This is a genomic window from Leucobacter chromiireducens subsp. chromiireducens (assembly GCF_016758255.1).
GTDB lineage: Bacteria > Actinomycetota > Actinomycetes > Actinomycetales > Microbacteriaceae > Leucobacter > Leucobacter chromiireducens.
In genome coordinates this window covers 284,782-342,163 of record NZ_QYAD01000004.1, presented here as the reverse complement: position 1 = coordinate 342,163, position 57,382 = coordinate 284,782, and the positions used below count along the sequence as shown (strand labels likewise).

Here is a 57,382-nt window from a genome sequence, read left to right as displayed (position 1 = left end):
CGCGGCGCTCGTGGTCGGTGAGCGCGAGATCGATGGTCGGGTGCCGCAGATCATTGTGGCCGACACGACTGATGCGCTCGGCGCGCTCGCCACCGAAGTGGTACGCCGTGTGCGCGCCGCTGGCGAACTCACCATCGTCGGCATCACCGGCTCCAACGGCAAAACCACCACGAAGAACCTCGTCGCCGCGATGGCAGAGCGCGTGGGCACCTTCGTGGCTTCGGAAAAGTCATTCAACAACGAGGTGGGCGGACCGCTCACCATGCTGCGCGTCGAAGACGACACCCGAACGCTCGTTGCTGAGATGGGCGCGAGCGCCGAGGGTGAAATTGCTCGCCTCACCGGCATGGCGCCCCCGCACATCGGTGTCGTGCTCACCGTAGGGCTCGCGCACGCTGGCGAGTTCGGCGGCATCGACACCACCTTCCGTACGAAGAGCGAGATGGTGCGCGACCTGCCCGAGACGGCGGTTGCCGTGCTCAACCGTGACGACGCGTACGTGTCACGCATGGGCGAGCTCACCCAGGCGCGGGTGCGCTGGTTTGGGCGCCACCCGGAGGCCGACGTTCGCGCAAGCGACGTCGACTCTGACGCGAGCGGCACCCGCTTCACAATCCATGCCGACGGCGAATCGCACCCGGTGGTGTTCCGTGTCCTCGGTGAGCACCACGTCACGAACGCACTGGCCGCCGCGACGGTGGGCCTCGAGCTCGGCCTCTCGCTCGCTGACGTGGTCGCCGCGCTCGAGGGCGCGACTCGCGCTGCCCGCTGGCGGATGGAGGTGATGGGCGGCCGCGACGGCGTGACCATCATCAACGATGCATACAACGCGAGCCCCGACTCGATGAGCGCGGGCCTGCGCACGCTCGCCCAGATCGCAAAGCCCGAGGGGCGCACGGTTGCCGTGCTCGGCGCGATGAGCGAGCTCGGTGAGTACTCGATCGAGGAGCATATTCGCATCGGGCTGCAGGCGGTTCGCCTGCGCATCTCCGAACTCGTCGTGGTCGGAACCGAGGCGCGCAACCTGCACATCAGCGCGATCAACGAGGGATCCTGGGACGGCGAGAGCGTCTTCTTTGAGGATCAGGACTCCGCGTTCGACTATCTGGCGCGCACGCTGCAGCCCAACGACACTGTTCTTGTGAAATCATCGAACGCCGCGGGGCTCCGCTTCCTCGGCGATCGCCTGGGGGAGGCCTTCGCATGATCGCTCTGTTGATCGCCGGCGGCTTCTCGCTGCTGTATTCGCTCTTGCTGACGCCGGTGTTCGTGCGTATCTTCAACCGCCTGAAGTGGGGGCAGCCCATCCGCGTGGACGGGCCGAAGGAGCACGAGGTGAAGCGTGGTACGCCCACCATGGGCGGCATCATTTTCATTTCCGGCTCCGTGATCGCCTACTTCTTGGGCAAGCTCATCATGGGGGAGACGCCCACGCCTTCGGCGCTGCTCGTCATCCTCATGGCGGTGGGTGCGGGTCTCGTCGGCTTCATCGATGACTTTATGAAGACCCGCCAGCAGCAGTCGGCGGGACTGGGTGGTTGGGCGAAGATCGCCGGTCAGGTGATTATCGCGGTGTCGTTCGCGCTGCTCGGCCTGCAGTTCGCGAATGAGGCCGGGCTGACCCCCGTGTCGACCCACATTTCGCTCTTCCGCGATCTGCCCTTCGACTTCATGTCGCTCGGGGTGGTGCTCGGCGTGATCCTCGTCATCGTGTGGGTGATGCTCATCGTCACCGCGACCACGAACGCTGTGAACGTGACCGACGGACTTGACGGCCTCGCCGCGGGCTCCGCGATCTTCGCGTTCGGCGCGTACTTGATCATCGGCTTCTGGCAGTCCTCGCAGAACTGCGCGACCACCGCGTTCGAAGCGGGATGCTACGAGACCCGGGATCCGATGGACCTCGCGGTGATCGCGGCGGCGTTCCTCGGCGGTGTCGCCGGCTTCCTCTGGTGGAACACCAACCCCGCCCAGATCTTCATGGGCGACACGGGCTCGATGGGCATCGGCGGCGCTATCGCCGCGCTCGCGATCCTCAGCCGGACCGAGCTGCTGCTCGTGCTCATCGGCGGTCTCTTCATCATCGAGACCGGTTCCGTGATTGTGCAGCGCCTCTACTTCAAGGTGACGAAGGGCAAGCGCATCTTCCTGATGAGCCCCATCCATCACCACTTCGAGCTCAAGGGCTGGGCCGAAGTGACCGTCGTGGTGCGGTTCTGGATCATCGCCGGGCTCTTCGTTGTGGCGGGCGTTGGCGCCTTCTACGGCGAGTGGCTGCTGCAACAGTAGTTGTTGGATCTGAGGACAGGACGAGAGATGACCGTGGAGAACACGCACGCGGAAACGGTGGCGGCGCGCGTCGCGGCGCTCACCAGCTGGCATGCCGACTGGTCGCGCCTGCGCGTGGCCGTGCTCGGTCTTGGCGTGACGGGCTTTTCGGTTGCCGACACGCTCGTTGAGCTGGGGGCACGGGTTCGGGTGGTCTACGGCGCCCCCGATCCCGATCGAGAGCGCCTCCTCGACGTGATCGGCTCGGAGCGCTTCGCCGCAAGCGATGACGCCGCGCAGCTGGCCGACCTGGTCGCGTTCGATCCCGAGCTCGTCGTGGTGTCACCCGGTTATCGCCCCGATCACCCGCTCACCACATGGGCGGCTGAGAACGGTGTGACCGTGTGGGGTGACATCGAACTCGGGTGGCGACTGCGCGATAAGACCGACCGTATCGCCGACTGGATCTGCATCACCGGCACGAACGGTAAGACGACCACCACCCAGCTCACGGCGCACATGCTCGCCGCGGGTGGCCTGCGCGTCACTCCTGCAGGGAACATCGGCACGCCCATTCTTGACGCGCTGCGCGATCCGCAAGGGTACGACGCCCTCGTGGTGGAGCTCTCAAGCTTCCAACTCGAGCGGCTCGGCCAGATCTCCCCGTACGCGAGTGCGTGCCTGAACTTCGCCGACGATCACCTCGATTGGCACGGCAGTGCCGAGGCGTACTGGGCCGCGAAGGCCAAGGTGTACGACGGCACGCAGGTGGCCTGCGTGTACAACCGCGCAGACGCAGCGACCGAGCGCATGGTGGAGGAGGCAGACGTGGTTGAGGGCGCCCGCGCCATCAGCTTCGGGCTCGACACCCCGCCGCCGAGCGGCTTCGGCATCGTCGAGGGCATCCTCATCGACCGGGGTTTTCACGCCGAGCGTCGCGGGGAAGCCTTCGAACTGGTCACGGTGGACGAACTGAATGAGCGCGATCTCGCGGCACCGCACATGGTGCAGAATGTGCTCGCAGCGGCGGCCCTCGCGCGCTCGCGCGGCGTGGAACCCGCCGAGATCGCACGCGCGATCCTGAGCTTCCAGCCCGATCCGCACCGCACCCAGCGCCTCGGCGAGCACGCTGGCGCGCACTGGATCGATGATTCCAAGGCGACGAACGCGCACGCGGCCGATGCGTCGCTCCGCGCACTCACCGATGTCGTCTGGATCGTCGGGGGTCTCCTCAAGGGCGTCGACATCGAACAGCTGGTCGCGACCCACGCGCACCGCCTCCGCGGCGCCGTGGTGATCGGAGTTGACCGGGCGCCCGTGCTCGCGGCGCTCCGTGCGCACCTGGGCGAGCGACCCATTGCCGAGATCGATGCGAGCGACGCAGTGATGGCCGCGGCGGTTGCCGCCGCGGTGAGCATTGCTCAGCCGGGCGACACCGTGCTGCTGTCACCCGCTGCCGCATCGATGGATCAGTTCGAGAGCTACTCGGATCGCGGGCGGCAGTTCCAAGCCGCCGTGACCGAGCTGGGGTGACCCGAGTGAGCGCGGGGCAGGCGGAGAGCGGGGGGCGTGGCTCGGGCTTTGCCCGGATCAACCTCGGTTCCGTGCTGCGCACCGGCACCGACCGCACCGTGATTGCGCTCTACACAATCACGTTCCTGCTCGTGGGCTTCGGGCTCATCATGGTGCTCTCGTCGTCTTCGATCACCTCGTACCTCAACGACCAGGGCTTCTTCGGTGGTTTCTGGAAGCAGGCCACCTTCGCCCTCATCGGCCTCCCGATGATGCTGCTTGCCGCGGCGATGCCCATCGACTTCTGGAAGAAGTGGGCGTGGTGGCTGCTGGGTCTTGGGCTGTTCCTTCAGCTGCTCGTCTTCACCCCGCTCGGTATCGAGGTGTACGGCAATAGGAACTGGATCCAGATCGGCAGTTTTGGCGCGCAGCCCTCGGAAGCGCTCAAGCTCGCGCTCGTCGTGTGGGTCGGCACCGTGCTGCTGCGCAAGGAGCCACTACTCGGGGACATGAAGCACGAGCTCATCCCCGTGGTGATCCCCGGAGCGTTGCTCGCGCTCGGCGTGGTGCTGCTCGGCAAGGACCTCGGCACGGTGCTCATCATGGCGGGCATGGTGTTCGGCGCGATGTACTTCGGTGGGGTGAGTTGGAAGAGCCTCGCGGTGACGGCCGCGGGCGGACTCCTCGCCGTGGTCTTCTTCGTCGTTACGAGTCAGAACCGGCTCGACCGACTCTTCGGTCACGCGGCGGGCAATGCCGACTACTCGGGTCTCGGCTGGCAGCCACTGCACGGGCGCTGGGCGCTCGCCGGCGGCGGTCTCTTCGGGGTGGGGCTTGGCAGCTCAAAGGCCAAGTGGTCGTGGCTACCGGCGGCCGACAACGACTACATCTTCGCGATCATCGGTGAGGAGCTCGGTCTCATCGGCGCGCTCCTCGTGATCGCGATGTTCGTGGCGCTCACGATCGTGATGCTGCGGGTCATCTCGCGAGCGCGGGATCGCTTCGGCAAGGCCGTGGTCGGCGGTATCCTCGTGTGGATCGTGGGCCAGGCACTCGTGAATATCGGCGTCGTGCTGGAGGTGCTGCCGGTGCTCGGTGTACCGCTTCCGCTCATCAGCTCCGGCGGTACGGCGCTCATCGCCTGTCTCGCCGCCATGGGCGTTGTCATCTCGATTGCGCGTGACGGCGCGCTCTATCAGGCCGAACTGGCCGCGGCCGGCGTCTCCCGGCCTAAGGAAAGGATTCGGAACACCCGATGACTCGCTACCTGCTCGCTGGAGGCGGCACCGCCGGCCACGTCAACCCGCTGCTCGCGCTCGCTGATCTGATTCGCAGTACCGAACCCGGGGCGGAGATCGTGGTGCTGGGCACGAAGGAGGGGCTCGAGGCTCGACTCGTTCCCGAGCGCGGCTACGAGCTCGTCACGATTGCGCGCCTGCCCTTCCCGCGGCGCCCCAACCTCGCGGCCCTGCAGTTCCCCGCACGTTTTGCGCGCGCGGTGCGCGAGGTGCGCGAGCTGATTCGTACACGCCGTATCGATGTGGTGGTGGGCTTTGGTGGCTACGCCGCAGCACCCGCGTATCGCGCTGGCGCGAAGGAGGGGGTGCCCGTGGTCATTCACGAGGCAAACGCCCGACCCGGAATGGCGAACAAGATGGGCGCGCGACGCACGCCGTACGTTGGCGTAACATTTGCCGGCACCCCGATCCCGAACGCTCGTGTCACGGGCATGCCGCTGCGCCCCGAGATCACCGGGCTCGATCGCGTCGCGCTTCGCGCTTCGGCGCGCGAACACTTCGGGCTCGATCCCAATCGACGCACGCTCCTCGTGACCGGCGGATCGCTCGGTGCCCGCGCCATCAATCGCGGCATCTCGGGGTCCGCTGCGGAGATCGTTGCGGCCGGCATCCAGGTGCTCCATGTGTGGGGCGGGCTCACGGAGGTTGAAGACCCCGGAGTGCCCGGGTACCACGTCATCACGTACTGCGACCGGATGGACCTCGCGTTTGCCGCGTGCGATCTGGTCGTCTCGCGCGCTGGCTCGACCACCGTGAGCGAGATCGCGGGGCTCGGGATCCCTGCCGTGTTCGTCCCCTACGCGGTGGGCAATGGCGAGCAGCGATTCAACGCCGCGGGCGTGGTCGAGGCGGGCGGTGCGCAGCTCGTCGAGGACGGCGAGCTCACCCCCTCCTGGGTGACGGGCACGCTGCTGCCGCTCCTCACCGACGACGAGCGGCTCACCGCGATGGCCGAGCGCTCGCGGAGCGCTGGCACGCTCGACGGCACCGAGCGGCTGCTCGAGTTCGTGCACGAGGCGGTCTCTGCCGAGCGCACGCGATAGGCTCCTCGGTATGCGCGCGATGCTCCTCCTTCGGGGCCGCGGCGGGGTCTGAGCCGACCGGCTCCCCGTCCGCGGCGGCTCCGTCGTGCCGGTCTCCGCTCACATCCTTGGAGTTTCCGCATGCACGTTCCCGTTCGCCTCTGGGTGATGCTCGCCGTCATGGTGCTGGCTCAGGCAGCCACCACTATCGTCGCGGCGGCGCCCGCCTTCTTGATTCCGCACCTGCACGCCGGGGGGCTGAGCCTCGCTGAAGCCGGGCTCCTCGCCGGCGCGCCGAACCTGGGGCTCGTCGCAGCGCTCGTGCTGTGGGGCGCCGCCACCGACCGCTTCGGTGAGCGCCGCGTGCTCATTGTTGGCCTCGCCGCGACCACGCTCATGGTCGCGTTGGCCATGGCCGCAGCGATCCCGATCGGTGGAGCGGAGCAGCCCAGTGCGAGTGATGGGGGTTTCGGCGCGCTCGTGCCGCTCGCCATTGCGCTGGTTGCCTGCGGTGCCGCTTCGGCGTGCACGAACAGTGCGAGCGGCCGGCTGATCACGGGCTGGTTCCCCGCAGAGCGACGCGGCCTCGCGATGGGAATCCGCCAAACCTGCCAGCCGCTCGGCATGGCGATCGCGGCGCTTGGGGTGCCGCCGCTTGCTGCAGGGTTCGGCATTCCCGCGGCGCTCGCGCTCGGCGGCGTGCTCGTCCTGGTGAGCCTTGCCGCAGTGATTGCGGTGGTCCACGATCCCGAGCGCGCGCAGCGCCCGGCGAGCTCGGCGGCGGAAGCGCCCCTGCGGCCGGTGAATCCCTATCGTGGCGGCGCGACGCTCGTGCGCATTCACGCAGCCTCCGTGCTCTTGGTCGTTCCCCAGTTCGCGCTCTCCACCTTTGGTCTCGTCTGGTTTACGGTCGGTTTCGGCTGGAGTGCGCTCGCGGCGGGCGCATTGGTTGCTGGGGCACAGTTCGCTGGTGCCGCGGGGCGCATCCTCGTTGGTGTGTGGAGCGATCGTGCGGGATCGCGGCTGCGTCCCCTGCGCATTGTCGCGGTCGCCGGGATCGTCACGCTTCTCGCCGCAGCGGCCTGCGGCTGGCTGGAGTGGGGCGTGCCGGCCGCGGTCGCCTATGTGATCGCGTGCTGCGTCAGCGTGGCAGACAACGGGCTCGCGTTCACCGCGGTGGCTGAGATTGCGGGTCCCTCGTGGGCAGGGCGCGCGCTTGGAATTCAGAACACGGGCCAGTTCCTTGCCGCGGCCGCCGTTGGCCCGGTGGTGGGCGGGGCGATCGGGCTCTTCGGCATCCCGGCGACGCTCGCGCTCATTGCGCTTACTCCTGCGCTCGCGGTGCCGCTTGTGCCACCGCCCGCAGCGGAGCGCACCCCGGCCTAGTTCCCGACGGAGCGCGGCGCGGGGCGGGGGAGCCCGCGCCGCGCCGCGCATCACCGGGCGCCCCGCAGGCTGGGCGCGGTACGCTTGACTGTCGACCCGCTAGGAGGATCCATGATCTACCCCGATCTCGAACTGACCATCCCTGAAGCACTCGGGAAGGTGCACTTCGTTGGCATCGGTGGTTCCGGCATGAGCGGGATCGCGCGCATGATGCACCAGGCCGGCGTCACCGTCACCGGTTCGGATCGCAGCGCGAACTACTCGACCGCGGCGCTCGAGGAGATCGGCATCCCGGTCGCGATCGGTCACGACGCAGAGAACGTCGGCACCGCCGACACGCTCGTGGTCACCGGCGCGCTCTGGCAGGACAACCCCGAGTACCAGCGGGCGCTCGCGACGAACATGCCCGTGCTCCACCGCTCGCAGGCACTCGCCTGGCTGGCGCGAGGCAAGCGTGTGGTGTCGGTCGCTGGCGCGCACGGCAAGACGACCTCCACCGGCATGATTGTCACCGGGCTGCTCGGCGCAGGCGCCGACCCGTCGTTCGTGAACGGCGGCATCATCGAGTCGCTCGGCGTCAGCTCCGGTCCGGGCACTGACGACCTCTTTGTGATCGAAGCGGACGAGTCAGACAAGTCGTTCCTGCTCTACGACACGGCGATCGCGCTCATCACGAACGTTGATCCCGAGCACCTCGACTTCTATGGCTCGCGTGAGGCATTCATGCAGGCGTTCGTCGATTTTGCGCGCGGCGCGCGCGAGCAGATCGTCATTTCGGCCGACGACCCCGGCGCTCTCGAAGTGCTCGCCGCGCTCCGCGCTGACAGCTCGGCGTCTCACGCTCCGATCCGAACCTTCGGCGAAGCCGCGGACGCCGATGTGCGGATCGTCTCTGTCGATGATTCGGGCCCCGTCCGTTTCACCGTCGCGATCGACGGTACCGAGCACAGCGCACAGCTCGCGGTCTACGGCCGACACAACGCGGTCAACGCGGTGGGTGCGCTCGCCGTGCTCACCGGACTCGGTTTCGAGCCTGCCGCGGCCCTCGCAGCGATCTCCGAGTTTGGTGGCACGAAGCGCCGCTTCGAGTTCCACGCTGAGGTGGCCGGTGTGCGTGTGTACGACGACTACGCGCATCACCCCACCGAGGTTGCCGCGCTTCTTGACTCCGCTCGCGCCGTCGTGGGCGAGGGAAGGCTTGTCGCGATTCACCAGCCGCACCTGTTTAGCCGCACGAGCATGTTCCACCGTGAGTTCGCAGAGGTGCTGGAAGCCGGCGCCGACCACACGGTGGTCCTCGCGGTCGATGGCGCGCGAGAGGACCCCGTCGAAGGGGTGACCGGCGCGCTCGTTTCCAACGATTTCACTGATGCGAGCAAGGTGTCGTACATCGACGACTGGGCCCGCGCTGCCGACTACCTGGCACAGATCGCGCAGCCCGGCGATGTCATGGTAACGATGAGCTGCGGTACGGTCTACCAGATCATCCCGCAGGTCGTTGCCGCGCTGCGCGGCCGCTTCGAGGTCGCCGAGTAATGAAGCGGCCGAGCGGGTTCGACCGGGCGCCGGAGCGTCCGGACTCGAACGAGCCCGCAGCGGCTGAAGATTTCGCAGAGACGGCAGCGTGGGATCCGGAAGCCCCGACCCCGCCACCCGCCGCCCCGCGGCGGAGTGTGCTTGATCGACTCCGCTCGGGGGTTGCCGGCGTGTCCTCGTCCGAGGCTCCGGCCGCGCGCGATACGGACGCTCACGACACCGTTGCGCGCGGTACGGACGTGTACAACTTCGATGCCCTGAACGAGGTTGCCGACAACGAGGTTGCCGAGAACTTGGTTGCCGAGAACGAGGCTGCCGAGCACGGACTTCCCGGGAGCGACGCTGCCTCGCTTCCTGGAGTTGAGTCCTCCGGCCTCGTTGATGCCGCGGACGCGCACACGGTCGATCTTTCCTCGATCCGGCCCGGCGCTGATGTTGCCGAGCCGGGGGAGCAGTCTCGCTCCGGTGGCGCGCTCGCGCGGTGGCGCGCGGATCGGGCAGAGGATCCCGTGCGCGCTGCCGAGCGCCGCGTGCGCGCCGCAGAACGGCAGCGGAAGTCTCAGCGCCGGAGAGAACAGCAGCGCTTTACTGTGGCCGCCCGTCGCCGTCGCCGCATGTGGTTGATCGTGCTCGGGGCGGTGGCTGGCCTAGTGCTCTTCGTTGCAGCGGGGGTGTTCACGCCGCTCATGGCGGTGCGGAACATTGAGCTCGTCGGCGCGTCAGGCGTGCCCGAAGACGAAGTTCGTGCGGCACTTGCGCAGTTTGAGGGCGTGCCGCTCGCGCTCGTCGACGACGGCGAGGTGCACCGCGCTCTTGAGCCGTTCCCGCTGATTCAGCGATACGCGGTCGAACGGATTCCTCCGCACACGCTTACGGTGCGCATCGAGGAGCGCGTCGCGGTGGTGTCCCTCGCCGAAGAAGATGGTGTGGGCCTGTACGACGCCGCCGGAGTGAAGCTTGGCAGTGCTGAGGCTGCACCGAAGGGGGTGCCGCTTGGGAGCGGGGCGTTGAAGGATCGCTCTTCGCAAGCCTTCCGTTCCGCCACTCGTGCTCTCCGAGATATGCCGAGCGAGCTGCGTGACCAGGTCTCCGGAGTGACCGCGTCGAGCGGGCAGGACGTCACACTGACACTCGCGAGCGGAATCGAAGTGATGTGGGGGGACGGGGAGTCCTCGCGACGAAAGTCGGCCGTCCTCGCAACGATGCTGAAGTCGCTCGGTGACCGCGAGGTCAGCTACATCGACGTGTCCTCATCTGAGGCGCCGGTCTTCCGGTAGCAACTCCCGCGCGAAGTTTTGTGATTCTGCGCGCGGACGCGGCGTGTCTGCGGCGCCGTGATGCAACGTGGCCCTAGCGTGGACGCAGAAACGTATTCAGCAATACTAACTTTAAACTTCAGGTAAAGGTTGAAGGTTAGGGGCGGAGGATCCAGGTGTCAGGGAACCAGAACTACCTCGCGGTAATCAAGGTCGTCGGTGTCGGCGGTGGCGGCGTCAACGCGGTCAACCGAATGATCGAGCTCGGCCTGCGTGGCGTCGAGTTCATCGCCGTGAACACCGACGCGCAGGCACTGCTGCTCAGCGACGCCGATGTGAAGCTTGACGTGGGTCGCGAGCTCACCCGCGGGCTCGGCGCTGGCGCCGACCCCGAGGTGGGCCGTCGCGCAGCTGAGGATCACGCCGAGGAGATCGAGGAAGCGCTCACGGGCGCGGACATGGTGTTCGTGACCGCAGGTGAAGGTGGCGGCACCGGCACCGGCGCTGCGCCCGTCGTTGCGCGGATCGCAAAGTCGATTGGTGCGCTCACCATCGGCGTCGTGACCCGTCCGTTTAGCTTCGAGGGCAAGCGCCGTGCTGCGCAGGCCGATGCGGGCGTGAACACGCTGCGCGAGGCGGTCGACACCCTGATCGTTGTTCCGAACGACCGCCTGCTCGACATAAGCGAGCCCGGGATCAGCATGATCGAGGCTTTCGCGGCTGCCGATCAGGTGCTGCTCGCCGGGGTCTCGGGAATCACCGACCTCATCACCACCCCGGGTCTTATCAACCTCGACTTCGCAGACGTGAAGTCTGTGATGCAGGGCGCCGGTGCGGCGCTCATGGGTATTGGTTCCGCCCGCGGTGCTGATCGTGCCATTAAGGCAGCGGAGCTCGCAGTTGCCTCCCCGCTGCTCGAGGCATCCGTCGAGGGCGCGCACGGCGTGCTTCTCTCGATCCAGGGCTCCTCGAACCTCGCCCTCAGCGAGATCTACGAGGCATCGACCCTCGTGCAGGATGTCGTGCACCCCGAGGCCAACATCATCTTCGGTACCGTCATCGACGACACGCTGGGCGACGAGGTGCGCGTCACCGTGATCGCGGCGGGCTTCGACGCTGATCAGGCTGCAGCCCAGGTCGCTGCGCCCGAGCGCGGCCGACGCGGCAGCCACGTGGAGAGCCTGGACGAGGTGCCCGGTGCCCGTGTCTCGGCCGGTGCCACCGCCGACGCGACCGGCCTGGGATTCCCCGGATTCAATGCGAACGGCGACAAGGGCGCAGAGGCGCCCGCAACCGGTCAGTTCGGTGAAGTGCTCTCGAACCCGCCGGTCGAGGCGCAGCTGAAGGATCCTGCGTTTGACGGGGATGATGACGACGACCTCGACATCCCCGAGTTCCTGAAGTAGCACGCATGAGTGAGCTGTCTCTCCCGGAGTTCCCCGGTCTTGCGGATCGCCTCGCGGCGGTGCGGGAGGGCGTCACTGACGCCTGCCGCGCTGCCCGGCGCGACCCGGAGGACGTCACCACGATCGTGGTGACGAAGTTCCACCCCGCAGCGCTCGTGCGGGCCCTTGCGGGCCTGGGCGTTTGTGACGTGGGGGAGAACCGGCATCAGGAGGCCCAGGAGAAGGCCGCAGAGCTCGAGGACCTCGGGCTGAACTGGCACTTCGTCGGCCAGCTGCAGACGAAAAAGGCGCGACAGGCCGCCCGCTACGCGCACGCGATTCACTCAATCGATCGTGCTCGCTTGATCGACGCGCTCAGCGACCTTGAGCGTCCGCTCGATGCATTCCTGCAGGTGAACCTCACTGACGACCCCGGTCGCGGGGGGATCGCGGCGGATGAACTCGAATCCCTTGCCGAGCATGCCCTGCAGAATCCGTCGTTGCGGCTGCGCGGTGTGATGGCTGTCGCCCCGCTAGACGAAGAGCCTGCGCGAGCGTTCGAGCGCCTCGCGGGCTATTCCGAGCGCGTGCGCGCCGTCGCGCCTGAAGCGCGTGACATCTCGGCGGGGATGACCCACGACTACGCCGAAGCAATCGCTGCCGGGGCGACACACCTGCGAATCGGCAGCGCAATCACAGGGAATCGACCCGAGCCCCGATAGTCTCGGAGCACCGCACCGTTGGGAGAGAATATGAGCAACCCGCTGAAGAAGACGATGGTGTTCCTCGGCCTGGCCGAGGAAGAGCTCGAAGAGCAGTCGGCCGCCGCGGAAGAGACCGCCGCTGTGCCGCGTGCGACCCCGGCTCAGGCCGCAAAGCCTGAACCCGTGCGCGCAGCTCCTGCGCCGCGAGCCGCGGTCACGCCGCTGCGCCGCGTCACTCCGACGACGCAGCCCGCCGCACAGCCGCTCAACGAGATCCTCACCGTTCACCCCACGGAGTACCGTGATGCCAAGGTGGTCGCTGAGAGCTTCCGCGCGGGCGTTCCCGTGATCATCAACCTCTCCCGCATGGACGAGGGGGACGCGAAGCGTCTTATCGACTTTGCCAGTGGGCTCACGATGGGGCTGAACGGCCGTATCGAGCGCGTCACGAGCAAGGTGTTCCTCCTGTCGCCCGAGCACATCGAGATCGCCGGCGAAGAGTCGCGTCAGAACGACAGCGGTTCGTTCTTCGTCTCGCCCGCGGAATAAGCAGTGGGAGTTCTCGCTGTCCTGTTCCTGGTGCTCCGTATCGCACTGCGGATTTACACCCTGGTGCTGTGGGCACGCTTCATCCTTGACTGGGTGACCGTACTCAACCGAAACTTCCGTCCGCGCGGCTTTGCTGCGGTGGCGGTGGAATTCGTGTACTCGATCACCGATCCGCCGATCCGGATGTTCCGGCGACTGCTGCCTCCGATTCGGCTCGGGCAGGTAGCAATCGACCTGGGCTGGATGCTCACCATGCTCGTCTGCATCATTCTCCTCGCAATCATCCCCGGTCGCCTGTAAACGGATTCTGCGCGAACGAAGCATTATTTGCTAGCGTGGTCACAGACCGCGTGTGTTCGAGCGTTGTCACAGACCACGTCAGTGGTCCCGAATCGAAAGAGACGAAACGATGGCCCTGACTCCCGAAGACGTCGTGAACCAGAAGTTCACGATCACCAAGTTCCGCGATGGCTACGACCTCGACCAGGTCGATGACTTCCTTGACACCATCGTCGAGGAACTCCGCCAGCATGAGCAGGAGAAGGACGAGCTCCGCTCGAAGATCGACGAGCTCACCGCAAAGCTTGCTGAGTGCGAGGCCGGCGCCGGCCACGAGGGGTCGGACGACTCCGCACCGTCCGAGCAGACCATCGTCGTTGACGCGCCCGCACCGGCGCCCGCTGCCACGCCCGCTCCGGTCGTTGCTGCTGCGGAGGGCACCCGCCCCGACGCCGTCAAGTCGAGCGCCATGCTCCAGCTCGCGCTCGAGCTGCACGACAAGCACGTGCGCGAGGGCGAGACGACCCGCGACGAGCTGATCTCTGAGGCAGAGTCCAAGCGTGACCAGATGATTCAGGACGCCGAGCGCACCGCAAAGCAGCTCGTTGAGGAAGCTCAGCAGCAGCGTGCCGAGGAGCTCCGCCTGCTCGGTGATGAGCGCGGTGACCTGCAGTTCAAGATCAAGGATCTGCGTCAGTTTGAGAGCGAGTACCGCTCGACGCTCCGCTCCTACATCCAGTCGCAGCTCCGCGGCCTCGACGGCTCGCCCGAGCCCGCCGGCGCACCCGACGGCCTGCAGTAGTCGTTCCGCGTGAACTTCGTCGCTCACGCGGCACCCGGCGCCACGGCCTCTCGGCCGTGGCGCCGCTTGGTGCCGCTGGTGTTGTTTGTCGTTGCGATCGCGGTGTTCACCGCCGACCAGCTCGTCAAGAACTGGGTGGTCGCCACCCTTCCGGAGGGCGTGACCGTCCCCGTGCTCGGCGACGTGCTCCGGTGGCACTTCGTGCGGAACCCCGGGGCAGCCTTCTCGCTCGCGACCGGGCAGACCTGGATCTTCACGATCCTGGCCGCCGCCGTTGTCATCGTCATCCTGTGGCAGATTCGCCGCCTCCGCTCGCTGCCGTGGGCGCTCTTCTTGGGGCTCCTGCTCGGTGGGGTGCTCGGCAACCTCACGGATCGGTTGACGCGTGAACCCGGGTTCCCCGAGGGACACGTCATCGATTTCATCTCCACGCCGTGGATGTGGCTGGGCTTTAACGAGGCCATCTACAACATTGCCGATATCGGCATTGTGTCGGGCATGATCCTGTTCATCGTGATCACGCTCCTCGGACTGCCGATCGACGGACGCAGCCGTGCGCAGGCCCGGGCCGACGAGGCAGCGGCCGAGGAGGCCAAGCTTGCTGCGAAGGCCGCCGAATCGGCGTCTGCGCCCGAGACAGATGCGTCGAGCACCGATTCCGCATCCGATGACTCCGAAGGGCGCGGCAATGCAACACCGTAGTCTCCCCGTTCCCGATGGGCTCGCGGGGGAGCGCGTCGACGCTGCGCTCGCGAAGCTCCTCGGGTTCTCGCGCAGTTTTGCTGCCGAGATTGCACAGGATGGGGGCGTCGCGCTCGACGGACAGACGCTCGGCAAATCGGATCGGCTCGCCGCTGGCGGCTGGCTCGAGGTCTCCTGGGAGGAGAAGCGCGGACCCGAGATCATCCCCGTGCACCTGCCCGAGCTCGGTATTGTGCACGACGACGACGACATCGTGGTGATCGACAAGCCTGCGGGAGTCGCCGCGCACCCCTCACTCGGCTGGGAGGGCCCAACGGTCCTGGGCGCCCTCGCTGGTGCGGGCTATCGCATCGCGACCTCGGGCCCGCCCGAGCGTCAGGGCATTGTGCACCGGCTCGACGCCGGCACGAGTGGGCTGATGGTTGTCGCGAAGAGCGAGCGTGCCTACAGCGAACTGAAGCGCGCGTTCAAGGAACGTGAGGTCTCAAAGATCTACCACGCCGTCGTGCAAGGGCACCCGGATCCGTTCTCGGGCACCATCGAGGGCCCGATCGGACGACACCCTGGCCACGAGTGGAAGTTCGCAGTGACTCGCGATGGCAAGCCGTCGGTCACGCACTACGAGACACTCGAAGCGTTCCCGTACGCCACGCTCCTCGAGATTGAACTGGAGACGGGCCGCACGCATCAGATTCGTGTGCATATGTCTGCGCAGCGGCACCCCTGTGTGGGTGACGGCATGTACGGTGCGGACCCCACGCTGTCTGCACGTCTTGGCCTTGGCCGCCAGTGGCTGCACGCAATGCGCTTGGGATTCCGTCATCCGGGCTCGGGGGAGCTTGTCGAGTACAGCTCCACCTATCCCGCTGATTTGCAGCACGCGCTCGACGTGCTCTCCGGCGCCACGCCGGGCAACTGACCCCACACAGACTGGTCGCGGAGCGCACCGCAGAAACGCCCTGGGCAGTCGCCCGGGGCGTTTGTGTTGTTCCGATTCGATCGAATACTTCACGAAGCCGCGCGATCCAAGTGGAAAGCTGCTTCACTCGGAGGCACAGCGGGTACAGAGCCTTTCCGTCCCGCATCGGGTCGCACGGGGAAGGGACGAGCTGTGAAGACTCAGGCATCGAAGGTAGCTGTTGGCCGTTGGAACCTGCGAGCGGTGTGTGAGCGGTGGCACACCTCGTTCAAGCGAATGACGCAGCCAAACGCCGAGTACGCGTGCCCGTGGTGCGCCGCCGACGTGCGGTAGCGGGAAACGCCGCGGCCACCCCGCGAATCACCCACCGCTGATCTGCACGGGGTACCCTTGAGGGGTCGGCGAAAGGGGCCCATTCGGTGTCAGAAAAAGACGGTTTCGTTCACCTCCACGTGCACAGTGAGTATTCGATGCTCGACGGTGCGGCTCGGGTGAAACCGCTCATTCAAGCAACCGCCGAGCAGGGGATGCCTGCGATCGCGGTCACCGACCACGGCAACACGTTCGGCGCGTTCGACTTCTGGAAGACTGCCCGCGACAACGGCGTGAACCCGATTATCGGCATCGAGGCATACGTCACACCCGGCACGCACCGGAGCGACCGCACGCGTGTGCGCTGGGGTGACGGCGGCGGCGACGACGTCTCGGGCGCCGGTGCGTACACGCACATGACGCTGCTGTCCGAGACCACTGAGGGCATGCACAACCTCTTCCGCTTGTCGAGCTACGCCTCAATCGAGGGCTACTACTTCAAGCCGCGCATGGACCGCGAGCTGCTGCAGCAGTACTCGAAGGGGCTCATCGCGACCACCGGCTGCCCGTCAGGGGAGATCCAGACCCGCCTGCGCCTGGGGCAGTACAAGGAAGCGCGCGAGGCGGCAGCCGAGTTCCAAGCCATCTTCGGCAAGGAAAACTACTTCTGCGAGATCATGGACCACGGCCTCGACATTGAGCGCCGCGTGCAGAAGGATCTCGTTGCAATCTCGAAGGATCTCGGGATTCCGCTCGTTGCTACGAACGACCTCCACTACGTGCACGAGGCCGACGCAGAGTCGCACTCCGCGCTGCTCTGCGTGCAGTCGGGCTCACGCCTCGACGACCCCAACCGCTTCCAGTTCAGTGGCTCCGGCTACTACCTGAAGACCGCCGCGGAGATGCGGCACATCTTCCGTGAGATGCCCGAGGCGTGCGACAACACGCTCCGCATCGCTGAGCGGTGCAGCTCGGAGTTCAACACCTCCGCCAACTACATGCCGCGCTACCCGGTTCCGGAGGGGGAGAACGAGGAGAGCTGGTTCATCAAGGAGGTCGAGAAGGGCCTGCACTACCGGTACCCGAACGGGATCCCGGATGCCGTTCGGAAGCAGGCAGAGTACGAGACCGGCGTCATCACGCAGATGGGCTTCCCGGGCTACTTCCTCGTGGTCGCTGACTTCATCAACTGGTCGAAGGACAACGGCATTCGCGTCGGCCCGGGCCGTGGCTCGGGCGCCGGCTCGATGGCCGCCTACGCGATGCGCATTACGGATCTCGATCCGCTGCAGCACGGCCTCATCTTCGAGCGCTTCCTCAACCCCGACCGTGTCTCCATGCCTGACTTCGATGTCGACTTCGATGATCGTCGCCGCGGCGAGGTCATCAAGTACGTCACCGAGAAGTACGGCGACGAGCGCGTGGCGCAGATTGTCACCTACGGCACGATCAAGTCGAAGCAGGCGCTGAAGGACTCCTCGCGTGTGCTTGGCTTCCCCTTCGGCATGGGCGAAAAGCTCACGAAGGCGATGCCGCCCGCCGTGATGGCAAAGGACATTCCGCTCTCCGGCATCACGGACCCGGATCACGCGCGGTACAAAGAGGCCGCCGAGTTCCGCACGGTGCTCCAGGAGGATCCCGACGCGAAGAAGGTCTACGAGACCGCGCTGGGGCTCGAGGGGCTGAAGCGGCAGTGGGGCGTCCACGCCGCCGGCGTGATCATGTCGAGCGATCCGCTGATCGACATCATTCCGATCATGAAGCGTGAGCAGGACGGCCAGATCGTCACGCAGTTTGACTATCCCACCTGTGAGGGCCTCGGCCTGATCAAGATGGATTTCCTTGGGCTGCGGAACCTCACCATCATTTCGGACGCGCTCGAGAACATCCGCTTAAACCGCGGCGTTGAGCTCGACCTTGAGCGCCTCGAACTCGATGACACCGAATCGTACGAGCTCCTCGCCCGCGGCGACACGCTGGGCGTGTTCCAGCTCGATGGCGGGCCTATGCGTGGCCTCCTGCGACTCATGAAGCCGGATAACTTCGAGGACATCTCGGCCGTGCTCGCGCTGTATCGTCCGGGGCCGATGGGCGCCGATTCGCACACGAACTACGCGCTGCGAAAGAACGGCCTGCAGCCGATCACGCCGATTCACCCGGAACTCGAGGAGCCGCTGCGCGAGATCCTCGACACAACCTACGGCCTCATCATCTACCAGGAGCAGGTGATGTCGATCGCGCAGAAGGTCGCCGGCTTCTCGCTCGGCGAGGCAGATATCTTGCGCCGCGCGATGGGTAAGAAGAAGAAGGAAGAACTCGACAAGCAGTACGCGGGCTTCTCCGGCGGCATGAAGGAGCGCGGCTTTTCGGAGGCCGCGATCAAGTCGCTCTGGGACATTCTGCTCCCGTTCTCGGACTACGCGTTCAACAAGGCGCACTCCGCCGCCTACGGCGTGGTGTCGTACTGGACCGCATACCTGAAGGCGCACTACCCGGGCGAGTACATGGCGGCGCTCCTCACGAGCGTCGGCGACTCGAAGGACAAGCTCGCGATCTACCTCAATGAGTGCCGACGCATGGGGATCAAGGTGCTCCCGCCCGCGGTCAACGACTCGTTCGCGAACTTCTCGGCGGTCGGCGACGACATCCGCTTCGGGCTCGGCGCGATCCGAAACGTGGGCACGAACGTGGTCGAGGCGATCCGTGAGGCGCGTGAGGGCAAGGGCTCGTTTGAGACCTACCACGACTTCCTCAAGAAGGTGCCGCTCGTGGTGCTGAACAAGCGCACGATCGAGTCCCTCATTAAGGCTGGTGCGTTCGATGGCCTCGGCGGCACGCGCCGAGCACTCGTCGAGATTCACGAGCAGACCATTGAGAGCGCAGTCAAGGAGAAGCGCGACGCCGAGAACGGAAACGTCGGCTTCGACTTCGACAGCCTGTTTGCCGAAGCGGCGGAGGCCGCCGGCGAAAGCTCCGATACGGCGTCGCAGGTGCCGGATCGTCCCGAGTGGACGAAGAAGGACAAGCTGTCCTTCGAGCGCGAAATGCTGGGCCTCTACGTGTCTGATCACCCGCTCCGTGGTCTCGACTCCGCGCTCGCGAAGGAGGCGAGCGCGACCGTACAGCAGGTGACGAACCCCGACGCATCGCCCGGCTTCGACGGCGAGATTGTTACGATTGCCGGCCTGCTCACGAGCGTGCAACATCGCACCGCAAAGTCCGGCAACCTGTACGGGATGGTGACGATTGAGGACTTTACGGGCGAGGTCCAGGCGCTCTTTATGGGCAAGTCGTACCAGGAATTTGGTGCGCTTCTGCAGCCGGACTCGATTGTGGCCATTCGCGGCAAGATGAACGCGCGCGACGACGGCATGTCGATGCACGCGTACGGCGTGCGTCCCATTGACGCTGCCGTGCAGGAGGACGCCGAGACGCTGATGCTGACCATCTCGGATACGCGCGCCACGGAAGACCTGATGGATGAGCTGAAGCGCACGCTGCAGCGGCACCGGGGTGAGAGCGAGGTGCGGCTCAACCTCATGACGTCCACGGCGATTCGTGTGTTCGAGCTGCCGCTCCAGGTGCGCGTCTCCGCGGATCTCTTCGGTGAGCTCAAGGGGCTCCTGGGGCCGCGCTGCCTGATGCCGGTGGACGAAGCGATCGCATAGCCGCGCGCGGCACCCCGGAGTAGAGTGGTGGGCGTGAGCGAGATGCAGCAGGAGATCATTCGACGGCTCGGCCCGGTGCCCGAAATCGACCCGGCGGCCGAGGTGATACGCCGCGTGAACTTCCTGGTGGAGTACGCGCGATCGATCCCTGGTGTGCGCGGTTTCGTGCTCGGCATTTCGGGCGGACAAGACTCTTCGCTTGCCGGTCGGCTTGCGCAGCTGGCTGTCGAGGAGCTCCGAGCGGGCGGCGCCGACGCAGAGTTTGTCGCGGTGCGGCTGCCGTATGCAGTGCAGCAGGATGAGGACGACGCGCAGCTCGCCCTCTCCTTCATTGAGCCCGACCGCGCGGTGACCGTGGACATTGCCGCCGGCACGGACGGCCTCGTCTCGCAGGTTTCGGCCGCGCTGGGCGAGCCGGTGAGTGACTTCAACCGGGGCAACGTGAAGGCGCGCATGCGAATGGTTGCGCAGTACGCCATTGCGGGCGACCGTGGTCTCCTGGTGATCGGCACGGACCACGCCGCGGAGGCGATCACGGGCTTCTTCACGAAGTTCGGCGATGGTGCAGCCGACGTGGTGCCGCTCGCCGGCCTCACCAAGGGCCAGGGGGCGGCGATGCTTCGCGCACTCGGCGCGCCAGACCGACTGTGGGAGAAGGTGCCGACGGCGGATCTGCTGGACGACCAGCCGGGCCAGTCGGACGAGTCGAGCCTCGGGGTGAGCTACCCCGAGATCGACGCCTACCTGCGCGGCGAGGAGGTCTCGGCCACAGCCGCGGCGAACCTCGAGCGCCGATACCGCAGCACCGAGCACAAGCGCCAGCTGCCCGTCGGGCCGGACGACGCTTGGTGGCGCGACGGAGCCACCGTGCAGAGTCGCGCAGAGTCCACGGGGGAGGAGAGCCGATGACCACCACATTCGTGCTTGCCGGGGGCTGCTTCTGGTGCCTCGATGCCGCCTACCGACAGCTCCGCGGAGTGACCGAGGTGCTCTCCTGTTACACGGGAGGCGCGGTGCCGAACCCGAGCTATGAGCAGGTCTGCACCGGTGCCACCGGGCACGCGGAAGCCGTTGCGGTGACCTTTGACCCCGAGCAGATCCCTGCCGAGGTGATTCTCGATGCGTTCTTTACCATGCACGACCCGACGCAGCTGAACCGCCAGGGTAACGACGTGGGCACGCAATACCGCTCCGCAATGTTCCCGTCCGACGACGCGCAGGCTGAGGTATTCGCGGCGGCGCGCGCTCGTGCGAGCGAGTGGTGGCCGGGCGAGGTCGTGACGACCATTGAGCCACTCGGAGAGGTCTTCCCCGCGGAGGAGTATCACCAGGACTTCTTCGCGAAGAACCCGACGCAGGGCTACTGCCTCGCGGTTGCGGTGCCCAAGGTGAACAAGGTGCGCGCGGCGTTCTCGGGCTACCTGCGCTAGACGAAGGCTCGCGGAGCATCACGCCGCCGCTGGGTCAGCTGCGGCCGGGCGCTCGGGCGCGGTGCCGGGAGCGGGCGTCTCCGCTGCGCTCGGGGCTATCGAGGCAGCCCCTACGGCAAGCCCCGCATCGAGCTGAGCCGCAGGGGTGAACCGCGTGGTGCCCCAGCGCAGATCCGGTCCCACGGCGTCGGCCTCGATTTCCGCGGTGATGCCGCTGCGCTCCTCGCTCTGCCACGCGCGCATGCGCAGTCGACCCGCAACGAGCACACGATCGCCCTTTGCGAGCGACTCTGCCGCGTGGTCGCCGAGCCCGCGGAACGCGTGCACGGTGTACCAGCTGGTATCTCCGTCGGCCCAGGTGTTGGTCTCGCGATCGTACCGCCGGGCGGTGTGCGCGAGACGAAACGTGCAGAGCGAGACGTCTGCGCCCGTGCGGATGAGGCGGGGCGGCGTGCCAATCGTGCCGACAACGCTGATGTGTGTGGTCATGGAGAGCTCGCTTTCATCGACGCGCTGCGGCGCACTGGGCTGGGGAGGCGGACGGCCCGTGCCGTGCGGGTGCCAGACCGTCCGCCCACTGAAAGCATCTCCCGGATCGGAGCGCCGCGGCCGGAGCCCGGCGTACCTGTGGAGAGTCACCGCCCGCCTCCGGGAAACCGACGGCTGTGAGCAAGCCACCAGCTGCGTTCGGCACGGAGTGCGTAGACTGTGGACCGTGAATCCAGGAGCATCGCCCCGCCGCCGCGCCACCGCCTTCGCCGCGCTCGCGGTCATGCTGCCGCTCCTCGCCGGCTGCTCGCTGCTGGAAGGCCCCACGCCCGACACCCCGCCGCGCGAGACCGTCGCGGTGCCGGAGGTTGCCCCGGAGTTCGTGCCCGGCGGCACGGCGGAGCAGAACCTGCCCTACTTCACGGAGGTGCTGCGCACATACTCGACCGGCACGAGCCCGATTCAGGGCGCCCAGGTCGTGCAGGCGGTGACCGAGGCCGGCTTCGATCCCGCGCTGATGCAGGTGAGTTTTGACCAAACGAAGACGAGCCTCCCCGCTGACAATATCTTCGTGTCGGTGCGTGCGGGCGCAGAGTGCCTGATCGGCCAGCTCGTCACGGAGGACCGGAGCTTTGTCGCCGCGGTCGAGCCGGCCTTGGGGCCGGACAAGACGATTTGCCTGATCGGCAAGACCGCCCCGATCGCGGGGCAGTAGCCGCCGCGGCGCCTCGCTACGTCAGATCCCAGAGCATGCGGTAGTACGCGATTCGATCGGGATCGGGATCGACGCCATACCCCTCGTACACGAGGTGATCGTATCCCGGGCCGTAGTTCCACTCGGTGCTCCATGCGGCGACGGCGAGATCAGCCCAGCGATCAGCGACGCCCAGCGCACCAAGGTCGACGTGCGCGGCAAATGAGCCATCCGCGTGCAGGAGCGTGTTCGGGGCGCAGGCGTCGCCGTGGCACACCACGAGCTGATCTGGCGCGGGTGTGTCCTGCAGCCGCGCGCGGGCCTCTGTGACTGAGAGGTGGCGGTAGGCCTGATCCCACTCTGCTGCTGCCTCGCCCCGGGCCACGCGCGCCTCGAAGCCAGGCAGCCGATCGGCGACCGACCAGGAATAGGGACACGCGTCTGCGGGGAGCGTCTCGTGCAGTTGCCGGAGCCCCGCGCCGATGCCGCGCGCCGCGCGCTCGGGATCCTCCCGCCACCGATCAGTCACCGCCGACTCCGCGGGAATCCCGACCGTGATGAGCCAGGCACCGCTCGCATCGGATCCCACGCTCACGAGCTCGGCCGCGCGTGCGCCGTGCGCTCGGGCCCACGTGAGCCGCTCCGCCTCCGCCGCGAGATCCTCCGCCGGTGCGCCCGCCGCGGCCCACTTCACAAAGCGCACCGCGCCCGCGGGCCCCGGATCGCGAAACGTCACGCCGCCGAAGCCATTCACCCAGACCGCTTCGAGTGCGCGCCCCGCTGTGAGCTCGTGCACGCGCTCGGGCACAGGAAGCGGGGCATCGGGGATCATAGCCAGCGGGCCGGTGGGACTCATGCGGGCGATTCTCCCACAGCGGTCCGCTTGCCCACCTGGGCGCGCTCGCCGACAGAGTCCGGGCCGCGGGGAGAACTGCCCTCCCGGCCCAGCTTCCTGCCGGTAGAGTAGTGGCATTCATCACATTGACCACGAGCAGGGAGTTCGGGGCGCTTCTCGCGCCTGGAAAGCATATGGCTGAGTACATTTACCAGATGGTTCGGGCGCGCAAGGCGCACGGCGACAAGGTGATCCTCGATGACGTGACGATGGCGTTTCTGCCCGGCGCGAAGATCGGTGTCGTTGGCCCGAACGGTGCCGGCAAGTCGACGATCCTGAAGATCATGGCCGGGCTCGACACGCCGTCGAACGGCGAGGCGATCCTGACCCCGGGCTACACGGTGGGCATCCTGATGCAGGAGCCCGAGCTCGACGAAGACAAGACCGTGCTCGAGAACGTCCAGCAGGGCGTCGCCGAGATCAAGGGGAAGCTTGACCGCTTCAACGAGATCTCGGCGGAGATGGCGAACCCCGACGCGGACTACGACAAGCTGCTGCCCGAGATGGGCGAGCTACAGGAAGCGATCGACGCGGTCGACGGCTGGGACCTCGACAACCAGCTCGAGCAGGCGATGGACGCGCTGCGTTGCCCGCCGTCTGACGCGATCATCTCGAACCTCTCCGGTGGCGAGAAGCGCCGTGTTGCGCTCTGCAAGCTGCTGCTCGAGAAGCCCGATCTGCTGCTCCTCGATGAGCCCACGAACCACCTGGACGCCGAGAGCGTGCTGTGGCTCGAGCAGCACCTCGCGAAGTACCCGGGCGCCGTCATGGCCGTGACGCACGATCGCTACTTCCTCGATCACGTGGCCACCTGGATCTGTGAGGTCGACCGCGGTCGCCTCTACCCCTACGAGGGCAACTACTCGACCTACCTGGAGCAGAAGGCCGCGCGCCTCGAGGTGCAGGGCAAGAAGGACCAGAAGATGCAGAAGCGTCTGAAGGAAGAGCTTGAGTGGGTGCGCTCGAACACGAAGGGGCGCCAGGCGAAGTCGAAGGCGCGCCTCGCTCGCTACGAAGAGATGGCAACAGAAGCCGAGCGCACCCGGAAGCTTGACTTCGAGGAGATCCAGATTCCGGCGGGCCCCCGCCTGGGCAACCTCGTGCTCGAGGCGAAGGATCTCACGAAGGGCTTCGACGGCCGCACGCTGATTGACGGCCTGTCGTTCTCGCTGCCGCGCAACGGCATCGTCGGCATCATCGGCCCGAACGGCGTCGGCAAGACCACGCTCTTCAAGACGATCGTGGGGCTTGAAGAGCTCGACGGGGGCGAGCTGAAGATCGGCGAGACCGTGAAGCTCAGCTACGTCGACCAGACCCGTGGTGGCATCGACCCCAAGAAGACGGTCTGGGAGGTCGTCTCCGACGGGCTCGACTACATGAAGGTCGGTAACGTCGAAATCCCGTCGCGCGCCTACGTGTCGACCTTCGGCTTCAAGGGGCCGGACCAGCAGAAGCCTGCCGGAGTGCTCTCGGGTGGTGAGCGCAACCGACTGAACCTCGCGCTCACGCTGAAGCAGGGCGGCAACCTGCTGCTGCTTGACGAGCCGACGAACGACCTCGACGTCGAGACCCTGACGAGCCTCGAGAACGCGCTGCTCGAGTTCCCCGGTTGTGCCGTGGTCATCACGCACGACCGGTGGTTCCTCGACCGCATCGCGACGCACATCCTTGCGTACGAGGGCACCGAGGAGAACCCGGCGAACTGGTACTGGTTCGAGGGCAACTTCGAGGCGTATGAGGCCAACAAGATCGAGCGGCTCGGTGCCGACGCGGCGAAGCCGTCGCGGGTGACCTACCGCAAGCTCACGCGCGACTAGCGCGACAGGGGCCCGGTTCCGATGCGGAACCGGGCCCCGCTGTTTTGGAACGGGGAGGACGCACATGGCGCGCACACACATCGACCTCGAGCTGCGCTGGGGAGACCAGGACGCGTACGGGCACGTGAACAACGTGGCCTACGCGCGCTTTCTTGAGGAGGCGCGCGTGCGCACCTTCTGGCTCGGCTCGGGCCGCGAACGCACGGGCATGGAGCGCCACTTCCGCGGCGATGACCCCGCAGGCCCGAAGATGCTCGTCGCGAACCAGCAGATCGAGTTTCTGAGCGTGCTCGAGTACGGGGAGCGACCGATCACGGTGGAGCTGTGGATCGGGAAGCTCGGCGGTTCGAGTCTCGAGGTGCACTACGAGATCATTGACGGTGCGGCTGCTGAGCGCACGGTCGTGGCGCGCGCGATCTCTCACATTGTCATCGTGGACGGCGTGACCATGCGCCCCATTCGACTGTCTGAAGCGGGACGCGAGTCGGTCTCAGCGTGGATGGATGAGCCCGTGCGCATGCGGCGCGGGTGATCCGGCGCAGCTCACGCCACGCGCAGGCTACTCCGCCGCGGAATCCTCGCTGCCCGGGGTGCGGATCATGCCCTCCTGCGACACGCTCGCGACCAGCACGCCGTTCCGATCGTAGAAGCGGCCGTGGGTCAGCCCGCGGCCGCCCTGCGCGGTGGGGGACTCGAGCTCGTAGAGCAGCCACTCGTCCACGCGGAACGGACGGTGGAACCACATGGCGTGATCGAGGCTCGCGAAGCGCATGCCCGGCGTTGCCCAAGGGATGCCGTGCTTCCGCACGATCGGCTCGAGCAGCAGGTAGTCGCTCGCGAACGCGAGCGCCGCGGCGTGCAGCATGGGCGGTGCGTCGAGGGTGTCGCGGCTGCGCATCCACACGCGCTGGCGATTGGTGCGCTCGGCAACCTCGAGCGTGATGTCTGACTCGACGTGTCGGAAATCGAACGGGCGGTTCAGCATCCAGGAGGCCTGGCCGTTCGAAGCCAGGTGGCCGTACTTCTCCCACACCGTGGGAAGCGACTCGGGATCGGGGAGCTCGGACATGTCGATGACGTCCTGGTGCTCGAGGCCCGTGTCCGGCTCCTGGAACGAGGAGATCAGTGACATGAGCACCTGGCCCTCCTGGTAGGCCTGGACGCGCCGAGTGGAGAACGAGCGGCCGTCGTACAGGCGATCCACCTCGAAGGTCATGCGCTCGGAGCTGTTGCCCGGACGCAGGAAGTACCCGTGCATCGAGTGGATCATGCGCCCCTCCGGCGCGGTCGTGCCGGCAGCGGCGAGAGCCTGGCCGAGCACCTGCCCACCAAACGAGCGGCCGTGCGGAGTGGGCAGCGCTGGCCCGGTGAGGATGTCCTCGCGGGTGCGCGCACCCGAATCCAAGACGGCGAGCATCATGAGGAGATCAGCGGCGGTCATGGTTCCTCCTGGCGGTGGCTTGGATCGGGTGATCTGGAGCAAGTCTAGGCCCGAGCGAGTCCCCAGGGAGGGATGCACGCGCTCACTACACTGAATGGAATGGGTGCCACACTGCAGCTCGCGGATCACGCGACGCGAGACGATCTCCGCATTTTCCTTGAGCGTGTGCAGAAAGTGGGGCAAGACGAGGTGCGGCTCGTCACCCGCGGCACGGTGCTTGCGGTGTACGGCTGCACGCAGGCGCCGCGCGGGATCACGGACACAGTGCCCGTGGTGCTCGTGATGCGTGGCTTCGCGCTTGCTGAGGTGCCGGAGTCGGACATCGACGAGACCGTGCAAGCGCGGGCGCTGCTCGATCGCATCGCGCGGCTCGGGATCATCGGCCTCGCGCTCGAGGTGCCCGACGTGACCGCCATGGCGGCGTGGGCCGGGGTGCTGCCACCCGTTGCGGGGTGGGAGGCGGCTGGTGCGCTCGACACCGCCTCGCTCAGCGAGGTTGCCCGCGACGGGATTGCCCGGGTCGCCGACGCGCTGCCCGACGACCCGGGTGAGGCGCTCGTGCACAAGGTTCGGGCCACGGTGTGGGGCACGGAGATCGCCCCGGGAATCCCGGCGGCCGCGGCGTTCGCGGGGGAGACGCTCGGCTTCCTCGGCATGCCGGAACCGGTGCGCGTGACCCGCTCGCTGACGTGGACGCGGCTGTCGACGCCACGCGGACACGTACTCGTTCGTTCGCTGCTCGGCTGAGTCGCCTCGCGCGGCGGCGCGCCTTGCGGTGCGGGAAACGAAAACCTCGGCTAAGATGGTGAGGTCAACCGGAGGAGTGTTTACATGGCAAATGTCAACGGCATCATCGACCCGCCCATCGACGATCTGCTCGAAAAGGTGGATTCGAAGTATGCGCTGGTGATCTTCGCCTCGCAGCGTGCTCGTCAGATCAACGATTACTACACGGATCTGCACGACGGCAACCTCTTCGACAACGTCGGGCCGCTCGTCGACTCGTCGGTCGACGACAAGCCGCTGTCGATCGCGCTGCACGAGGTCGTCGAGGGCAAGCTCACGATGACGAAGCGCGCGCCGGAGGCCGCTGAGTAATCTTTTGTTGCACTCGCAGCAGTGTCTGTGGCGTCGGATACCCTGAAAGGGACCGACGCCACCGGCGTTTTCGGGCATTGTCCCGCACCCACGTTCATTTCTTCACGCTCAAGGAGCCATTGTGTCGCTGCGTCAGTTCACCTCGGAGTCTGTAACCGAGGGGCACCCCGACAAGATCTGCGACCGGATCTCGGATTCGATCCTCGACGCCATGCTTGAGCAGGATCCGGGCGCGCGTGTCGCAGTCGAAACGCTCGTCACCACGGGCCTCGTGCACGTTGCCGGTGAGGTCTCGACCTCAGGGTACGTGGAGATCCCGCAGATCGTGCGCGATGCGGTGCGCGATATCGGCTACACGAACTCGGACATGGGCTTCGACGGCTCCTCCTGCGGCGTGTCGGTGTCGATCGGTCAGCAGTCGCCTGACATCGCCGGCGGCGTGGACACCTCGCTCGAGCTGCGCAGCGGTGCGCTCGATGACGACCTCAGCCGACAGGGCGCGGGCGATCAGGGCATCATGTTTGGCTACGCGACGGACGAGACCCCCGAGCTGCACCCGCTGCCGAGCTGGATCGCGCACCGTCTCGCGGAGCGGCTGTCGGCCGTGCGCCGTGCGGGCGTCATCCCCGAGCTGCGACCCGACGGCAAGACCCAGGTGACCATCGGCTACGACGGCGATCGTGCCGCGAGCATCGAGGCCGTCGTGGTGTCGACGCAGCACCAGGCGAGCATCTCGCAGCCCGCCCTGCGGGAGGCGATTGAGCGCGAGGTAATCCGCCCCGTGCTGGAGCGTGTGGAGTTGGCAAGCGACACCGCCGAGTTCTTCATCAACCCGGCTGGGCCGTTCGTGGTAGGCGGCCCGATGGGCGACGCGGGCCTCACCGGCCGCAAGATCATCATCGACACTTACGGCGGCGCGAGCCGACACGGTGGCGGCGCATTCAGCGGGAAAGACCCGTCGAAGGTTGACCGTTCCGCGGCGTACGCGATGCGCTGGGTGGCCAAGCACGTGGTGCGGGCAGGCCTCGCGAAGCGCGCTGAGTTGCAGGTGGCCTACGCGATCGGGCGCGCGCATCCGGTGGGCCTCTACGTCGAGACGTTCGGCACCGAGACGGTGCCGCGTGAGCGGATCGAGGAGGCCGTGCGTCAGGTGTTCGACCTGCGCCCGCTTGCCATCATCCGCGACCTCTCGCTGCTGCGTCCCATCTATGCGCAGACGAGCGCGTTCGGCCACTTCGGTCGTGAGCTGCCTGACTTCACCTGGGAGGCTACGCCCCGCGTCGCGGAGCTGCAGGCCGCCGCGGGCCTGTAGCGGGCGCCGTGGGCTCCGCCTTCGAGCGCGCCGAGGCGGCGGCTGCTCGCACCGTCGCACGGGTGCTGCTCGACTCCGCGCTCCCACAGCTCGACCACCTCTTCGACTACGCGGTGCCGGCCGAGCTGGCAGACGAGATCCGCGTGGGCCAGCGTGTGCGGGTGCCGTTCCGCTCGCGCGAGCGGAAGAGCTTCGGCTACGTGATCGAGTTCGTCGCGCGGAGCGAGTTCGGTGGTGAACTCGCGCCCATCGCTGACATTGTGACGCGGGTGCCGCAACTCACCCCCGAGGTGTGGCGGCTTGCCCGCGCGGTTGCCGATCGCGCGGGCGGTTCCGCGGGCGACATCCTGCGCCTCGCGATCCCCACCCGGCAGGTGCGCGTTGAAAAGCAGCACCTCGCCGCTGCAGAAGCCGCTGCTGCGAGCGAACACGCCGGAGACGTCGCTGAAGCCCCCGCCGCGGAGCCGCCGGTCGCTGATTCAGCGACTGAGTCACCTGGGACGCCCGAGGCCCCGATCGCGAGTGAGCTCGTCATGGGGGCCCGGCTCGCGCTGACCCCCTCGCACGGTCCCGAGCGACTCCACACTGGCGAGTGGGTGGGCGGCTGGGCCGCGCAGCTCGCGCGACTCGCGCTCGAGGTGCACGCGCTCGGGCGCAGCGCGATCCTCGTGGTCCCCGACTATCGCGACCTCGATCAGGTGCGTGACGCCCTCGAGGCATACGGACACGCGGACGCAGTGCGTGTGGACTCGCGTCAGTCGAACGGCGAGCGGTACGCGGGGTTCCTCCGCGCACTCGACAGTGAGCCGCGCATTATTCTCGGGAACCGCTCCGCCGTGTACGCGCCCGCGCACGCGCTTGGCGCGATCCTCTTTTGGGATGACGGGGATCCCGTGCTCGCGGAACCGCTCACCCCATACGTACACGCGCGTGATGCGGCGCTCGTGCGGGCGGAACAGAGCGAGGCCGGCCTCTTCTTTGCGGGGCACGCGCGCAGCGCTGAGGTGCAGCGACTCGTTGAGATCGGGTACGTGCGTGCGCAGGAGCACCCGCCCCGACGTACCCGTGTGGTGCACGCTGACGCGTCGCTCACCCCGGACGCGTTTGCCGGTCGCGTGCCGGAGTTTGCCGCGCGAACGATCCGCGAGGGGTTGAAGACCGGCCCGGTCCTGGTGCAGGTGGCCACCCCGGGCTACGCACCGGTTGCGGTGTGCGGCGACTGCGGGGACCTCGCGCGCTGTCGCGCGTGCGCGGGGCCCATCGGCTTCCGGGTGGTCGGCCGCGCCTCGTGCCGCTGGTGCGGCGAGTATGCGAGCGACTGGCGCTGCTCCTCCTGCGACAGCACCAGACTCGAGGAGCGTGGCATGGGATCCGGCCGCACCGTCGAGCAGTTTGAGCGGCAGTTCCAGGGCACGCGCGTGATCCTGAGCGATGGCGAGCACTCACGCGAACGCGTAGACGGCCGTCCCGCGCTCGTGGTGGCCACGCGCGGCGCTGAGCCGCTCGCGGCCGGCGGCTACCGTGCCGTCGTGCTGCTCGACGCGGAGCGCCTCCTCAGCATCGAGACGCTGCGCGCGGGGGAGGACTGCCTCCGGTGGTGGGAGAACGCCGCCGCGCTCGCCGCGCCAGACGGACTCTGCCTGATGGCCTCCGGCGGTGGGCCTGTCGTGCGCGCTTTCGTGACCGGGCGCACTGAGGAGTGGCTACGCGCGGAACTCCGGGATCGTCACGCGCTCCGCTATCCACCCCTCGTGCGTGTGGCGAGCGTGAGCGGCGGACCTGACGAGGTCGAGCGCGCACTGCAGCCGCTACGCGGCGTGCCTGGCGTTGACTTCTTGGGCCCCACCCCGCTCCCGTCCGGTGGTGTGGCTCGGCGGCCCGCGGGTTTGGTGCGCGCGATCGTGCGCTTCGATTACGCGCAGGGCGGCGAAGTGGCGAGTCGACTGCGCGGGGCCCTCGTTGCAGACGCGGCGGGCTCCGCCTCGCGCACCCGGGCGAAGAGCGCGCCGGGGAGGGCCCGGCCCGAAGCGTTGCGGCTCCGCTTCGATGACCGGGGCGTGTTCGATTCCTGAGCCCGCGGGCATTTCGCGCAGTCAGCGCGGCACATTGCGCAGTGTTTGGGGATCCCGAGTCCGCGACGCACACAACGATGAGAACCTCGGTGTAACCGCGAGTCGCACTCTGCGTCGCGTCTGTCTGGGGGGAGGACAACCATGTCTGCACGCACGAGGAGCCGCAAGCGCGCACCGCACGCGCCGGGCGACCGCCGGCTTCGGGGCCGAACGCTGCTCACTGCGGCGAGCGCGGGGCTGGTCGCCGCGCTCGCACTGCTGACCGCGTGTGCGCCGGTGGAGCGGACCGCGAGCGCGCTGCAGAGCGAGACGTTCCCTGGCGCCTACGCGCAGACGATTGAGTTGGGCGAGTGCGGTGACGACTTTGGCCTGGACGCCGAGACGGCGAAGCGTGTGGGCGATCTCGGGGCGCCCGTCGACACGTTCGAGTGCGCCACCGTGGAGGCCCCGCTCGACTGGAACACCCCGCGCAATCACGACACGATCGAACTCGCCGTAGTGCGCGTGCCCGCGACCGGGCCAACGAAGCTCGGTGCGCTGTTCGGCAACCCGGGCGGCCCGGGCGGCTCCGGCATTGACTACACCTGGAACCAGACCGCGTCGCCCGGGGTTCAGGAACTGCTCGCCCACTACGACGTGATCGGTTTCGATCCGCGGGGCACCGGTCGAAGTGACGCGGTCGACTGCGAGCCGGTGTCGAGCATCTTCGAGGTGCAGCTCGCGGTGTGCGCGGACGACTTCCCCTTGGCGCGCACGATGGGCACTTCGCAGGTGGCGCGCGACATGGATCTGTTGCGCGCGCTGCAGGGCGAGGACCGCATGAACTACCTGGGCTACTCCTACGGCACGATTCTCGGCGCCACCTACTCGACACTCTTCCCGGAGCGTGTGGGGCGCATGGTGCTCGATAGCGCGCCCGACGAGACCTGGGCCGCGCCGGCTGGCACCTTCGATCAAGCGGTCGCGATGGCTACCGAGCTCGTCGCGATGGTCGAGGATTGTGAGGAGACGCCCGGCGTGACGGCGTGCCCGATCACCTCCGAGGATGAGCTGCTCGCAGCGCAGGCCGCTCTCACCGAGCAGCCGATTGTCGCGAGCGACGGCACCGAGGTGACCGGCGACACGCTGAGCGGGTACCTCATGACCGGCCTGTACGGCCGTGCGCTCACGCGCGTCACCGTGCTCAATCATGTGGCGGGGCTGCTCGAGCGCGATCCCGCGCAGGTTGATGCGGTCGTTGCGGCGATGTCCGATGGTGGCGCCGCGGTCAGCTCGAGCGGACTGATTGTCCGGTGTCACTCGCTTCCCGACGATCCGGGCATCGTGGAGCTGCTGAACCACATTGAGGATCAGGGCGTGCCGCGCCTCCTCGGTGGTCCCGAGATCACCGACGATGTGCTGCGGCCCTTCGCCGACGTCTCCTGCGATGCGCTCCCGGAGAGTGGCACCGACCTCGAAGCGTTCTCTGCTCCGGATGACCAGACGATGCTCGTGATTGGGATCGAGGGCGATCACGCCACCCCGTTTGCGAACGGCAAGAACCTTGCCATGCAGATGGGCAACACCCGCTTCCTCACCGTGGAGGGGCACGGCCACGGCGCGTCGTTCACCGATCGCTCGAGCTGCGCGGATCAGGCGACCACGGCGTTCCTTCTGGAGGGTGAGCTGCCCGCAAAGGGAACGGTCTGCCCGGCGAATTAGCGCCGGGCGCGCGGCGGAATCGGCAGCGCCGCGGCCGCGGCCAATCCGCGCCACACGGACCAGGGTGAAATACCCTGATCCCATGGACGCAATCAACGACTTCGTGCTCGCAGCAGGAGACCGGCTGTGGACGTGGGCGGTGCTGCCCGTGCTCGTCGTGCTCGGACTGTACTTCACGCTCCGCTCCGGGGTCGTGCAGTTCCGGTGGCTGCCCGAGATGTTCCGCACGCTGACCGACAAGACGCCGGTGAAAAGCGACGGCACCCCGCAGTCGGTGTCCGCGTTCCAGGCGTTTACGATCTCCGCGGCCTCGCGCGTTGGCGTCGGCAACATCGCGGGCGTCGGCACCGCGATCGCGATCGGTGGCCCCGGCGCGGTGTTTTGGATGTGGACCATGGCCTTTATCGGTGGCGCGTCAAGCTTTGTCGAGTCCACCCTCGGGCAGCTCTTCAAGGTGCGCGACGCGGATGGCTTCCGCGGTGGCCCCGCCTACTACATGCTCCACGGGCTCCGATCCCGCTGGATGGGTACGCTCTTCGCGGGGATTCTCATCGTCTGCTTCCCGTTCGCGTTCTCGTCCCTGCAGGCGAACACGATCAGCGCAACGTTGACCTCGACTGCCGGGCTCTCGCCCGAGAACTCCGGCTGGGCCACGCTCGTCATCGGGGCAGTGCTCGCGGTGCTCACGGGCCTCGTCGTGTTCGGCGGTGTGCGCCGTATCGCCAGCGTCACGCAGGCGGTCGTGCCCGCAATGGCGCTCGCCTACCTCCTGCTCGGCCTCGTGATCGTGTTCCTCAACATCGATCAGCTGCCCGGTGTGTTCGCCTCGATCTACTCGCAAGCGTTCGGGTTCAACGAGGTGGTGGGCGCCGCGTTCGGCATGATCCTCATGACCGGCATCAAGCGCGGCATGTTCTCGAACGAGGCGGGGCTGGGGTCTGCGCCCAACGCGGGCGCCTCCGCCGCGGTCACGCACCCCGTGAAGCAGGGTCTCGTGCAGACTCTCGGCGTCTACTTCGACACCTTCCTCATCTGCTCGATCACCGCGTTCATCATCCTCGTGACGGCGCCCGACCTGAGCTCGGCCACGCGCGGGATCGGCCTTACGCAAAACGCGATCGAGGGCACGCTCGGCCCGTGGGCGGGGGCGCTGCTCAGCGTCATCATCTTCCTGCTGGCGTTCAGCTCGATCCTCGGCAACTACTACTACGGCGAATCGAACATCGAGTTCATCTCGACCCGCCCGCGAGTGCTGTTCGGCTACCGGGTGCTCGCGGTGGTCGCGATCTTCGTGGGCGCGGTCGCGTCCGCGGACCTCATCTGGAACACCGCTGACGCGATCATGGGCGTCATGGCGCTCGTCAACCTGGTTGCGATAGCGCTGCTGTCCGGGCTCGTGTTCCGCCTCATGCGCGACTACGCCGCCCAGCGCCGCGAGGGCCGCGACCCGGTGTTCACCCGCGATCGGCTGCCCAACGTCGCGGGGATCAGCTGCTGGGAGGACGAGCTGAGCGTTACGGGGACGATCCCCGTTCCGAACCCCGAACGCTAGCCGTGCCCGCCTGCCGCGCCGTATCGGGGTCCCGTGAACGGCACGGCAGGCGGACGCAGCTGGGGATCAGGCCCCGCGCAGGCGCTCCGCGACGAAGTCCACGTCCTTATCGCCGCGCCCCGACAGGTTCGCGATGATCACCGCGTCGGCGGGCAGCGTGGGCGCCAGCTTGATCGCGTGCGCAACCGCGTGGGCCGACTCAAGGGCGGGGATGATGCCCTCCTTCCGAGTGAGGAGCTGGAACGCCTCGAGCGTCTCCGCGTCTGAGGCGGTCACGTACTCCGCGCGGCCGAGCTGCTCGAGGTGGGCGTGCTGCGGGCCCACGCCCGGGTAGTCGATCCCGGATGCGATCGAGTGCACGGGGGACGGCTCGCCGTTCGCGTCCTGCAACACCTTCGTGTGCATACCGTGCAGCATGCCGGGAGTGCCGAGAGTCATGGTCGCCGCGTGGCGATCCCCATCGAGACCCTCGCCCGCCGGTTCCACACCAATGATGCGCACCGACTCGTCCTCCAGGAAAGCATCGAACAGTCCCATCGCGTTCGAGCCACCGCCCACGGCAGCCACAAGCACGTCGGGCAGCTTCCCCTCGGCCTCGAGCACCTGCGCGCGAGCCTCGCGGCCCACGACTGACTGGAAATCGCGCACCATCGACGGGTACGGGTGCGGGCCCACGACGGAGCCGATCGCGAAGAAGTACTCCTCAGGGTGCGCCGCGTACACCGCGAACGCTGAGTCGACGGCCTCCTTGAGTGTCTTCCCGCCCTCCTCAACCGACACGACCTTCGCGCCGAGCAGCTCCATGCGCACCACATTGGGGTGCTGCTTCGCCACGTCGATCGCGCCCATGTGGATGTCGCACTCAAGCCCAACGAGCGCCGCCGCGGTGGCCAGGGCGACACCGTGCTGCCCCGCACCCGTCTCCGCGATGAGCTTCGTCTTGCCCATTCGCTTCGCAAGCAGAGCCTCGCCCAGGCAGTGATTGATCTTGTGCGCGCCCGTGTGGTTCAAATCCTCACGCTTCAGGTAAATCTTCGCCCCGCCGAGCTCGCGGGTGAGATTCTCCGCGAAGTACAGGAGCGACGGACGGCCCACGTACTTCGAGAGCAGCGCCTGATACTCCTCCTGGAACGCGGGATCCGCGCTCGCCGCAGCGTACTCGCGTGCCACCTCAGCGATCGGCTCAACCAGGAACGGGGGCAGCGGCGCACCGCCGAACTCGCCGAAGTAGCCGGCCTCATCCGCGCGGTACGGGGAAATCGTGGACTGTGTCATGGGAGGGATCCTTTGCGTCGTTGCGCCGCTCGTGAGACAAAAAAACACCGCCTCCGAGAGGCGGTGTCGTGTGCATGCAGATGCGTGAAGAGTGACCGCCCTAGGCGGCCCACCACTGAATCACGATGTGCATGGGGCGAGTGTAGCACCATCCGCGCACTGCGCTGTGCCGACGTCGGGGGACCTCGCTAGCATCGAGATATGACGCTGCAGCTCGCACCGGTACCGGCCAGCCCGCGGGCGTTTGGCGCGCTGACTGGGGCGAACCCCGACGGCCTGTTGCTCGGCCTCGCCCCTGCGCTCACGCCGAGCGGCATCGACAGGTCGCCGAGCTTCTTCTCGGGGTTTGCGACTGAGCCGCTCGTGCTCGCCCGCGGTTTGCTCGTGCTCGCGGACATCACCGCGACCCGCTACTTCCAGTACGTGCCGACGACGATGCGCGACCCGGTTCTCACGGCGAACGGCGACAGGTTGCGCGCGGAGAGCTTCTCCGCCTGCAACAGCGTGTACGCGCGGCTCGACCTGCTCGGGGCTGGCTTTGACGGCGGCGACATCGCGCACGGTACGACCAACGTTGACCTCGGGCAGGGGTCGCGCTCGGTGCTCTCGGCGGTGCGGCGAGCAGAGCTCCTTCACCTCGACGTTGGCGCCCGAGGCGCGGTGCTCGCCACGCCGACGCAACACTCTGCGGAGCGCCCCGTGAACATGCCAGATCGGTGGGTGCGGGCGCTCGGCAACGTCGCCGAGCTCCACGGTCGAATGGTGCCGCTTGCGACGCTCACGGCGCAGGAGGCACGCGCGTTCCTTTCCGCGGTCCCGCCGGCGACCGCCAACGGCCGAACCGCCTGGCTCGCTCCCGCGCCATCGGGTGTGCGGGTCGCATCGCGACCAGTGGCTGGAGCCATCGCAGTTCCTGGGCTGCATCGCCTGAGCGCGGCGAAGCGCCTCCTCCCGCACCTGCGTAGCGCGACGGTGTACGGCGCGCCACACACGGAGACCGGCGCTGTCGCCGTGGTGTTCGAACTCCCGCACGCACGGCTCACCCTCGGGCTGACCGCCGAAGCCTGGCGCGGGCACTCGGGTGAGGGCGCGCTGCTCGCTGCGCTCGCGGGCGACGACGTCGTCGCAGACGCCGAACTCGTCTCCGCGCTACTTGCGTTCGAGCCGGCCATCGACGCCGACGGGCTCGCCAAAGCAGCAGGGATCTCGCGGGCCCGCGCGGACGGCGCGATCGCAGTGCTTGCCGCCTCGGGCCGCGTCGGCTGGGATCTTGCCGATGGTGCGCACTTCCACCGAGAGCTTCCCGACGATCCGACCAGGATCGAGCGCGACGGCCCGCGCCTCACCGCTGCTCGGGCGCTCGTCGCCGCGGGGCGGGTTCTGCCGAGCGCGGGTGACGGGAGCTCCGGGGAGCCTCGCAGCTGGATCGTGCGGGGCGGCGAATCCGGCGGCACGGGGAGCACCGCACGGGCAACCGGGGAGAACATCGTGCGCCTCGGCGACGACGAGCAACTCGTGTGCGGCTGCGCTTGGGGCCTGCGTCACGGCACTGGGCGAGGCCCCTGCAAACACGTGCTCGCCGTCGAGATGGCCCGGGCATCCCAGCGCACCCCAGGGATAACTCCGGCGACAACACTGAAGCAACCAGCACAGGCCCCAACTCCGAAGGAGCAGGCGTGAGCGCCTCCGCAGCACTGAACGACTCACTCGCGGTCTACCACGCGCTCGGCTGGACGGCGCTTGCCCCTGACTTGGGCGCTGAAGAGATTCTTGCCCTGCCGCTTGGCACCCCCGAGCAGCAGCGGATCGCGCTCGCCGGGCTGAAGGCTGGTGAGTGGGGCTCCTTCGACGCGATCGACGCCGCGAGCTACGGCTGGCGCAGCTGGCTCGGCGACGGCGTGCACGCGGGCATGCTCGCGTTGTTCGCGATCCGCGTCGGCGTCCCCGCGAAGCGAGCTGTTGCGATCGCGCCAGCGAGCGGTGCAGTCAGCGACGAATTGCTCACAGCCGTCGTCGCCGACCGCGGCGCAGCGTACGCCCAGAGTTTCGTGGCGCACGCCTCTGCGGGCGGCGGACGGATGTGGATCGACGCGACCTCACGATTCGCGGGCTCCACGGTGCGCCTCGTGCACGAGTTCGCGCTGCCGATTCCCGAGAACCTCGACTATCTGCGCGACTGGGCGGTGTACGCCCTCGGCGCGCCAGCGAACGAGGGTTGGTTGCAGCCCCGCGACCGGGGAGAGATTCCCAGCACGCTGCTCGGCCCGCGCTTCCGCGAGCACGCTGAGGTGGCGGTCGCCCTCGGGCTGAGCGTCACCGGACCATTCGGGGGACTGCTCCAGGCAGCGCTCGATCGTGGGTGGCTCGACGCCGATGCCGCGCTCGAGCTGGCGTTCGCCGGGCTCGACGCTGCCCAGCGGCCCGGTGACCGGAAGGTGTGGGCCGCGTTTCTCACCGAGGAGCTCGGGCTCACGGGCGAGGCTCGCCGACCCGAGCTGCTCGACCGGGCTGACGCGCTCGTGTCGGCTATCGCGACCGGCGATGCGCCGCTCGCGGAGGCGTTCGGCCCCGCGCTCATCGCCCTCGGCGACGACGACACGCTCCTCGAAGTGCTGCAGCTTGGGCTCAGCGTGAAGTCAAAGAAGGCGCGCCGCGCACTGCTCTCCGCGGCCGCGGGTCGCCCCGCCCCCAGCCCCGCGATCGGCGCCGAGATCGCGGGGCTCGTGGAACCGCTGCGGGCCGGAAACGACGTGCCCCTCGCTCGCGCGGCGACGCGGCTCCTGGACGCCTGGGGCATCGCGCCGGTGCTTGGCGAGTCCGCAGGCGAGCGGATGGCACCCGCGGGAGCCGCGCTGAGCGCCTTGCGAGGCCGATGGGAGGCAACCCCGCCGCTCTGGGAGGTGCCGCGGTTCTCGCTCGGCCTGGGAGGCGCTGAGGCGCTCGCCACCGCCGACACCGATGCCCTCGTCGGGGCCGTCACCGCCGCGGCCGCGGAGCTCTCTGGCAGGCCGGAGGGCGGCGCGGTCGATCCCGTCGCCGAGCGCCTCCTTGCGCTGGCGAATGAACTGGCGCGTCGGGATCCTGATCTCGCGCGCACCGCCCTCCGCGGCGTGCGCCAGCACTGGGTCCCGGGGTTGCGCTGCATTGCGCAGTGGGTTGCGGGGGAAGCCCTCACCGCGCTTGACCGGCCCGCCCGCGAAGATTTCCCGGGGTCGAGGCCGACGATCTTCGGTCCGTCGCCCGCCCGCGATGCCGCGGTGACACAGCGACTCGGCGAGGTTCCCGTGCTGCTTTCGACGCCAACGTGGGATGACATGCGCATCTCAGCCGACGCATTCACGGCCAGGCTGCGCGCATATGCCTCGGAGGGGGCCGTGGCGAGCGAGGCCGACGTGCTGCTCGCCCTGCTGCGGGTTGACCCCGTAGATGTCACGCCCGAACGGCGCGCCGAGCTCCGCAACATCGAGGTCGCTATCGTTGGCCAAGACGGGGCCGAACTGCCGGTACGCGCGGGGGCCGTGGCCGCCGAGTACTTTGCGCACCCGCTTGCAGAGCCCGACGTTGAACTCGACGCCCAGCGGCATTGGTGGGCGCCCACGCAGCTCGAACAGCCCCCGGCCCTCGCCGCATTCCCAGCCAGGCTGAAGGCAGACGCCTACCGGAGCGACATCGAGGTTGGAGTGCTGCCACTCGGCGGCGACTGGGCGGCCCTGACAACTGGGGACCTCGACAGTTCCGCGCTCGGCCTCGTGCTGCGTCAGCTCGTGCGGCGGCGCGAGCCACTCACGCCGGGGCAGGCAGTGAACCTCGTCGGGGCGCAGCGCGGCCTCCACGAGCGGGCCATCGGTGACGGTGCCCTCGCGATCAGGGAGGCGTGGGAACGCGGCCTCCTCGTTCCGGGGGCCGCCGACGTGCGGAAGCTCGGGTGGGCAGACAGTCCGACGAAGCTCGCCGCGTTCGCGACCGCGTGCCTCGAACTCGCTGACGAGGGGATGCTCGCCGTCGTCTGGCCCCTGCTCGACGACCTCGTCGCGCTATCGCTCGCCGCGCCCCGACGCCTCGCAGGAACCGCGGAGCTCGTTGAAGCGATCGGCGAACTCCTGCCGTCCGTGACCGCCGCAGTCGACACCGGCGACGCGCCGAACGACGCCCTCGAGATTGCGAGCGTCAGAGCGCTCGCCGCCGCTGGAGGTGCGTCGCGCGCCGTCCAGCTCGCGAAGGCAATCGTTGCCGCGCTCCCGCAGGCCGCGACGGGTCAAGCCGCGACGGGCCAAGCCGCGACGGCGCCGACGGTGCCCGAGCAGCCCGCCGAGCACACTGCCGCCACCGCGACCGACGATGAGTTCGCCGAGTTCTGGCCCGCCGAGCCGGCTGAGTCGACCGCGCCGGCCGTGGTCGACGACGGGGCCGTGATCCGAGCGAGCTGGCACGATCCGGATGCGTCGACGAGACTGCTCGAGATTGAGCTTGAGTTCGCCCCCGAGCGGCTCGCCGAGCCGGCTGACGGCCCGCGCCGCTTCCGCACCCGCACCTCATGGTTCTACGACATTGAGGAAGAGGGGCAGTGCGGCATGACCGAGATCCGCTCCGAGACAGATGAGGTGCGGCACGATTCGCGGTCGTGGCTGCGGTGGGATGCGGCAGCGCAAGCGATCAGGATCGCCGAGCACCGCAACTGGCGCGACGGCAACGCTGGCCCGCTCGGACGCGGAGAACTGGTTCCGCCCATCACTGTCGGTATGGTCGCCGTGCTGCTCAGCGGGATGAACCACGACAATGGCAGCGGGTATCACGTGCTCGCGGCGGTCAGAAACGGGCTGTTCGGCGCCGACTCCGTGCGGCTCGCGGTCGCCAGACTGCTCGAGAGCCCTGACTTTACGCCGGTGAAGCTCGCCGGAATGATCGAGGCCGAACCGGATACGCTCCGCGCCCTGTGGCCCGTGCTCACGGAGTCCGTGCGAGTCGCGGGCTCTGCCAGTGGTGCCCCGCCGCGGTGGCTGAACCGCGTGCTCGATGCGGCGCTGCTGCGCGCGCCGTCGCTCGCGGAGGCGGCCCGACGCGGTCTGCTACCCCCGGACTCCGCTTCGTGGCCCGGACTCTCAGAGCTCGCCGAGCGCAAAGGCTCGCAGGCGGCACTGCGGAAAGCGCGAGAACTGGCAGCTGCGCTCGGGGGATGAGCTCGGGAGACCGGCAGAGACGAGCTGAGACGCGCGCGCGACGCCGCGGGGGATGCGAGAATAGAGGGATGCGTATCGTGTTTGCCGGAACCCCGGAGTTCGCCGTGCCCAGCCTGCGCGCCTTGGTCGACGCGGGCCACGACGTCGTTGGCGTCATCACCCGCGAGGACGCGCCGCTTGGCCGCAAGCGCGTGCTCACCCCCTCGCCGGTTGCCCAGGCCGCCGCAGACCTGGGCATCGCGACACTCAAGGCGAATCGGCTCGGCGACGAAGCGACCGCTTGGGTCGCGGATCTCGCGCCCGAACTCGGCGTGATTGTTGCCTACGGCGGCCTCGTCCGCGAGCCGCTGCTCTCGGACCCGGAGCACGGATGGATCAACCTGCACTTCTCCGAGCTGCCCCGGTGGCGCGGTGCTGCGCCCGTGCAGCGCGCACTCGAGGCGGGCGAGCAGACCCTCGGGGTCACGGTCTTCCGCCTGGTCGCTGCACTCGACGCTGGCGACGTGCTGACCCGAGATGCGCGCACGTTCGCGCCAGGAACTTCAGCGGGCGCCGCGCTCACCGAGCTGGCCGAGTTCGGCACGGCCGCCGTGCAGGAAGCAGTTGCCCTGCTCGCCACGGACCCGAACGCCGGCGAGCCACAGTCGGGCGAGGCGACGTACGCCCACAAGCTCACCCGTGAAGACGGCAAGCTCGATCTTTCGCGATCCGCCGCAGAGGTCCTCGCGCACTGGGCCGGGGTGACGCCCGAGCCGGGCGCATTCGCGTTGCACGAAGACCAGCCGATCAAACTCCTCGAACTCGCGGTCGCCGACGCGGACGCGGCGTCGAGCAGGCAGCCTGGAGCGGTGCAGCTGGTGGGCGGAGCTGTGCTGCTCACCACCGGGGCTGGGCCGGATGGGGCGCCAGCCGTGCTCGAGCTGCGTCGCGTGCAGCCGGCCGGGAAGCCCGCGATGGACGCTGCGGCCTGGTTGCGTGGCCGCGGGGGATCGGCGGTGCTCGCATGAGCCGGGAGCAGGGCGGCGCCGAGAACGGCCGCAATCGGAACTCGCGCGGGCAGCGCAGCGAGGGCGCACGCGGCCAGAACTCGCGCGGCCAGAACTCGCGCGGCCAGAACTCACGCGGCCAGGCGCCGCGCGGGCAGCGTGGCTCGCGCGATCGGGATCAGCGCCCGCAGCGCGCGCACATCTCCGCACCGCGACTCGTTGCCTATGACGTGCTGCGCGATGTTGACGAACGCGAGGCGTACGCGAACCTCGCGCTTCCCGCCCGCGTGCGCGATGCCGGTCTTGACTCGCGTGACGCGGGTCTCGCAACCGAACTCGTTGCGGGGGCGCTCCGCTGGCGTGGTCGCTACGACCGCATCATCGAGATCGCCTCAGGTCGTGCGATCGACAATGTCGACCCGCGTACCCGCAACGTCCTGCGACTGGGCGTGCACCAGCTCCTGGGCATGCGGACGGCCGCGCACGCCGCGGTGAACGAGAGCGTCGAGTTGCAGCGCCGGGTCGCCAATCCAAACGCGGCTGGCTTCGTTAACGGTGTGCTCCGTGCAGTGGGGCGTGGCACGAACGAGGAATGGGATGCCGAGATCGAGGCGAGTGCTGCCTCTGCTGACGAAGCACTCGCGACAATGCAGTCTCACCCCGCGTGGGTACTTCGCGCGCTCCGCGACGCGCTGCGCGCCGAGGGGCGAGAGGACGAGCTTGCGGCTCTCCTTGAAGCCGACAACGACGCACCCCGCGTCAGCCTCGCACTGTTGCCTGGCAGCGGGGTTGATCCCGAGCAGCTGGTCGAGGATGAGCACGCGTCCGAGCCGAACCCCGTGCTCTCTGCGGCAGGGCCGTCGCCTCTCGGCCTTGAGCTCGCGGGCGGTGACCCCGGGCGAGCGATCGCCGATGCGGGGCTGCCCGAGGGGGAGCTGCGTGTGCAGGATCAGGGCTCTCAGCTCGCAGCACTCGCGCTGACCCGCGCCGAGCCGGTGCGGTCGGGGGAGCGCTGGCTTGATCTGTGCGCCGGCCCCGGCGGCAAGACCGCGGTTCTGGGGGCCGAGGCCCGTGTGGGCGGCGCGAGCGTGCGCGCGAACGAGGTTTCGGAGCACCGGGCTGAGCTCGTGCGCCGCTCAGTCACTGCGGTGGCGGACACGATTGAGGTGGTGTCGCATGACGGACGCGATGACGCCGCGTACGGAGGCGAGCTCTTCGACCGGATCCTGGTTGATGCGCCCTGCACCGGCCTTGGGGCTCTGCGTCGTAGACCCGAGGCGCGCTGGCGCAAGCAGCCCTCGGACTTGCCCGTGCTCACGTCTCTCCAGACGGAACTGCTCGATGCTGCGGTGGCGCACCTCGCGCCGGGCGGCCTGCTCGCATACGTGACCTGCTCGCCGCATCTCGCGGAGACCCGCATCGCGGTGGAGCGTCTCGTGCGCCGCACCCCGGGCCTCACCGAGCTCGACGCGCGCGCCGCGCTGCGCGAGGTTGCCCGAGGCGACATCGACATCGCCGGCGAGGAGCTGAGCGCGCAGCTCTGGCCGCACCGCCACGGCACCGACGCGATGTTCGTCGCGCTGTTCCGCCGCGACGCGTAGCCTCCGTGAGCGCATACACTGGTGGCGTGACCGCGCAGCGCATTAACCCCAGCATCCTGTCCGCCGACTTCGTCAACCTGCAGGCGGAGCTTGAGGCCATCCGCTCAGCGGACCTCGTGCACGTCGATGTGATGGACAACCATTTTGTCCCGAACCTCACGATGGGTCCGCCCATCGTTGAGCGTATCCAGGCGGTCTCGCCGGTGCCGCTCGATGTGCACCTCATGATCTCGGACGCCGATCGCTGGGCCCCCGGTTACGCGGAGCTTGGCGCCTACTCGGTGACGTTCCACGCTGAGGCGGCGGCCGATCCGGTGGCGCTCGCACGTCGCATTCGCGAGATTGGCGCCCGCGCGGGCATCGCACTCAAGCCGGGCACGGACCCCGAGCCGTACCTTGAGCTGTTGCCCGAGTTCGACCAGGTGCTGGTCATGACGGTGGAGCCCGGTTTCGGCGGGCAGTCGTTCATGCCCGACATGATGCCGAAGCTGCGCCGCTTCGCTGAGGCGAAGGCGCGGCTCGGGCTCGACGTGTGGCTGCAGGTCGATGGCGGAATCACCGTCGACACGATCGGGATCGCGGCCGAGGCCGGCGCCGACACCTTTGTGGCTGGCTCCGCCGTGTACGGCGGGGTGCCGGAGGACCGCATCGCCGCCCTCCGCGTGGCCGCGGCGACCCACACCCACTAGGGCCGTCCGCTCCGGCGGCTCCTGCCGCCCTGCCAGCGCGCTTCGTGCGGCCTTGCCCACTTTCCTGCCGTTATATCCCGCCGCGGGGTAAGTTCGCTGCGCGAGGGGAGCTTGCATGCGCGTTTGGCCTGCCCTTTTGCGGGCAAGCTGCCCTGCGGGGTGGCGGGGTGGCGGGGTGGCGGGAGCCGAGCCTGGCCAAAGGAAGGGAGCTGTGCGCCCGGGCGCGTCAAGGATGCTTGACATTTTGCCGCACGCCTGATTGCCTAGGTGTCAAGTAAACTTGACGAAACGAGGGTGGCATGCGGCTCCGCACACGAATCGGCGCGTTTCGTGCGCTCGTGCGCGCTGACGCCCGGGAGCTGCGCCGCGACCGCCTTGTTTGGGCATCCATGCTCACCATGGCGCTGGTGCTGCTCGTCATCCACACCTGCATGTGGCTGGCGTTCTCCGTGGTGGGCGACGCCCCGCGTGTAGACGCGAGGGGGCTCACTGGCGCCGCCGCGATGCCCGTGGCTGCGCAGCTTGAGGCCCGGGGTGTGCTTGCATCCTCCGCGGGTGCCGCAAACGTCCTAGTCAGGAGCGAGCCGGCCGCCGCGAGCGACGCTGGCGGGAACGGCAACGGCAACGGGAACGACGATCGCATCGTCATCGAGGTGACGGAAGCACACGTGGGGTGGGATTCTGTCTGGCGCGCGCTTCGCTCTGCTGGCGTGCCCGCGGGACAGATCGACACCCTGGGACGCGACGGTGAGGCGATGCCCGACTTCCTGCGCCTCAACCTCGGCACGATCCTCATCGCCGCGCTTGCCGCGATCTCGCTGCTCGGCACGACCGTTCCGCTCGTCGCCGCGCGGGGCAGGGGCACCCTCCAACTGCTCGGCACGACGCCGTTGCCCCGTGGGCTGTTCCTGCTCTCGCGCGTGCCGAATCGCTTGAGCCTCGTTGCGTTCAGCGTGGCCGGCGTCACTGCGATAGCGCTCGCGCGGCAGAGCATGGAGCCCACCGGGATCCCGCGCTTCCTCGGTACCGTGATGTGCGCGATTGTGCTGCTCTTCGGTCTGGCTGCGCTGTTCGCCGCGCGTGCGAGCAACGCCGAATCGAGCCAGAGCCTCATGGCGGGCGTCTGCTTCGCGCTCGTGAGCAGCGCGGGTGCGGTGCTCCCGGTGGGGCTCCTGCCGGAGCCACTGCGCCTCGTCAGTGGTCTACTGCCGGGCGGCTGGCTGGTGGAGTCCGCGAGCGCGGACCTCGCGGGTACCACTCCGTTCCTCCCGGTACCGGTGTCCTGGGGGCTCATGCTGCTCACGGGGGCTGTTTGCTTCGCCTTCGCCGCCCGCCGATTTGAGTGGGCGGCCCCACGCGGTGTCGCCGTCCCTGGCGCCGCGAGCGCCGACGCTTTGCTCTCCTCCACACACTCTCCACTGCCACACACTCTCAGGAGGTCTCATCGTGACTGAACTCACTGCAATCGAACGCAAGAACGTTCGACGCTACGCCTGGCACATGGGGCTTGCCGCGGCGCTGTTCTTGCTGCTGTTCCTCGGCGGGGGGCTGGTGGCTGAGCCAGACACGCCGCTCTGGATCGCGCTCGGGCTCGTGCCGATCCTGCCGGTGGTGTGGATGCTGCTCGCCGCGCTGCAGTTCGTGCGGGGGCTCGACGAGTACGTGCGACCCAGAATGATGGCTGCCGCCGCGGTGGGGTTCGTTGCCGCGATGCTCGCTGCCGTGGTGATGGGCATGGTGGAGGGGGTCGTTGGTCCGATCCCATATCTCGTGTGGGGCGTGTTTGTGATCGGCATGAGCGCGTGGGGGATCGCCGCGATGGTGCGCTCTGCGCGAGGTGCGAAGTGAACAACAAGGTGCGCACCCTTCGCACGGCGGCGGGCTGGTCTCAGGTGCAGTTTGCCGAGCTGCTCGGGGTCTCCCGGCAGACGATCCACGCGCTCGAATCGGGCAAGTACGACCCCTCGCTTCCCCTTGCGTTTCGAATCTCGCACGTGTTCGGCCGCCCGATCGAGGAGATCTTTGTGCCCGACCCTTCGGACGCACCACCCTCGGGAGGTCGAAAATGAGCGCGCCGAACGAGCCGATCATTGAGGTCGCGAACGTGAGCCAGCGCTTCGGTGAGACCGAAATCTTGCGAGGGATCGAGTTCACCGTGGGCGCGGGGGCGATCGTGGGGCTCCTCGGGCCGAACGGAGCGGGCAAGAGCACCACGGTGGACCTCATCGCGGGGCTCACCTCACCGAGCGTCGGCCGCGTGCGTGTGCTGGGCGTTGATCCCGCGACGGATCGCGCCACGATCACCGCCGCCGTTGGCGTCCAGCCACAGCAGGCCGCGCTCTTCCCGATCCTCACCGTTGACGAGACGCTCACGCTGTTTGCCTCATTCCATGAGCATCCAGCGGATCTGGATGAGCTTCGTGCTCGCGTGCAGCTTGAGGGATGCCGCGGCACCCAGGTGCGGCACCTCTCGGGCGGTGAGCTGCGCCGGTTGCTGATCGCGATCGCGCTCGTGGGGCAGCCGCGTGTCGTGATTTTGGATGAGCCCTCGGCGGGGCTTGACCCTGCAAGTCGGCTCGGGATCGCCGAGCTGATCCGTGCGATTCGCGCGGGCGGCACCACCGTGCTGCTCACGACGCATCACCTCGACGAGGCCGAGGCGCTGTGCGACGGGGTGCTCATTATGCGGGCGGGGCAGATCGTGTTGCAGGGTGCTCCGGCCGAGCTTGCACGCGCGCACGCCGGAGGTGGCGAGGTGGCCTTCACCGTGCCGGCGGGCACGGAGCGCTCGCTCATCGCAGAGGCAGTGGGCGAAGACTGGAGTGAGACTGAGTTGCCCGCCGGTGGGAGCCGCATCACCGCGCGAAGCACTGTGCCAGATGACCTGTTGCGGCGCGTCACGTTCACTCGCGGGCTTCGCGCCTCAGGCATCACAGTGCGCGAAACCGAGCTCGCTGACGTGTACCTGCGCGCGGTGAACGGCGAACCGTGAATCTGCGTGAGGCGGTGCGCACGCAGCGCCGAAGAGCGCCCGCGCGCTCCCGCATCTCGCTCGTCACCCCGATCCTGAGCATTGCGCTGCTGGCCGCCTCAGACGTGCTGTTCTCCGCGCACGGCATGGTGCTCCGATCGGGCCTCCCGCTACTCCTCGCCGTGTTGCTCATCGTGCTGCCGTTCGCTACGGTCACGGCTCCCGTTGTTGACGCGCGCGAGCGCGGTCTGCTCCGGCTCCTCGCCACCACGCCAGCTGCGCGCGGCGCTCTGCTCCGCGCGCAGCTGCTCGATTCGCGTGCCGGGAGCGCCGTGGTCATCGGTGTCGCGCTCGTCGTCGCTGCGGCGGTGCCCGGGGCGATCGAGCTCGGCTCCGTCGGGGGTGGCGCCGTCATTCGTGCGTATTTCGTTGGGCTCGGCGGGCTGCTGCTCGCCGGGGTGGCACTGTCTGCGTGTGGTATGGCGCTCGCGGCGGCCGTGGCTGCGCGCGTCGCCCGGCCGGCACGCGCGCGAGCGATCGGTGCAGTGCTTCCCGCGGTGGTGCTCCTGACAGGCGGAGTGCTGCCGCTCGCGAGCATCGCTCCGGCCCTCGGCAGGGCGTTCGAGTGGGTGCCGACGTCTGCGCTTGCGCGGATAGCCGGGGAATCTCTTGCGGGAGCTGAGGCTGGAGTCGTTGGCGGAGCGATTCTGGCGGGCGGGATCGCTGCGGCGTCAGCGATCCTCATCGGATGGGCAATTCGCGTGTGCGCTCACTGAGTTGGGGGCGAGGAGCTCGCCGTGGCACGGGCCGCCGCCGAAACCCGGTAGTGTAGAACCGTGAAATCCTTCGACTCGCTCTTCGCTGAGCTCTCCGAGAAGGCCGCGACTCGGCCTGAGGGGAGCGACACGGTCGCTCGCCTCGATGCCGGCATCCACTCGATCGGTAAGAAGATCGTTGAGGAGGCCGCCGAGGTCTGGATGGCCGCGGAGCACGAGTCCGATGAGGCCTGCGCTGAGGAGATCAGCCAGCTGCTCTACCACCTGCAGGTTCTGATGCTCGCCAAGGGGCTGAGCCTTGAGGACGTGTACACGCATCTGTAGCGTCGGTGCCCTTCCCGGCGCCGACGCTTGCCGCTGACCTCACATCACCCGGCACGCTGCAGATTCGGCTGCCACCACGGAAGGAACTCCTCCACCATGCTTCGCATCGCCGTCCCGAACAAGGGATCGCTCTCCGAGATCGCCGCCGAGATGCTCGCGGAGGCGGGCTACTCGGGTCGTCGTGACAGCCGCAAGCTCGTTCACGCGGACACGCGCAATGACGTCGAGTTCTTCTACCTCCGCCCGCGTGATATTGCGACCTATGTGGGATCGGGGGCGCTCGACGTGGGCATTACCGGGCGCGATTTGCTGCTCGACTCCGGCTCGACGGCCACCGAGGTTGAGACGCTCGAGTTCGCGGACTCCACGTTCCGCTTCGCGGCGCCGGCCGGCGGCGGATTCATCGAGCTGTCCGACCTCGCGGGGAAGCGGATTGCCACGAGCTACCCGAAACTCGTGGATGACTTTCTGCGGGCGCGCGGTGTCGAATCAGTGCTCGTAAAGCTCGACGGCGCCGTCGAGTCTGCGGTGCAGCTCGGCGTCGCAGACGCCGTGGCCGATGTGGTCTCGACCGGTGCAACGCTGCGTGCCGCCGGACTCGAGATCTTCGGACCCGTGATTCTCGAGTCGACCGCGGTGCTCATCGGAGGGCCGAACGAGCACCCCGGGATCGAGCGCCTGCTGCGCCGCCTGCGCGGTGTGCTCGTGGCCCGCAAGTATGTGCTCATGGACTACGACCTGCCCGCCGCGCAGCTCGAGGCTGCCTCGCAGGTGGCCGGTGGCATGGAGTCGCCCACGGTGTCGCCGTTGAAGGATGAGGCCTGGGTGGCGGTGCGCGTCATGGTGCGCGCCGACGAAGCGAACACGATCATGGACGAGCTCTATGACCTGGGCGCCCGCGCGATCCTGGTCACGCCCATCCACGCCGCTCGCCTCTAACAGGAGCCTGCCTCATGACTGTTGCAACCCGAGTGATTCCCTGCCTCGACGTGGCCGCGGGCCGTGTTGTGAAGGGGGTCAACTTTCTGAACCTGCGCGATGCGGGGGATCCAGTCGAGCTCGCGGCGAAGTATGCCGAGCAGGGCGCCGACGAACTGACCTTCCTTGACGTCACCGCTACGGTGGATGACCGCTCCACCACTTACGACGTGGTGCAGCGCACCGCCGAGCAGGTCTTCATCCCGCTGACCGTTGGCGGCGGGGTGCGCAGCGCCGAAGATGTTGCCCGGCTCCTCGGCGTTGGAGCCGACAAGGTCGGCATCAACAGTGGTGCAATCGCGCGCCCGGACGTGATTGGTGAGATCGCCGATCGCTTCGGCGCGCAGGTCGTGGTGCTGTCGCTCGATGTGAAGCGGAGCCCGCGAACGCCCTCCGGGTTCGTCGTTACGACTCACGGCGGCAAGCGGGAGACCGACCTTGACGCGCTCGAGTGGTGCCGCGAAGCGGTGGAACGCGGTGCGGGTGAGCTGCTCGTCAACTCAATGGACGCCGACGGCACGCAGGATGGTTTCGATCTGGAGCTCACCCGACTGGTGCGTGAGATCGCCGATGTCCCGGTGATCGCATCTGGCGGCGCTGGCGAGCTCGCGCACTTCGCGCCTGCCGTGGAGGCCGGTGCGGACGCAGTGCTTGCCGCGTCGGTGTTCCACTACAACAAGTTCACAATCGGTGAGGTGAAGCGCGCGCTTGCCGACGCGGGCCACACGGTGCGCCTCCCCGGCGCGATCGCGCGTGAGAGGAGCGGCGAATGATCCCCGCTGATGCGGTTCCCGAGAGCGTGAAGTTCGGCCCCGACGGGCTGCTTCCCGCGATTATTCAGGACGATGCCTCCGGCGAGGTGCTCATGCTCGCGTGGATGGATCACGAAGCACTGCGCCGAACGCTCACCTCGGGTCGGGTGACGTTCTGGTCTCGTTCGCGGCAGGAGTACTGGCGCAAGGGGGACACGTCCGGCCACCGGCAGTACGTGCGGAGCGTCGCGCTCGACTGCGACGGGGATACGCTGCTCGTTCGGGTCGAACAGATCGGCGCCGCGTGCCACACCGGTACGCGGAGCTGCTTTACGGGCCGCGAGATTCCGGCCCTGGTGGGGGAGCCTTCGCCCGAGGCGTAGGGGGAGCCTGTAAGCGGGGAACTCCCGCGGAACGCGCTGGTCCCGGATCCCGATCGAGAAGCGGCGCGGTTGCACAGCCCCCGCGCGATAGGCTGATCGGGTGACCCTGACGACCACGCGCGCAGCATTCGACGCCGCGCGATCCACCCACGCCGTGATCCCCGTCTGCCGAGAGGTGTTCGCCGACGCGGATACCCCGGTGAGCATCTACCGCAAGGTCGCGGACTCGCGGCCGGGCACCTTCCTGCTCGAATCTGCCGAGCAGGGCGGAGTGTGGACCCGCTTTAGCTTTGTCGGCGCTGGCAGCTTCGGCGTGCTCGGCGAGCGCGGCGGTCGGGCGCACTGGGCGCCCGCGCCCGGAAGTGATGTGAGCGAGGAGCGATTGCTGCCCGGCGGCGTCGCTGACCGCGGCCCGGTCGAGGCGCTGCGGGCTGCCTACGAGCGCTGGCGTGCACCGCAGGTTCCCGGCCTCCCGCCGCTCGCCAGCGGCTTTGTAGGCTACCTCGGGTGGGAGACCGTGCGTCAGTTCGAAAAGCTCGAGCACGGCCCCAGCGAGGGCCCCGGGCTGCCCACACAGGGCCTGAGCTTCGTCTCTGAACTCGTGGTGATCGATCACCGTGAGGGAAGCGTCGTGCTGCTCGCAAACGTGCTCAACGACGGCGTGCTCGCCGACGGGGCAGCCGCCGCACACGCCGACGATCAGTGGGCGGATGCGCAGGCTAGGCTCGACGCGCTCCAAGCGGCACTCGCGCGCCCGGTGAGTTCGCCACTCGGCTCATTCGACCGCGAGGCAGAGCCCGCGCCGCGCCGGCTGACGAGCACTCCCGAGTTCCTGCGTGCGGTCGAGGTCGCGCAGCGCCACATCGTGGATGGCGATATCTTCCAGGTGGTGCCATCGCAGCGTTTCGACCAGGAGTGCACGGCAGACCCGCTCGATGTCTACCGCGTGCTGCGGCACCTGAACCCGAGCCCCTACCTCTACCTCCTGCAGCTCGAGGACGCGGACGGCGCCCCGTTTGCGGTCGTGGGATCGAGCCCAGAGGCGCTCGTCACGGTGCAGGAGAGCGGTCACGTGATGACGCATCCAATTGCGGGATCGCGGCCGCGTGGCGCAACGGTTGACGAGGATCAGCAGCACGAGCGCGATCTCCTCGCCGACGAGAAGGAGCGTGCCGAGCACCTCATGCTCGTCGACCTGGCACGAAACGACCTGTTGCGTGCCTGCGAACCCGCGTCGGTTGAGGTGACCGAGTTCATGCGGATCGAGCGCTTCAGCCACATCATGCACATTGTGTCGACGGTGGAGGGGCAGCTGCGCGAGGGGGAGAGCCCCATCGACGTGTTCCAGGCCACATTCCCCGCGGGCACACTCTCGGGCGCACCGAAGCCGCGCGCTCTCGAGATCATCGACGCGCTCGAGCCCGTGCAGCGCGGCGTCTACGGCGGCGTTGTTGGCTACTTCGGCCTGGGCGGCGCAGCCGACCTCGCGATCGCCATCCGCACCGCAACGATCAAGGACGGCATTGCGATGGTCCAGGCCGGTGCCGGCATCGTCGCAGACTCGGTGCCCGAATCGGAGGACGCCGAGTGCCGCAGTAAGGCCGCGGCCCCACTGCGCGCCATCGCAATTGCCAACACGCTGCACGAACTGAAGGAGTCTGCACGATGAGCCCGAAGCTGCTGTCCCTAAGCGGGATCGCGATTGTCGGTGGCGCAGGCCTGCTGGCCGGCGCGCAGGCCTGGGTCTCGTTCATGCTCGACGGCACCCACGACATCGAAAAGGTCACGGGCCACGCGCTGAACCCCGCGCTCTCGCCCGTTGCGATCGCCATCGTTGCGGCGGCCCTCGCGCTCACGATCGCAGGGCCCATCTTCCGGCGCGTGTTGGGCGTGCTCGTCGCGCTGCTGGGCGTGGGGCTCGCTGCGCTGACGATCAATGTGCTGCAGGCGCCCCTCTCCGCGGTTTCCGGCCGCATCACCGAGCTCACCGGCATCGCCGGCGGCGCGAGCACCACCATGGTGGTGTGGAGCCAGGTGTCCGTGTGGGCGTGGGTCAGCCTCGCCGCGGGCGTGCTTGCCGCGCTGCTGGGAGTCCTCGTCGCGATTACGGGCGGGCGTTGGGTCACCGGCGGTCGCAAATACGATGCGGGATCGGCGGCAAAGTCGCGCGGCGGCGCGCCCGACCGCATCTCGGACTGGGACGCGCTGAGCGACGGCGACGACCCCACCGCGGATATCCGCTAGGCTTAAAGAGTTCACACCCGTTCAGAGGAGATTCATGAGTACCCAGCACGGAGACCCCGGTCACGGTGATTCGCCCGCCGCATGGACGGCGGTCGTGGTGATGCTGCTTGGCATCGCTGCCGGCACCGTCTTCTTCTTCCTGCACATGTCGACCATGGTGTGGGTGTGCGCTGGCATCGTCGTTCTCGGCGCCATCCTCGGGTGGATCCTGTCGAAGGCGGGCTACGGCGTTAACGGCCCGAAGTTCGCCCCCAAGACGCACGACTAACGTGCTCGACCAACTGCTCGCGGGATCCCTCGAGGACGCGCGGGCGCGACGAGAGCTTCGGTCTTCCGCTCAGGTGGAGGCCGAAGCTCTCGGTCGTGCTCCCGCACTCGACGCACTCGCTGCCCTTGCCCCCGCCGACCACATCAAGGTGATCGCCGAGGTGAAGCGCGCGAGCCCCTCTCGCGGTGACCTTGCCGAGATCGCGGAGCCGCAGACGCTCGCGGCGCAGTATGAGTCCGGCGGCGCGAGCGCCGTCAGCGTGCTGACCGAGGAGCGCAAGTTCAAGGGTTCACTCGCAGACCTCGAGGCTGTCCGCAAGGCCGTGAGTATTCCGGTGCTCCGCAAAGACTTCATCGGCGACGAGTACCAGGTGCTCGAGGCGCGTGCTGCAGGTGCAGACCTCGTGCTGCTCATCGTGGCTGCGCTGCCGCAGGAGCGCCTCGTGTCGCTGCACACCATGATTCGCGAGCTCGGCATGACCCCGCTCGTGGAAGCACACTCCGCGGACGAGGTGGCGCGCGCCGTCGACCTGGGTGCCCAGCTCATCGGCGTGAACGCCCGCGACCTGCGTACCTTTGAACTCGATCGCGAGCTGTTCGGCCGCGTTGCCGACCAGATCCCCGCTGGTGTCATTCGCGTGGCCGAATCGGCCGTGCTCGACGTCGCGGATGTGGCGCACTACCGCGAGGCCGGCGCTGATGTCGTTCTTGTCGGTGAGGCGCTCGTGACCAACGATCCCGTCGCGACGCTGCAGTCTTACCTCAGCGTCTGACACTGAGGAAAACCATGACAGATCACCCCGCAGAAGCGACGACGCCCACCGGGGCCGCATCGGAGTCCGTGACGAGCCTGCGCGAGCAGCACGGTCCGTTCTTTGGTGACTTCGGCGGCCGGTTCATGCCCGAATCGCTCATCGCAGCAATCGATGAGCTGACGGCGGCATACGTCGAGGCGCAGGTCGATCCCGAGTTCCGTGCCGAGCTCGTTGAGCTCCTCGAGAGCTATGCGGGGCGCCCATCTCCGATCACCGAGGTGCCGCGCTTTGCCGCGCACGCTGGTGGCGCGCGAATCTACCTCAAGCGCGAAGACCTGAACCACACCGGCTCGCACAAGATCAACAATGTGCTCGGCCAGGCTCTGCTGACGAAGCGCCTCGGCAAGAAGCGCGTCATCGCGGAGACCGGCGCCGGCCAGCACGGTGTGGCGACCGCGACCGCAGCGGCTCTCTTCGGTCTCGAGTGCACGATCTACATGGGCGAGGTGGACACCGAGCGTCAGGCTCTCAACGTGGCCCGCATGCGCCTGCTCGGCGCAGAGGTGATTCCGGTGACCACCGGTTCACGGACGCTGAAGGACGCCATCAACGAGGCGTATCGCGACTGGGTGGCCACGGTCGATCGCACCAACTACATTTTTGGCACCGCCGCGGGCCCGCACCCGTTCCCCGCGATGGTGCGCGACTTCCAGAAGATCATCTCGGAGGAGGCTCGCGCCCAGCTGCTCGCACGCGAGGGGCGTCTGCCCGACGCGGTCGTTGCCTGCGTGGGCGGCGGCTCGAATGCCATTGGCATGTTCGATGCCTACCTCGATGACGCGGACGTAAAGATCTACGGTGTGGAGGCTGCGGGCGACGGTGTCGACACCGAGCGTCACGCCGCGTCCATCGAGCGCGGCCGGCCGGGCATCCTGCACGGCGCCAAGACCTACGTGCTGCAGGACGAGGATGGGCAGACGATCGAGTCGCACTCGATTTCGGCCGGACTCGACTACCCGGGCGTTGGTCCGGAGCATGCCTGGCTGTCCGATATCGGCCGTGTGAGCTACATTCCCGCGACCGACGACGAGGCGATGCAGGCGCTGCGCCTGCTCAGCCAGACCGAGGGCATCATTCCCGCGATCGAGTCAGCTCACGCGCTGGCTGGCGCGATGCGGATCGCGAAGGATCTCGGCCCGGAGCAGATCGTGATGGTCAGCCTCTCCGGGCGCGGCGACAAGGACATGGCAACTGCGGGCCGCTACTTTGGCCTGCTCGATGGCGAGGCAGGAGCCGAGGGATGAGCGGGATCGAATCTCAGGTCGAGCGTGCGATCCGCGCCGCGAAGGCCGAGCGCGCTGGCGCGCTGATTGGCTACCTCCCCGTCGGCTTCCCGGATCTCGATACGAGCGTCGCAGCGGCGATCGAGATGGCGAATGCGGGCGCAGATGTGCTCGAGCTTGGCCTGCCCTACTCCGATCCGGTCATGGACGGACTGATTATTCAGGAGGCCACGCAGACCGCTCTTGCGGGCGGCTTCCGCGTTGCGCACGTGTTCGAGGCCGTGCGCCGCGTGCGTGAGGCCGTCGACGTGCCCGTCCTCGTGATGACCTACTGGAACCCGGTGATGCAGTACGGGGTTGAGCGCTTCGCGGAGGACCTTGCCGCCGCGGGCGGCGCTGGCCTCATCACGCCGGACATCACCCCCGATGCCGCTGGCGAGTGGATCGCGGTGTCGGAGCGTGTCGGCCTCGACCGGGTGTTCCTGGCGGCGCCGAGCTCCAGCGATGAACGTCTCGCGCTCGTTGCCGAGTCGAGCACGGGCTTTGTCTACACCGTGTCGACCATGGGCATCACGGGAGAGCGTGCGGAGCTTGACGCGGCAGCTCGTGGCCTCACCGGACGACTTCGTGCGCAGGGGGCCGAGCTTGCCTGCGTGGGGATCGGGATCTCCACGCCCGAGCAGGTCGCCGGGGCCCTTGAGTACGCGGACGGCGCCATCGTCGGTACCGCGTTCGTGCGCGCGCTGCGCGACGGCGGTGTTGCGCAGCTCGGGGAAACCGTGCGTGCAATCGCTGCGGGAACCGCGCCGCGCTAGGATGAATTTCGACCGCTGTGTCGCACTGGCACAGCACCACCAGCAGCTTCCGGCGGCCTAGCCGCGGGCGAAAGAGGAGTGAATGATTCTCCCAATGAGCATCCCGAGCCCCGACCTGCAGTTCCTGCAGATCGGCCCCCTGCGGATCTACTTCTACGCGCTCTGCATCATCGCGGGGATTATCATCGCGGGGATCTGGACGGCTCGCCGTCTGACCGCCCGCGGGGGAGAGAAGGGCGCAACGCTCGACTTCCTCGTGTGGTCGCTCGTGCTCGGCATCATCGGCGCGCGTCTCTACCACGTGGTGACGCACTGGGGTGACTACTTCGGTGCGGGCAAGAACCCCCTCGAGATCTTCGCGTTCTGGAACGGTGGCATCGCCATCTTCGGCGCGCTGCTCGGCGGTGGCGTCGGCGTGCTGATTGCCTCGCGCATCACGGGCATCCGCTTCGCCTCGTTCGCGGATGCGCTGGTTCCCGGTCTGCTCATTGCGCAGGCGGTCGGCCGCCTCGGCAACTGGTTCAACCACGAGCTGTTCGGTGGCCCGACCACGCTGCCCTGGGGTCTCGAGATCGAGTCGTCGAACCCCGCCTTCCCGATCGGTCTGCCCGAGGGCACGCTCTTCCATCCCACCTTCCTCTACGAGGCGCTGTGGAACATCCTCGGCATCATCGTGCTGCTTGCCATCGAGCGGAAGTGGCGCCCCCGCTGGGGCACCTTCTTCGGTATGTACCTCGTCTGGTACGGCATCGGCCGCGCATTCACTGAGTCGCTCCGCGTCGATCCGAGCCTGCTCTTCCTCGGTATCCGCACGAACGTGCTTGCCGCGCTCCTCGCGATCGTTGTCGGCCTCGTTGCGATCTTCGTGCAGCGCCGTCGCCACGTGGGCCTCGAGTCCTCGGTGTACCTGCCGGGACGCAGCAACCCGCTTGACTCGGTGCTTCGCGACACCGCTGACTCCGAGGAGTTCTTCCACGTGATCGACCACGGCGATGCACCCGCCGCAACCGTCGATTCCGCTACTTCGTCTCGCTAAGCAAGGAGAGCACATGCGCCACGCCAAGATCGTTGCGACCTGGGGGCCGGCGGTCTCCAGCTACGACCACACGCTGGAACTGATTCGCGCGGGCGTCAATGTGGCCCGACTCAACATGTCTCACGGCACGTACAACGTGCACGAGGGGATTTACCGCAACATCCGGCGCGCGGAGATCGAGGTCGGGCGTCCCATCGCGGTGCTCGCAGATCTCCAGGGGCCGAAGATCCGCCTCGGCAAGTTCGAGGGTGGCCCGTACGAACTCGAGGTGGGCGATGAGTTCGCAATCACCACGCGCGACATCGTGGGGGATCGCACGATCTCCAGCACCACCCACAAGGGGCTGCCGGGCGATGTGAAGGTCGGCGACCCGCTGCTTGTGGACGACGGCAAGGTCGGTCTCCGCGCAGTGCGTGTCACCGAGGACACGGTTTACACGACCGTCGAGATCCCCGGTGCCGTGTCGAACAACAAGGGCATCAACCTCCCCGGTGTCGCGGTCAACGTGCCCGCGCTCTCCGACAAGGATGAGCAGGATCTGCGCTGGGCGATTGCCCTCGGCGCCGACTACATCGCGCTCTCGTTCGTGCGCGACGCCGCTGATATCACCCGCGTGCACGAGATCATGGACGAGGAGGGCGTGCGCCTTCCTGTGATCGCCAAGATCGAGAAGCCGCAGGCCGTCGAGCACCTCGAAGAGATCGTCGACGCATTCGACGGCATCATGGTGGCCCGTGGCGACCTGGGCGTCGAACTGCCCCTCGAACAGGTGCCGCTCGTGCAGACCGAGGCGATCGCGCTCGCGCGACGCAACGCGAAGCCGGTGATCGTGGCAACGCAGGTGCTTGAATCGATGATCGAGAACCCCCGCCCCACGCGCGCCGAGGCCTCCGACTGCGCGAACGCGGTGCTTGACGGCGCCGACGCGGTGATGCTGTCCGGCGAGACGAGCGTTGGGGCGTACCCCGTTG

The 57,382-nt window shown here is 68.0% G+C and carries 53 protein-coding genes (2 of these 53 running past the window's edge); 49 read left to right on the top strand and 4 right to left on the bottom strand.

Going from position 1 to position 57,382, the window contains the following annotated elements; genetic code table 11:
- From D3226_RS12595 to msrA, 18 genes are all read left to right on the top strand, one after another.
- On the top strand, positions 1-1,207 hold the 3' portion of the coding sequence (locus D3226_RS12595; protein ID WP_202382935.1) for a UDP-N-acetylmuramoyl-tripeptide--D-alanyl-D-alanine ligase. It extends 203 nt beyond the left edge of the window; only the last 1,207 of its 1,410 coding nucleotides appear in the window; the start codon falls outside the window, past its left edge; it ends in the stop codon at positions 1,205-1,207.
- On the top strand, positions 1,204-2,289 hold the full coding sequence (mraY, locus tag D3226_RS12590; RefSeq protein WP_202382934.1) for a phospho-N-acetylmuramoyl-pentapeptide-transferase: 1,086 nt from the start codon (positions 1,204-1,206) through the stop codon (positions 2,287-2,289). Before D3226_RS12595 ends, mraY begins: the two co-directional genes overlap by 4 nt.
- 27 nt (positions 2,290-2,316) lie before the next feature.
- Positions 2,317-3,801, top strand: a complete 1,485-nt coding sequence (gene murD, locus D3226_RS12585; protein WP_202382933.1) for a UDP-N-acetylmuramoyl-L-alanine--D-glutamate ligase — start codon at positions 2,317-2,319, stop codon at positions 3,799-3,801.
- A complete protein-coding gene (locus D3226_RS12580) occupies positions 3,798-5,039 on the top strand; it encodes an FtsW/RodA/SpoVE family cell cycle protein (protein WP_337248990.1) in 1,242 nt (413 codons plus the stop codon). The genes murD and D3226_RS12580 overlap by 4 nt, the downstream gene beginning before the upstream one ends.
- Positions 5,036-6,121, top strand: coding sequence for a UDP-N-acetylglucosamine--N-acetylmuramyl-(pentapeptide) pyrophosphoryl-undecaprenol N-acetylglucosamine transferase (locus tag D3226_RS12575; protein WP_202382932.1), 1,086 nt, complete (start codon positions 5,036-5,038; stop codon positions 6,119-6,121). The genes D3226_RS12580 and D3226_RS12575 overlap by 4 nt, the downstream gene beginning before the upstream one ends.
- Positions 6,122-6,241: 120 nt before the next feature.
- Positions 6,242-7,486 (top strand): MFS transporter, encoded by a 1,245-nt coding sequence (locus D3226_RS12570; RefSeq protein ID WP_202382931.1) that lies wholly within the window; start codon positions 6,242-6,244, stop codon positions 7,484-7,486.
- A 111-nt stretch (positions 7,487-7,597) separates the two neighbouring features.
- Positions 7,598-9,022, top strand: a complete 1,425-nt coding sequence (gene murC / locus D3226_RS12565) for a UDP-N-acetylmuramate--L-alanine ligase (RefSeq protein ID WP_202382930.1) — start codon at positions 7,598-7,600, stop codon at positions 9,020-9,022.
- Positions 9,022-10,299, top strand: a complete 1,278-nt coding sequence (locus tag D3226_RS12560) for a cell division protein FtsQ/DivIB (RefSeq protein ID WP_202382929.1) — start codon at positions 9,022-9,024, stop codon at positions 10,297-10,299. The genes murC and D3226_RS12560 overlap by 1 nt, the downstream gene beginning before the upstream one ends.
- 155 nt (positions 10,300-10,454) lie before the next feature.
- On the top strand, positions 10,455-11,684 hold the full coding sequence (gene ftsZ / locus D3226_RS12555) for a cell division protein FtsZ (RefSeq protein ID WP_202382928.1): 1,230 nt from the start codon (positions 10,455-10,457) through the stop codon (positions 11,682-11,684).
- 5 nt (positions 11,685-11,689) lie between these two features.
- Positions 11,690-12,385 carry a YggS family pyridoxal phosphate-dependent enzyme gene (locus D3226_RS12550; protein ID WP_202382927.1) on the top strand — a complete coding sequence of 232 codons (696 nt, stop codon included), beginning with the start codon at positions 11,690-11,692 and terminating at the stop codon, positions 12,383-12,385.
- Positions 12,386-12,415: 30 nt separating this feature from the next.
- Positions 12,416-12,916, top strand: coding sequence for a cell division protein SepF (locus D3226_RS12545; RefSeq protein ID WP_202382926.1), 501 nt, complete (start codon positions 12,416-12,418; stop codon positions 12,914-12,916).
- A 3-nt stretch (positions 12,917-12,919) separates the two neighbouring features.
- On the top strand, positions 12,920-13,216 hold the full coding sequence (locus tag D3226_RS12540; RefSeq protein WP_202382925.1) for a YggT family protein: 297 nt from the start codon (positions 12,920-12,922) through the stop codon (positions 13,214-13,216).
- 109 nt (positions 13,217-13,325) lie between these two features.
- Positions 13,326-13,997: a DivIVA domain-containing protein gene (locus D3226_RS12535; protein ID WP_202382924.1), complete on the top strand. Its 672-nt coding sequence runs from the start codon at positions 13,326-13,328 to the stop codon at positions 13,995-13,997.
- 9 nt (positions 13,998-14,006) lie between these two features.
- Complete coding sequence (gene lspA / locus D3226_RS12530; RefSeq protein WP_420029099.1) at positions 14,007-14,699, top strand: signal peptidase II; 693 nt, start codon at positions 14,007-14,009, stop codon at positions 14,697-14,699.
- Complete coding sequence (locus tag D3226_RS12525; protein ID WP_202382923.1) at positions 14,686-15,618, top strand: RluA family pseudouridine synthase; 933 nt, start codon at positions 14,686-14,688, stop codon at positions 15,616-15,618. Before lspA ends, D3226_RS12525 begins: the two co-directional genes overlap by 14 nt.
- Positions 15,619-16,088: 470 nt before the next feature.
- On the top strand, positions 16,089-19,598 hold the full coding sequence (gene dnaE, locus D3226_RS12520; RefSeq protein ID WP_237462862.1) for a DNA polymerase III subunit alpha: 3,510 nt from the start codon (positions 16,089-16,091) through the stop codon (positions 19,596-19,598).
- 33 nt (positions 19,599-19,631) lie between these two features.
- Positions 19,632-20,507, top strand: a complete 876-nt coding sequence (gene nadE / locus D3226_RS12515) for an ammonia-dependent NAD(+) synthetase (protein WP_420029098.1) — start codon at positions 19,632-19,634, stop codon at positions 20,505-20,507.
- Complete coding sequence (gene msrA, locus D3226_RS12510) at positions 20,504-21,028, top strand: peptide-methionine (S)-S-oxide reductase MsrA (protein WP_202382921.1); 525 nt, start codon at positions 20,504-20,506, stop codon at positions 21,026-21,028. The genes nadE and msrA overlap by 4 nt, the downstream gene beginning before the upstream one ends.
- 18 nt (positions 21,029-21,046) lie before the next feature.
- On the opposite strand, the gene D3226_RS12505 is transcribed toward msrA, so the two are convergent.
- On the bottom strand, positions 21,047-21,517 hold the full coding sequence (locus D3226_RS12505) for a single-stranded DNA-binding protein (protein WP_202382920.1): 471 nt from the start codon (positions 21,515-21,517) through the stop codon (positions 21,047-21,049).
- 226 nt (positions 21,518-21,743) lie between these two features.
- Between D3226_RS12505 and D3226_RS12500 the strand changes: the two genes are divergently transcribed.
- On the top strand, positions 21,744-22,232 hold the full coding sequence (locus tag D3226_RS12500; RefSeq protein WP_337248989.1) for a DUF6993 domain-containing protein: 489 nt from the start codon (positions 21,744-21,746) through the stop codon (positions 22,230-22,232).
- Positions 22,233-22,248: 16 nt separating this feature from the next.
- Here the strand turns inward: D3226_RS12500 and D3226_RS12495 are convergent, their stop codons facing one another.
- Positions 22,249-23,067, bottom strand: coding sequence for an aminoglycoside 3'-phosphotransferase (locus D3226_RS12495; protein ID WP_237462810.1), 819 nt, complete (start codon positions 23,065-23,067; stop codon positions 22,249-22,251).
- A gap of 173 nt (positions 23,068-23,240) precedes the next feature.
- Between D3226_RS12495 and ettA the strand changes: the two genes are divergently transcribed.
- A complete protein-coding gene (gene ettA / locus D3226_RS12490) occupies positions 23,241-24,923 on the top strand; it encodes an energy-dependent translational throttle protein EttA (protein ID WP_202382919.1) in 1,683 nt (560 codons plus the stop codon).
- A 64-nt stretch (positions 24,924-24,987) separates the two neighbouring features.
- A complete protein-coding gene (locus tag D3226_RS12485; RefSeq protein ID WP_202382918.1) occupies positions 24,988-25,455 on the top strand; it encodes an acyl-CoA thioesterase in 468 nt (155 codons plus the stop codon).
- Positions 25,456-25,482: 27 nt separating this feature from the next.
- Here the strand turns inward: D3226_RS12485 and D3226_RS12480 are convergent, their stop codons facing one another.
- Positions 25,483-26,364 carry an acyl-CoA thioesterase gene (locus tag D3226_RS12480; RefSeq protein ID WP_202382917.1) on the bottom strand — a complete coding sequence of 294 codons (882 nt, stop codon included), beginning with the start codon at positions 26,362-26,364 and terminating at the stop codon, positions 25,483-25,485.
- A gap of 99 nt (positions 26,365-26,463) precedes the next feature.
- Here D3226_RS12480 and D3226_RS12475 point away from each other — a divergent pair, with 99 nt between their 5' ends.
- The 6 genes from D3226_RS12475 (at position 26,464) to D3226_RS12450 (ending at position 34,099) form a co-directional block, all read left to right on the top strand.
- A complete protein-coding gene (locus tag D3226_RS12475) occupies positions 26,464-27,111 on the top strand; it encodes a DUF8185 domain-containing protein (RefSeq protein WP_202382916.1) in 648 nt (215 codons plus the stop codon).
- Between the two features lie 84 nt (positions 27,112-27,195).
- A complete protein-coding gene (rpoZ, locus tag D3226_RS12470) occupies positions 27,196-27,462 on the top strand; it encodes a DNA-directed RNA polymerase subunit omega (protein WP_025133648.1) in 267 nt (88 codons plus the stop codon).
- 121 nt (positions 27,463-27,583) lie between these two features.
- Positions 27,584-28,774: a methionine adenosyltransferase gene (gene metK / locus D3226_RS12465; protein ID WP_202382915.1), complete on the top strand. Its 1,191-nt coding sequence runs from the start codon at positions 27,584-27,586 to the stop codon at positions 28,772-28,774.
- A gap of 8 nt (positions 28,775-28,782) precedes the next feature.
- The gene (locus D3226_RS12460) at positions 28,783-30,846 is read left to right on the top strand and encodes a primosomal protein N' family DNA-binding protein (RefSeq protein WP_337248988.1); all 2,064 of its coding nucleotides are present in this window, start codon (positions 28,783-28,785) and stop codon (positions 30,844-30,846) included.
- Between the two features lie 141 nt (positions 30,847-30,987).
- Positions 30,988-32,547, top strand: a complete 1,560-nt coding sequence (locus D3226_RS12455) for an alpha/beta hydrolase (RefSeq protein WP_202382914.1) — start codon at positions 30,988-30,990, stop codon at positions 32,545-32,547.
- A gap of 82 nt (positions 32,548-32,629) precedes the next feature.
- Positions 32,630-34,099 (top strand): alanine/glycine:cation symporter family protein, encoded by a 1,470-nt coding sequence (locus D3226_RS12450; RefSeq protein WP_202382913.1) that lies wholly within the window; start codon positions 32,630-32,632, stop codon positions 34,097-34,099.
- Between the two features lie 66 nt (positions 34,100-34,165).
- Here the strand turns inward: D3226_RS12450 and trpB (D3226_RS12445) are convergent, their stop codons facing one another.
- Positions 34,166-35,374, bottom strand: a complete 1,209-nt coding sequence (gene trpB / locus D3226_RS12445) for a tryptophan synthase subunit beta (protein WP_202382912.1) — start codon at positions 35,372-35,374, stop codon at positions 34,166-34,168.
- A gap of 201 nt (positions 35,375-35,575) precedes the next feature.
- Between trpB (D3226_RS12445) and D3226_RS12440 the strand changes: the two genes are divergently transcribed.
- From D3226_RS12440 to pyk, 22 genes are all read left to right on the top strand, one after another.
- Complete coding sequence (locus D3226_RS12440; protein WP_202382911.1) at positions 35,576-37,054, top strand: serine/threonine-protein kinase; 1,479 nt, start codon at positions 35,576-35,578, stop codon at positions 37,052-37,054.
- Positions 37,051-40,551: a hypothetical protein gene (locus D3226_RS12435; protein WP_202382910.1), complete on the top strand. Its 3,501-nt coding sequence runs from the start codon at positions 37,051-37,053 to the stop codon at positions 40,549-40,551. The genes D3226_RS12440 and D3226_RS12435 overlap by 4 nt, the downstream gene beginning before the upstream one ends.
- A 68-nt stretch (positions 40,552-40,619) precedes the next feature.
- A complete protein-coding gene (locus tag D3226_RS12430; protein ID WP_202382909.1) occupies positions 40,620-41,558 on the top strand; it encodes a methionyl-tRNA formyltransferase in 939 nt (312 codons plus the stop codon).
- Positions 41,555-43,138: an RsmB/NOP family class I SAM-dependent RNA methyltransferase gene (locus D3226_RS12425; protein ID WP_202382908.1), complete on the top strand. Its 1,584-nt coding sequence runs from the start codon at positions 41,555-41,557 to the stop codon at positions 43,136-43,138. The genes D3226_RS12430 and D3226_RS12425 overlap by 4 nt, the downstream gene beginning before the upstream one ends.
- A 26-nt stretch (positions 43,139-43,164) precedes the next feature.
- Entirely contained in the window at positions 43,165-43,827 is a 663-nt protein-coding gene (gene rpe, locus D3226_RS12420) for a ribulose-phosphate 3-epimerase (RefSeq protein WP_202382907.1), read from the top strand.
- Positions 43,828-44,126: 299 nt separating this feature from the next.
- Positions 44,127-45,281 (top strand): ABC transporter permease, encoded by a 1,155-nt coding sequence (locus tag D3226_RS12415; RefSeq protein ID WP_202382906.1) that lies wholly within the window; start codon positions 44,127-44,129, stop codon positions 45,279-45,281.
- Positions 45,274-45,675, top strand: coding sequence for a hypothetical protein (locus tag D3226_RS12410; RefSeq protein ID WP_202382905.1), 402 nt, complete (start codon positions 45,274-45,276; stop codon positions 45,673-45,675). The genes D3226_RS12415 and D3226_RS12410 overlap by 8 nt, the downstream gene beginning before the upstream one ends.
- Positions 45,672-45,896, top strand: a complete 225-nt coding sequence (locus tag D3226_RS12405; protein ID WP_202382904.1) for a helix-turn-helix domain-containing protein — start codon at positions 45,672-45,674, stop codon at positions 45,894-45,896. Before D3226_RS12410 ends, D3226_RS12405 begins: the two co-directional genes overlap by 4 nt.
- Positions 45,893-46,819 (top strand): ABC transporter ATP-binding protein, encoded by a 927-nt coding sequence (locus tag D3226_RS12400; RefSeq protein WP_202382903.1) that lies wholly within the window; start codon positions 45,893-45,895, stop codon positions 46,817-46,819. Before D3226_RS12405 ends, D3226_RS12400 begins: the two co-directional genes overlap by 4 nt.
- Complete coding sequence (locus D3226_RS12395) at positions 46,816-47,574, top strand: hypothetical protein (RefSeq protein WP_202382902.1); 759 nt, start codon at positions 46,816-46,818, stop codon at positions 47,572-47,574. Before D3226_RS12400 ends, D3226_RS12395 begins: the two co-directional genes overlap by 4 nt.
- 60 nt (positions 47,575-47,634) lie before the next feature.
- On the top strand, positions 47,635-47,898 hold the full coding sequence (locus D3226_RS12390) for a phosphoribosyl-ATP diphosphatase (protein ID WP_202382901.1): 264 nt from the start codon (positions 47,635-47,637) through the stop codon (positions 47,896-47,898).
- Positions 47,899-47,994: 96 nt separating this feature from the next.
- Positions 47,995-48,837, top strand: coding sequence for an ATP phosphoribosyltransferase (gene hisG / locus D3226_RS12385; RefSeq protein WP_202382900.1), 843 nt, complete (start codon positions 47,995-47,997; stop codon positions 48,835-48,837).
- A gap of 14 nt (positions 48,838-48,851) precedes the next feature.
- Positions 48,852-49,649 carry an imidazole glycerol phosphate synthase subunit HisF gene (gene hisF / locus D3226_RS12380; RefSeq protein ID WP_202382899.1) on the top strand — a complete coding sequence of 266 codons (798 nt, stop codon included), beginning with the start codon at positions 48,852-48,854 and terminating at the stop codon, positions 49,647-49,649.
- Positions 49,646-50,011 carry a phosphoribosyl-AMP cyclohydrolase gene (gene hisI / locus D3226_RS12375; RefSeq protein WP_202382898.1) on the top strand — a complete coding sequence of 122 codons (366 nt, stop codon included), beginning with the start codon at positions 49,646-49,648 and terminating at the stop codon, positions 50,009-50,011. Before hisF ends, hisI begins: the two co-directional genes overlap by 4 nt.
- A gap of 100 nt (positions 50,012-50,111) precedes the next feature.
- Positions 50,112-51,680 carry an anthranilate synthase component I gene (locus tag D3226_RS12370; RefSeq protein ID WP_202382897.1) on the top strand — a complete coding sequence of 523 codons (1,569 nt, stop codon included), beginning with the start codon at positions 50,112-50,114 and terminating at the stop codon, positions 51,678-51,680.
- A complete protein-coding gene (locus tag D3226_RS12365; protein WP_202382896.1) occupies positions 51,677-52,255 on the top strand; it encodes a Trp biosynthesis-associated membrane protein in 579 nt (192 codons plus the stop codon). Before D3226_RS12370 ends, D3226_RS12365 begins: the two co-directional genes overlap by 4 nt.
- A gap of 34 nt (positions 52,256-52,289) precedes the next feature.
- Positions 52,290-52,523, top strand: coding sequence for a DUF6704 family protein (locus tag D3226_RS12360; RefSeq protein WP_202382895.1), 234 nt, complete (start codon positions 52,290-52,292; stop codon positions 52,521-52,523).
- 1 nt (position 52,524) lies between these two features.
- Positions 52,525-53,295, top strand: coding sequence for an indole-3-glycerol phosphate synthase TrpC (trpC, locus tag D3226_RS12355; protein WP_202382894.1), 771 nt, complete (start codon positions 52,525-52,527; stop codon positions 53,293-53,295).
- A 14-nt stretch (positions 53,296-53,309) separates the two neighbouring features.
- A complete protein-coding gene (trpB, locus tag D3226_RS12350; protein WP_202382893.1) occupies positions 53,310-54,581 on the top strand; it encodes a tryptophan synthase subunit beta in 1,272 nt (423 codons plus the stop codon).
- Complete coding sequence (trpA, locus tag D3226_RS12345) at positions 54,578-55,375, top strand: tryptophan synthase subunit alpha (RefSeq protein WP_202382892.1); 798 nt, start codon at positions 54,578-54,580, stop codon at positions 55,373-55,375. Before trpB (D3226_RS12350) ends, trpA begins: the two co-directional genes overlap by 4 nt.
- Positions 55,376-55,457: 82 nt before the next feature.
- Entirely contained in the window at positions 55,458-56,411 is a 954-nt protein-coding gene (lgt, locus tag D3226_RS12340; protein WP_202382891.1) for a prolipoprotein diacylglyceryl transferase, read from the top strand.
- A gap of 13 nt (positions 56,412-56,424) precedes the next feature.
- On the top strand, positions 56,425-57,382 hold the 5' portion of the coding sequence (gene pyk / locus D3226_RS12335; protein WP_202382890.1) for a pyruvate kinase. 512 nt of this gene lie beyond the right edge of the window; only the first 958 of its 1,470 coding nucleotides appear in the window; the start codon lies at positions 56,425-56,427; the stop codon falls past the right edge of the window.

Bases quoted from the DNA above. Each gene is read 5' to 3' on its own strand.
- D3226_RS12505 (WP_202382920.1), bottom strand. From the start codon at position 21,517: ATGACCACACACATCAGCGTTGTCGGCACGATTGGCACGCCGCCCCGC.
- D3226_RS12545 (WP_202382926.1), top strand. From the start codon at position 12,416: ATGAGCAACCCGCTGAAGAAGACGATGGTGTTCCTCGGCCTGGCCGAG.
- D3226_RS12475 (WP_202382916.1), top strand. From the start codon at position 26,464: ATGGGTGCCACACTGCAGCTCGCGGATCACGCGACGCGAGACGATCTC.
- D3226_RS12495 (WP_237462810.1), bottom strand. From the start codon at position 23,067: ATGAGTCCCACCGGCCCGCTGGCTATGATCCCCGATGCCCCGCTTCCT.
- D3226_RS12430 (WP_202382909.1), top strand. From the start codon at position 40,620: ATGCGTATCGTGTTTGCCGGAACCCCGGAGTTCGCCGTGCCCAGCCTG.
- D3226_RS12525 (WP_202382923.1), top strand. From the start codon at position 14,686: ATGCAACACCGTAGTCTCCCCGTTCCCGATGGGCTCGCGGGGGAGCGC.
- murC (WP_202382930.1), top strand. From the start codon at position 7,598: ATGATCTACCCCGATCTCGAACTGACCATCCCTGAAGCACTCGGGAAG.
- msrA (WP_202382921.1), top strand. From the start codon at position 20,504: ATGACCACCACATTCGTGCTTGCCGGGGGCTGCTTCTGGTGCCTCGAT.
- hisF (WP_202382899.1), top strand. From the start codon at position 48,852: ATGACTGTTGCAACCCGAGTGATTCCCTGCCTCGACGTGGCCGCGGGC.
- D3226_RS12560 (WP_202382929.1), top strand. From the start codon at position 9,022: ATGAAGCGGCCGAGCGGGTTCGACCGGGCGCCGGAGCGTCCGGACTCG.
- D3226_RS12480 (WP_202382917.1), bottom strand. From the start codon at position 26,364: ATGACCGCCGCTGATCTCCTCATGATGCTCGCCGTCTTGGATTCGGGT.
- trpB (WP_202382893.1), top strand. From the start codon at position 53,310: ATGACAGATCACCCCGCAGAAGCGACGACGCCCACCGGGGCCGCATCG.
- D3226_RS12360 (WP_202382895.1), top strand. From the start codon at position 52,290: ATGAGTACCCAGCACGGAGACCCCGGTCACGGTGATTCGCCCGCCGCA.
- trpB (WP_202382912.1), bottom strand. From the start codon at position 35,374: ATGACACAGTCCACGATTTCCCCGTACCGCGCGGATGAGGCCGGCTAC.
- D3226_RS12365 (WP_202382896.1), top strand. From the start codon at position 51,677: ATGAGCCCGAAGCTGCTGTCCCTAAGCGGGATCGCGATTGTCGGTGGC.
- hisG (WP_202382900.1), top strand. From the start codon at position 47,995: ATGCTTCGCATCGCCGTCCCGAACAAGGGATCGCTCTCCGAGATCGCC.
- lgt (WP_202382891.1), top strand. From the start codon at position 55,458: ATGATTCTCCCAATGAGCATCCCGAGCCCCGACCTGCAGTTCCTGCAG.
- D3226_RS12485 (WP_202382918.1), top strand. From the start codon at position 24,988: ATGGCGCGCACACACATCGACCTCGAGCTGCGCTGGGGAGACCAGGAC.
- hisI (WP_202382898.1), top strand. From the start codon at position 49,646: ATGATCCCCGCTGATGCGGTTCCCGAGAGCGTGAAGTTCGGCCCCGAC.
- murD (WP_202382933.1), top strand. From the start codon at position 2,317: ATGACCGTGGAGAACACGCACGCGGAAACGGTGGCGGCGCGCGTCGCG.
- D3226_RS12400 (WP_202382903.1), top strand. From the start codon at position 45,893: ATGAGCGCGCCGAACGAGCCGATCATTGAGGTCGCGAACGTGAGCCAG.
- trpA (WP_202382892.1), top strand. From the start codon at position 54,578: ATGAGCGGGATCGAATCTCAGGTCGAGCGTGCGATCCGCGCCGCGAAG.
- D3226_RS12440 (WP_202382911.1), top strand. From the start codon at position 35,576: ATGACGCTGCAGCTCGCACCGGTACCGGCCAGCCCGCGGGCGTTTGGC.
- D3226_RS12415 (WP_202382906.1), top strand. From the start codon at position 44,127: ATGCGGCTCCGCACACGAATCGGCGCGTTTCGTGCGCTCGTGCGCGCT.
- mraY (WP_202382934.1), top strand. From the start codon at position 1,204: ATGATCGCTCTGTTGATCGCCGGCGGCTTCTCGCTGCTGTATTCGCTC.
- ettA (WP_202382919.1), top strand. From the start codon at position 23,241: ATGGCTGAGTACATTTACCAGATGGTTCGGGCGCGCAAGGCGCACGGC.
- D3226_RS12550 (WP_202382927.1), top strand. From the start codon at position 11,690: ATGAGTGAGCTGTCTCTCCCGGAGTTCCCCGGTCTTGCGGATCGCCTC.
- rpoZ (WP_025133648.1), top strand. From the start codon at position 27,196: ATGGCAAATGTCAACGGCATCATCGACCCGCCCATCGACGATCTGCTC.
- D3226_RS12450 (WP_202382913.1), top strand. From the start codon at position 32,630: ATGGACGCAATCAACGACTTCGTGCTCGCAGCAGGAGACCGGCTGTGG.
- D3226_RS12575 (WP_202382932.1), top strand. From the start codon at position 5,036: ATGACTCGCTACCTGCTCGCTGGAGGCGGCACCGCCGGCCACGTCAAC.
- D3226_RS12535 (WP_202382924.1), top strand. From the start codon at position 13,326: ATGGCCCTGACTCCCGAAGACGTCGTGAACCAGAAGTTCACGATCACC.
- D3226_RS12425 (WP_202382908.1), top strand. From the start codon at position 41,555: ATGAGCCGGGAGCAGGGCGGCGCCGAGAACGGCCGCAATCGGAACTCG.
- D3226_RS12570 (WP_202382931.1), top strand. From the start codon at position 6,242: ATGCACGTTCCCGTTCGCCTCTGGGTGATGCTCGCCGTCATGGTGCTG.
- dnaE (WP_237462862.1), top strand. From the start codon at position 16,089: ATGCTCGACGGTGCGGCTCGGGTGAAACCGCTCATTCAAGCAACCGCC.
- D3226_RS12455 (WP_202382914.1), top strand. From the start codon at position 30,988: ATGTCTGCACGCACGAGGAGCCGCAAGCGCGCACCGCACGCGCCGGGC.